Source organism: Thermovenabulum gondwanense, assembly GCF_001601575.1.
In the GTDB taxonomy this organism is placed as follows: Bacteria; Bacillota; Thermosediminibacteria; order Thermosediminibacterales; family Thermosediminibacteraceae; genus Thermovenabulum; species Thermovenabulum gondwanense.
Genome location: NZ_LOHZ01000015.1, coordinates 57,672 through 115,342, shown reverse-complemented (window position 1 = coordinate 115,342; position 57,671 = coordinate 57,672). Strand labels below are relative to the sequence as shown.

The following is a 57,671-nucleotide window of genomic DNA, read 5'->3' as shown; positions in this document are numbered from 1 at the left end:
CTAATTTTATAAAATCATCAAAAAACCTCATGGTCTCAGAAACATTGTTGTACATCTTCCAATTACCCGCAATTAAGGGATGTCTCATTCAAAATACCCCCATATCACTTATCATTTAATACTGCAACCCCTGGAAGTTCCTTGCCTTCCAAAAATTCAAGAGATGCTCCCCCACCTGTGGAAATATGGGTCATTTTATCCGCAAATCCCAGCTGTTCCACTGCTGCGGCCGAATCTCCGCCACCGACAATTGTAATGGCTCCCGATTCCGCCATAGCCTCTGCAATTGCAAGAGTACCTTTTGAAAAGGATTTTATTTCAAATACTCCCATAGGCCCGTTCCATACCACCAGTTTAGCTTTTTTAATTATTTGTGCAAACTTTTCCCTCGTTTTCTCTCCAATATCTACCCCTATTAAATTTGAGGGGATTTCTCCTACGGATACGGTTTTATAATCTGTTCCTTCTTTTATTTCTTCTGCAACAACTACATCCTCGGGTAATTCCAATTTTACACCTTTTTCCTTGGCCTCTTTAATTATAGACCCCGCCAGTTCTATTTTATCCTCTTCCAGTAGTGATCTTCCAATTTCATAACCTAAGGCTTTTAAGAAGGTAAAAGCCATGCCCCCTCCGATTAGCAGGGAGTCAACTTTATTCAGCAAATTGGTAATGACACCAATTTTGTCACTTACTTTTGCTCCGCCGAGAACCGCAACAAAAGGCCTTTCAGGATTTTCCAGAGCCTTTCCCATTATCTCAATTTCTTTCTGCATTAAAAAGCCCGCACCCGAAGGCAAAAATTCCGCTATTCCGGCGGTAGAAGCATGAGCTCTGTGAGCCGTACCGAAAGCATCGTTTATGTAAATCTCAGCAAGATCGGCAAGTTTTTTTGCAAAATCTCTGTCATTTTCCTCTTCCTGAGGATAGAATCGGAGGTTTTCCAATAATAATACGTCCCCTGGGTTCATATTACTTACCAAATTTTCAACCTTTTCTCCTATACAATCTTCGGCAAAAATTACTTCCTTATTTAAAAGTTGAGAAAGTCTCATAACTACAGGTGATAAGCTGTATTTGAGATTAAATTTACCTTTTGGTCTACCCAGATGGGAGGCAAGAATAACCTTGGCTTGATTTTCTACAAGGTAATTAATAGTAGGAAGAGCTGCTCTTATTCTAGTATCGTCGGTGATGTTGCCATTCTCATCTAAAGGTACGTTGAAATCCACGCGCACAAAAACCCTTTTGCCTTTTAAATCAAAATCCTTTACGGTTTTTTTATTCACCTTGTGTTCCCTCCCAGTTCATAAGATTTGTAACAGCGCCTTCATCAGTAATAAGATATTTGGGACTAAAAAATTTTATAAAAGCCTTGATAGCAAGGGCCTTCTTTTTTCCTCCGGCCACCGATATCACGGTAGAAATGTTTTTTATCTCATCAATGCCAATCCCCGCGCTGGGTGTATAGTGGACAACTTTTCCTTCAATATCAAAATAGTAACCGAAAGCTTCTGCAACCGCTCCTTTTTCTTTAATTATTTCAACCTCCCTTTGAGAAAGCCCCCTTCTTCTTGCCATTTCCTCAGCTATACCTATACCGTGAATTAAAATATCAGCTCTTTTGATCATTGAAATTACCTCCGAGAGCACGGGTTCCTCAATTATGGTCTTTAAGGTTTCCGGCCGTAAATTTTCGGGGACAAAAAGAAGTTTATACTTAGCACCCAGTTTTTTCGCCATTTCCGCTGCAATGGTATTTGCCTGGTATTCCACCCTTTCTCCCAGACCACCCCTTGCTGGAACCACCATTACATTTTCGTATTCCATAGTTTTTGTAATACCTCTGGGTACTTCTGCCATCGTGGACCCACCGGTAACCGCAATTATTTCTTTACCTCTAATCAAACTCTTTAAAAGGGTAGCTGCCTTCTTCCCCATTTCTCTTTTTACGCTTTCGTCGGAATCGGCATCCCCGGGAACGATCAAGCAATGGCAGTTGTACATATTCTCTATATTCGTTACATAACGGTTCAATCCCTTTAAATTGAAAATAAATTCCTCCATATCGCCGATCAGGCTTTCTCCCTCTTTCGTCAATTTCATACCATTATCGTCAATTTCAAGAAGACCGAATTCTAAAAGTTTTTTTATTTCCGTCCTTAATGTCCTCTCGGTAAAATGAGTGTAATTGGCCAACAACCTTCTGCCTATCGGCTGATAATACTGTATATTTTTTAGTATCCTGTACCTTTTTTCAATTATTTCAACAGATTCCGGCGAAATTTTTTTAATAAGTTCTGCGATATTTTCCATTAAAATCTCCTTTACCTTCAGTTTTAGAAAAATAGCCCAATAATATTGGGCTATTTTTCATTACAGTCCTTTTTCTGCAATATATTTTACCAGATCCATAACCCTGCAGGAATAACCCCATTCATTGTCGTACCATGCTATAACCTTTACAAAGTCCCCTTCAATTACCATTGTGGATAAACCATCCACAATTGAAGAATACTCCGATCCTTTGAAATCCATTGAAACCAGGGGTTCATCGGTATAACCGAGAATTCCTTTCATGGAACCCTCTGCAGCAGCTCTCAGGGCATCATTTACCTCTTCTGCCGTGACTTTCTTTTCTAACAAAACTGTAAAATCTACAATTGAAACCGTTGGGGTAGGCACTCTCAAAGCAAATCCGTTTAACTTTCCTTTTAATTCCGGAATTACCAGAGCCACAGCTTTTGCAGCACCCGTAGTTGTAGGAATTATATTTAAAGCCGCTGCCCTTGCCCTTCTTAAATCCTTATGAGGTAAATCAAGAATTCTCTGATCATTGGTATACGAGTGAACCGTATTCATTAATCCCTTCTGTATTCCAAAATTATCCATTAAGACCTTGGCTACCGGTGCAAGACAGTTGGTCGTACATGAAGCGTTAGAAATAACGTGATGCTCTTTCGGGTTGTATTTTTCATGGTTTACACCCATGACTATTGTAATATCTTCGTCCTTTGCCGGCGCTGAAATAATTACTTTTTTGGCTCCACCTTTTTCAATATGTAAAACAGCTTTGTCTTTAGAAGTAAATACACCGGAGGATTCCACCACAACATCTACTCCTAAATCCTTCCAGGGTATATTCCCCGGGTCCTTTTCCGCAAAAATCCTTATTTCCTTATCGTTCACGATTATGGAATTTCCTTTTGCTTCGACTTTGCCCTCAAACCTGCCAAAAACGGAATCGTACTTTAAAAGGTGTGCCAGGGTGGGAGCATCCATCAGGTCATTTATAGCTACAATTTCTATTTCGGGGTGATTTTTTAAAGCTGCCTTGAAGGAGTTCCTTCCAATTCTTCCAAAACCATTAATCCCCACTCTAACTTTCATAGTAATTCCTCCCTCTTCATAATTTCTTTTTTAGATTTTCTTAAAAGGAAAATTTTATACCGCCCATGCGCGGGACATTTTTTGTCCCTTTATATACATAAGTGTCCCGCTTTTGAAAAAATAAAAGGTATTATATACCCTTATATATAATACCACAAAATTCCTCGATTGTCTAATTTTTTTAAAAAATTTTTAAGCAAGTCTTTTTCTCTTGGCTGAACAGGGAATCCCTATTTCTTCCCTGTACTTAGCAACGGTTCTCCTGGAGATGTTAATACCCTTTTCTTTTAATTCATCGGCAATTTTCTGATCGCTAATAGGATTATAAGGGTTTTCCGCATTTATCATTTCTTTTATCATCTTTTTTATGGTTTCAGCGGAAATTGCGCTGCCGTCAAAGCCTTCCAAACCGTTGCTGAAGAAAAATTTAAGTTCAAATATTCCCCTTGGTGTTTGAATGTATTTGCCGTTAATCGCTCTGCTTACTGTGGATTCATGCACCCCTACTTTGTCCGCTATCTGTTTTAATGTTAAGCGTTTTAAATATGCTATACCGTTATCTAAAAACTCCTTTTGAACATCTATGATAGCTTTTATGACTTTATATAGAGTCATTCGCCTTTGTTCTATACTTTTTATCAGCCACAATGCGGATTCAAATCTCTTGGCTAAGAATTTTAGAGCACCTGGGTCCTTATCTTCCGAATTAAGCAGGGAACGGTAATAAGGATTGATTGAAAGTTTGGGTGTAACCGTATCGTTCATCAGGATTATATATTCATCGTTAATTTTTCTCACCGAAGCATCGGGTATGATGTATTGAGTTTCATTCCCCGAAGCGAAATTTCTTCCTGGCTTGGGATCCAGGGTCAGAATGATATCCTTCAATTCTTGAACCTTAGAAAGGCTAATATTTAACCTTTCGGCTATCCTGGAATATTTTGCTTCTGCTAAATCTTCCAGATGTTCTTCTATAATCCTTCTCAAGAGATCATCTAAAATCCCCTTTTGTTCCAATTGAATAATAAGGCACTCTTTTAAATCCCTTGCTCCTACACCCGGTGGGTCAAAACTTTGCACAATTTTTAATACCCGTTCCACTTCAGACTCTCTTACCTTTAGAATTTCAGCCGCTTCCCTTATGCTTAAGGTAAGGTATCCGCGGTTATCTATGTTTCCTATAAGAAACTCTCCGATTTTAAAGCTTCGTTTATCTATATTCATAAGGAAAAGCTGGTTTAGCAGATATTCCTGCAAGGTGGGGGCTAAAGAAACAAAATTCTCAAAGCTTTTTTCTTCCTTTTCTTCCTTGGGCATCCTAACAAAATCCGCATCCGCACACTGTTCTAAATACTCCTGCCATTCGATGTTGTAATCCTCTTCCCCCGGAGCGCCAATTTCTTCCTGATCTTCGTATTCCTCATCTTCAATTTCCAGAATGGGATTTTCCACCAGTTCATTTTCTATATATTCCGTAAGTTCTAAGCTCGAAAGCTGGAGTATGGTTATTGCCTGTTTTAATTCCGGCGTCATTAATAGTTTTTGAGTTTGTGTTAAATTAAGACTAAAATTTACCTGCATATAAAAGCCCCCCAAAAAATATGGAAACGGAAAATTAAAAAATAATATTGCTACATATAAATATATATTCGACAATAATTATGATTTTACCTTTTTTTAGAATTTACTAAAATTAAAACAATTATTTGAATACTATTGTTTTAATATATTATTTTTTATCTTATTGTATTCCAATTGTATTATAACACATAGAGAATAAAAAATAAAAGAGGGGTAAATCACCCCTCTTTATCCAACTTTTTAGTGGGTTTCCACATCTTTTGCCCCATTTTGCCTTAAAAGATCTGCAGCTTGCTGCACTTTTTGTTCGTGGGCTCTTATGACTGTTAGCATTTTTCCCTTCTTAACTTCCTCTTCATAGTATCTGCCCCGTTCGGCAGGAATTCCCCAATCAATAAGGCTTCCCGCTATGCCCCCCGTTGCCGCTCCCGACAACAGCCCTGCAATCGGTCCTGCTGCAAAGAGCGGCCCTATACCGGGAATAGCAAGAGCTCCTGCCCCTATGGCAAGACCCGCCAGCCCTCCAATAACTCCTCCCGTTGCGGTTCCATCGGTAAGGGTATCCATCTCCAGAGTTTCTTCATCGCCATTATTCCCGTTATTTTTTTTGCCTCCTTTTGCCACAATGGAAATCTCATTTGTATCAAAACCAGAATTTCTCAAGGCATTTACCGCTTTTTCAGCCTGCTGCTTATTTTCAAAAACACCGATTACGGTTTTAACCGCCATTATTCTCCCTCCTTAAAACTTTTCTTCTTTTTTATTTTCTCCTCAAATGCTCCATATATTCCTGTTATTAATTCAAATTCTTCTGGGAATATTATAAATAAGTTATTTTGGGGAAGGGAGAATAAATGGCTCTGGAAAAGGATAAATTCCTTCAGGAAATCCAGTCTATTGCACAGTTAGCAAGAGAACAGCAATTATCAGTAAGCCAACAAATTCAGAACAACTTAAACCAATCCACCACATACACCTCTGATGCAAAAAGGCTCGAAAATTTGTATAACTTGGCCTCACAGTTACAGCAGATTGCCATGCAGGGAATTTCAAACCTACAGGCAAATGCCGCAAATTACAGACAAATAATAGATTCCATGGAAAAAGAATGCGTGGAAGAACTTATTTCCCAGGATTTACAGGTAATTCAGGCAATGCAGCAAGCAATTTCCGCATTATCCCAGGCTCAAAGTGCTTTACTTCAAAGCAACTCCATAAGCAAAATGTTTGATCATATCTCAAAATGCGAGGACACTTTAAACCAAATAGAAAGGGAAAACCCATCGTGAATCAAAATATCCAATTCCTAATAAAATTTTACCAGTTTCACAAACATCTCGAATACCACAGTTATCTTGGCTTTTCTCGGTGAAATCAATTTTGCATCCACATATTCGGTTTTAAAATGTACAAGAGCCTCCATCCCGGGATGAGCACCGTAAAGATGAATAAATTGCAGGAAAGGTATGACATCTTCAAAGAAATGTACCGGCTGGGAAGGTAGATTTGCAACATATAGCACCTTGACCTCCACATCTCCGTCCACTATTACCTTATCTTTGATTACCCGGGTATCTTTCACAATAAATTTAGCATTGGCTTCTACTATCCTTGAAGCATCGGGTTTTCCAGCAGGTATATCTACGGTATCCTGTATTATAGACTGAACCCTTCCTACAAGCAATTTATCTCCTATGCCATCCCTGACCGTTTGTAAAAGGTATACGTAACCGTAGGATGTTCCTATTACTATTTCCGGTGGACTCATTCCATCCAATTCTCCAGCGGAAACACTAATGGCACCATTCGGAATCATCTGTAACAATTTTACTTTAACTTCTCTGTTCCCTATTTCCAGGATAATCAAACTATTTAAGGAAATAGCGATTATTTCATTCAATCCGTCGTTATCAATATCGTACACCACCGCTTCATTTAAGCCTTTCGATTCCGGTACGTCTTTTCTAAAGAATATAAATTCCCTGTCAACTTTTTTAAGAATATAAATAAAATCATCCTTGGAATTGAAAATTATCTCAGCTTTTCTATCACCGTCCACATCTTTTACCACGAGAAAACCATGGGCTATGTTTCTGATAATAACGGATGTTATCCTCCTTAGTTCATTATTTCTCAGTTCGAATATATATATGGTACCCGTAGAATCATTTGCTTCTTTTATTATAACCTCAAGCCTTCCGTCGTTATCTACATCACCTGCTGCCACTTTAACATTCCCTTTAAAATTTACACTATTTATCAGCACCAATCCGTTTTTCCATCTGAAAATGTAAACTTTATTTCTAACACTTACTATAATTTCTACATAACCATCATTATCAAAATCCCCTACCGCAATCGAAGAGGCAGGCCCACCGATCCCGGCACTTTCCGTAATAAATCGTATTCTTCTATCTTCCAATCTGTAAACGGCAATATTGTTATCAGTTCCAACTATTATTTCCTTTTTTCCATCCCTGTCTATATCGAAAATATAAACTAAATGAGAATCACGATTTAATTCCAGCCTGCCCACTTCTACAATGGCATTTCTTCTTTTTTTAAAAATCACGATAACAGACCCGCTGACATTTTCTAAATTGGCTATGGTGATAATCTCATTAACACCGTCCCCGTCCACGTCTCCCACAATTGTTCTTGCTTCAAATCCCAGATCTTTACTTGCCCACTGAACATTGTATTTTGCTCTCATTTTTTAATTCCTCCCCGAAGTCCTTCGTCCTTGTAATATATTATTCTTGAGAGAGAAAAAAAGTTAAAAAAAAAAGAGCCTACCGGCTCTTTTTAATTAACTCTTCGATGATTGCTACCCCAGAACTTGTACCTATTCTATTTGCTCCTGCTTCAATCATCTTTAACGTAGTATCTAAATCCCTTATTCCACCGGAGGCTTTTACCCCCATCGTATTACCTACAAGCATTCTTAAAAGCTTAACATCTTCGACCGTTGCCCCTCCCGTGCCGAATCCGGTGGAGGTCTTCACGAAATCAGCGTTGGCTTCCTGACAGAGCTTTGCAGCCGTAACCTTCTCGCTCTCGGATAAAAAGCAGGTCTCAATAATTACTTTAACCTTAGCATCCTTATTCTCCTGCTTTGCCGCAGATACCACACCTTCAATGTCATTTCTTACTTCAAAATAATCTCCACTTTTCAAAAGTCCCAAATTTATGACCATATCAACTTCTAAAGCCCCCTGGCTAACGGCCTTCCTTGCCTCATAGGCTTTTGCCTCTTTATGCACGGCACCCAGAGGGAAACCAACCGTAGTGCAGACTAAAACGGGTGTGTTTAATAATTTCTTTACAGCATAGTCTACAAAAGCTGAATTCACACATACGGAATAAAAGTTATATTTTACAGCTTCATCGCACAGCCTGTCAATATCTTCAAAATTAGCTGTCGGTTTCAATAAAGTGTGATCGATTAATTTTGCCAGTTCCTCACTTTTCATATCATCCCTCCTGTTTATTATGTTCTTTTGAGGTGTATTTAATAATTTCTACGTCCAGCAGGATTATTAATCCTTCTTTTATCATTTCGTCCAGTTTGGCCAAGAAATTATTTATTTTTTCTTCACTGTCAATAATTTCAACAATGACCGGCAAATCCTCGGAAAGCCTTAATATTTTTGCGGTATGAAGCCGGCTCGAAGCGCCAAATCCTTCTATGCCCCTGTATACGGTAGCACCCGCCATACCTTCTTTTTTTGCCATTTTCACTATAGTGTTAAAAAGGTTCTCGCCGTGCCATTTATCGGATTCACCGATGTAAATTTTCAATAATTTTCCCCTTCCCTGCAATTTCATATTATCACCTTACTTTTTACAAAATAAATAACCTTGCCAAAGTAATACCCAACCATACTCCAAAAAGGCCTAAAATTAAATTTAAAACAATATTTAGTGCCGCAAGCAAAAATTCTCCTTCAAAAATAAACTGCATAGTTTCATAAGAAAAGGTGGAAAAGGTTGTAAAAGCTCCCATAATACCTGTAGTTAAAAAAATCCGCAGTTTAAAGTCAATAATTCCGGCTTCAATACCGGACACCATCACAAAGCCCATTATAAAACTTCCTAAAATATTCACAATTAGCGTTCCGAAGGGGAAAAACTCTCCAAATAAAGCCGCAGCCCATCCTGAAAATAAGTACCTTAAAATTCCTCCGAAAAAGCTGCCAATTCCAACTGCGATAATTCTCTCCACTGTTATTTTCACCTACCAGAAAAGTTTAGAAAAGATATATGTCCGCTCCAATTACCCCCACGATAGAACCTTTTTCATTTTTAATGGGGCAAGATACTGCTACGCACAGCTTATGTGTAGAGGCATCAAAATAGGGATTTGTAACATGTACATTGCCTTTCATTGCCTCTCTAAACCAGGGTCTGAAAGCAAAGTTTTTGGAAATATGCTCTTCATAGGTATTATACGCCAAACTGCCTTCCCGGTCCGATACAAAAATATTTGCGATAAAGGGCTTAGCCTTTAAGACTTCTTTAAACTCTTTTCGTTGCCTGTCAATATCGAAATTTATAACGTAATCTTTTTTGGAAAGTTCTATTACCATATCCTTTGTAGCCTCTATCAATTTATTATGCTCATCGGTAAATTTAAAATTCTTCGTAAATATTTCAAAGGTAGACTTTAGCTCTTCTGCCATTTCAAAGATTCTTTCAGCATCTTTTATTATTACATCAATGGAGCTCTTCTGTTCCTCGGTTGAAGCGGATATCTCCTCAACACCCGCTGCGGTCTCCTGAGCAACAGCTGCAAGCTCATCTACCGCATTGGAAACACTTTTAACCTTCTCCGCCTGTTTTCCTGTTAAATCGTTAATCCTCTGCATGGCTTCCCATAAATTATTTATTTCAGCAATTATATCATCGAAGGCTTTCTGTGAATCCTTCCCCTTTAAAATATTCTGGTCGACCGTTTCCACACTTTTTTCCACCTGTTCGGCAGTAAGTTTTGATTCTTCTTTTATTTTTGAAGAAAGCTCCCTTATCTCCTTTGCTGCATTTCCCGACTGTTCTGCAAGCTTCCTGATTTCACCGGCTACTACTGCAAAACCCTTGCCCTGCTCTCCAGCCCTTGCCGCCTCAATAGCCGCATTTAATGCTAAGAGATTTGTCTGTCCGGCAATCTCGGTAATAACATCCACAAAATCGTTTATTTTAACCGTAAGTTCTTCCAACCGCTTCATCATCTTGGAAGATTCCCTGCTTGTCTTCGATGAAAACTGCAAACCATCTATCAGTTCGTTAAGCACGCCTTTTGCTTCTTTCGCCTTGACTACAATTTTTTCCAATCCCTCGGATCCCTTTGTAGTTTCAGCAGCGATGTTATCGGAAAGGGAACTTAATTCTCCCATGTTAAGGGTGACCGTCTGAGCAGATTCAGCTTCTTTGGTAGCACCGGCTGCAATTTCGTTGACGGAATTTGCTATTTGCTCTGCGGCAGAACCGATATATCTTACGCTACCGGTAAACTTTTCAGCAAAAAAATCTATCTGTTCCGATGTGCGTTCCACATTTTCAATCAACGCGAGGATTTGTTCGAAAATACCGGTGACGGGTCTTAATAAAAATTCAAATTCCCCTTTTATTTTCGATAATTCCTCAAAAATCACAAGGCTGCCAGAAGAAAAATCGTGAATTATCGTAGAGAGTTTTTTCAGAGGTTTTAATAAGTTTGAAAAATATACCGCATTGATAATTACCATAAAAATAACCGAAAATATTAAAGGAACAATAATTTTGCTAAAAGCGATTCCGGAATAAAGCAAAAAAATAGAAAAAATCAATAATGGTATAATATGGAGTGAAGCAATGCAGAATAATTTATGAAACTTCATAAAAAACACCTCCGTAAATGTAAATAATTCGACATTAAGGTATTTTTTCCCTGCAATAAAAAGCCCAAATTTGATATTTTTAGACTTTTTGTAGAAAATTTGCTATTATAATTTATAGAAGGTATTTCTAAAATACCCGAAAGGATGTTATGAGATGAAAAAAATTTTTTTTGTATTATCATTACTATTTCTATGCTTAACCCTACTTGCCTCCTGTTCAACAAAACAGGCTGAAGAAAAAGCGAAGGTTACCCTTTACTACGCCTCTTTGGGCAACGATAAAATAATAGGCGAAGAAAGGGAAATTAACCTTAAAAAAGGTGAATCCCTCCCTAAAAAAGCCCTGGAAGAACTAATTAAGGGGCCTTCCAAACCTGAATTAAGAAATAATATTCCTGCAGAGACTAAAATATTAGATTTAGACATAAAAGACAAAATAGCAACGGTAAATTTTTCAAAGGAATTTTCACAATTCCCCGGCATAATGGCAGAAAGCTTTGCAATAATTTCTGTAGTAAATACCCTCACGGAATTCCCGGAAATTGAAAAGGTTCATATTTTGGTAGATGGCAAGGAATTATTAGCTCCAAGTGGAATGCCTTACGGATTGCTTAAAAGATATGATTTAGCTTCAATTAACAATTCTATTATTATGAATAAAACAACTATTACATTATATTTTTCCGACGACGGAGCAAATTATCTCGTGCCAGAATACAGAGAAGTTGTAAAAGATAAACCTCTTGAACAAATTATAGTAGAAGAATTGATAAAAGGACCGCAACAACCCGGCCACTATAAAACTATCCCTCCGGAAACAAAGCTTCTATCTATAAAAGTAGAAAACGGTACCGCTGTTGTAAACTTTTCAAAGGAATTAAAAACAAAGCACTGGGGTGGTTCCACGGGTGAAGCGTTCACAATATTTTCTATAGTAAATTCTTTAACAGAACTGCCTGAAATAAAAAAAGTAGAATTCTTAATAGAAGGTAAAAAGGAAGAAACTTTAGCAGGGCACATGATTTTCAGCGAACCCTTTACACGAAATGAAAACATGATAAAAAAATAGGCTCAAAGAGCCTATTTTTTTAATCCTGTACCCGTTAGTGGAAGTACTATTTTTAAAGTTCTGTCGTCATCCCCCTAAATTATTTCGCAGCCCAATGTATTCCCGGCTTCCTTTAAAGCAAATTTATGAGCTTCTTCGTTAAAAGAGGCTACACCTTCTTTGAATATTTTTACACTATAACCTCTTTCCCTCGCATCCTTAGCGGTGTATAAAACACAGATATTTGTACAAACACCTGCGAGAAATAGCTCATTTATACCTTTTTCTCTTAAAAAAAGGTCCAAATCGGTCCCATAAAAAGCACTGTAGCGGCGTTTTTTAATTATTTTGTCTTCTTCTCTTACTTCAAAATCTTCTATTATACTGCTTCCCCATGAGTCCTTAATGCAGTGCGGCGGAAACATTTCAAACTCTTTATCCTCTTTTTCATGATTGTCGCAGATAAAGACAATAGGTAGATTTTTTTCTCTAAATTCCGTAATTTTTTCTTTTATTAAAGGGATTATATCCTTACCGGCTTTCCCTACAAACAACTTCCCTCTTTCATCGATAAAATCGTTAAGCATATCGATAACCAAAAGGGCCTTACTCATAGTATCCTCCTTTTACTGATTATTTTTAATTTTATTTTTGTTTATAATTATTATCTAAATAATAGATAACGTCAATTATAAAATTAGTTCCACCCTCTGCAGTAATCCTCGTAACAGTCCATGCACACTTTTTTACCTTCCATCAATCTTATTTTATTTTCCGCAGCCATTTCACCGCAATTTTCGCATTTTACTGACCTGAATATTTTAGCTTTTCCCGGAATATCATAATGAGGTTTTTTAAACTCAAAAATATCTTCTAATGGCGCATTTAATAAGTATTTCATTTTTTCTTCCCTGGTCATTTCCTTATCCGTAGGTTTTAATACAATCCTTATCCCTTCTTTTGTATCCCTTCTAAAAAATGTAAAAGCCTGTTTCCCGGTATTTCTAAAAATAAGGTTCCCCTTCCCTACAGTACATCCAGTTATGACCTGAACAGCATCAACTCCGCATGCATCGTTTTCGGTGATACATACAACTTCTTCGTCTTTTGAAAATGTCAAATTTAATTTTTTTATTGCAGCCTCGCTTGCCCTTATTCCTATGGCAAGCCCAGGGCATTCGTGGCCGTGAAAGTCAACGCATTTTTGCCATAATTCTTTATTCATTGTTATCCTCCCTTTTTCTGTATCAAAGGAGTAGCCGTTTTATTCAAAACATTTTTTTAACCCCTCTATCAACTTAGTATTTTCTTCTTCCTTTTTAACAGCTACCCTGATATAGCTTTTATCAAGCCCTTCAAAATTGGAACATTTTCTTATTAAGATGTTCTTCTCTAAAAGCCTTTCAAATACATATTCCTCATCATATTTTAAAAGTTTCAATAAAAAAAAGTTGCAGTTGGTTCTGAAAACCTTTACATCTTTTATTTTACTTAAATGTTTGTACATCATTTCCCGCTGCTGCTTTATGTAATTTTTACTTTTAATAATATAATCCCTATTTTTAAAAATATAATCAGCCGCTGCTTCAGCAATTGAATTTACATTCCACGGCAGCTCATACTGTAAATAGGTCTTCACAAAATCCTTATTTGCAAAAGCATAACCAAGCCTTATCCCCGGAAGTGCAAAAAATTTAGTTGCAGCTCTTATTATACAGACATTTTTTGAGTTATAAAACAGTTTAATGCTGTCGTAATCTTCTTCGCAGAATTCATAAAATGCTTCGTCCAAAAGCAAAAAGGCTTCTTTATCTTCCACTATTTTTGCGATTTTTATTAATTCTTGTTTTTCAATCCTGAGCCCGGTCGGGTTATTGGGATTACCAAGGATAAGCAGGTCGCCTTTTTTTAATATTTTTGGTAGTACAGAGCTTTTTACCCTGAATTCTTCATCTAAAGAAAGTTTTAAAATGTTTTTTCCCAAAACTACCGTTCTTAAAATATATTCACTAAAACAAGGTACAAAAACCACTACTCTATTAAACATCAATATCATATTATTTATTATTTCTACGGCGCCATTACCTATAATTACTTCATCCTCATTAATATTTAAATAATCCGCTATATTTTTTTTAAGCCTCCTGTATTTTATGTCAGGATAAAGGGAAAGTTTTTTCAAGTTTTTGCTTAAATATTCTTCTAACCCTTCCATAATCCCCAACGGGTTTATATTGCTTGAAAAATCTATTAAATCCCTATCATAAGAATATATATCCCCTCCGTGGATATTAATCCTCTCCTCCCTACCCGAAATTTTAAAAATCAAAACATTAAAATACTTAATATCAAACCAAAAATGAAAACCCCTTCCGCCGCAAACATTATACTTACAGCTCTTTTTATATCTTCAATTTCAAGTTCCCTTTTTTTATCCCCAATTTTCGGTTTTTTCACAAGCTCTCCGAAATAGAAATTATCTCCCCCCAGCTGTACGCCCAAAAGTCCAGCCACCGCTCCTTCGGGATAGGCACAGTTCGGGCTTTTGTGATTTTTTCTGTCTCTGATCATAATCCTGAATGCTTCTTTAAAATTATAACTTACAACTCCAGAAATTATCATCAAAAATCCGGTAAGCCTTGCGGGTATGAAATTTAACACATCATCGGTTTTTGCCGGGAAAAACCCAATATATTTATATTTATCGTTCAGATACCCCAGCATAGAATCCATGGTATTAACCATTTTATAAACAATGGCAAAGGGCGTACCGAATACGGCATAAAAAAGTGGGGCAATAACACCATCAGAAGTATTTTCCGCAACCGTTTCCACCGTTGCCCGGATTATTTCTCTTTCATCGAGATTTTTTGTGTCCCTCCCGACGATAAATGAAAGACGATAACGGGCTTCATCCAAGGATTTTTCTAAAGCATAATAAATTTTCATGGCTTCATCTTTTAAACACCTTGATGCGACAGTCGTATAAATCAGAAAAATATTTACTGCATGAAAAAGAAAGTAATTAAATTTTGCAAGATTAAGTATAAACCAGGGGATAGCATAGGCAAGAACAATATTCAAAAATACTATAAAAAAACCAGCAATAATTAAACCCTTTTCTTTAAAAAATTTCCTCGCCAAAGCCTCCTCAAAACTTATAAGTTTCCCCATTAATTTAACGGGATGGGGAAAATTATAGGGGTCACCAAAAATAATATCCATTATACAGGCAATTATTATGTCCAGCCATTGAAGTTTTATCTCCAGCATTTTAATCTTCCTTCATTATTTTATAAATATAATCAATATCCAGGTTTTCCCTGAATACCTTAGAAAGTTTTGCCAATTCTTCCTCCCTCTTTATATCAAAATCCCGGGATGTTTTAAGCTCCAATCCTTTCTTCCTCCTCACAAAATTTAATATTTCCTGCCTGAATTCACCGGAATCGAAGATTCCGTGAAGGTAAGTGCCATAAAATCTTTCATCCTTCATATCTCCATCGTAGACAATTTGCCCTTCTTTATGAATTTCTACAAACGGGTTTTTGTTGTTTTCCGTTTCGCCCATATGAATTTCGTAGCCACTTACCCTTTTCCCAAGGGCGGTACCTTCTACATTCCTCAATACCTTTTCACCTTTTATGTAAGTAATCCCGTCAAAAAAATTTAATCCCTCTTCAAAATCACCCTTTTTTGTCTCCCAGCCCTCCTCGTCAATTACTATTTTACCCATCATCTGATAGCCACCGCATATTCCAAATATTATACCTTTGTATTCCTTAAGTTTATTAAAAAGTCCCTTTTTCTTCAGCCACCTTAAATCCTCCAATGTATTCTTACTGCCGGGTATTATCACTATATCCGCATCGTCAATTTCCTCAGGGTCATCGGTATAAAATAGCGATACATCTTCATCAAATAGAAAGGGGTTGAAATCGGAGGAATTGGAAATCCTCGGAAGTCTTATAACCGATATTTTTATTTTATTTTTACAGATATTATTTATCTGGACCATCCCATCCTCATCTTCCAGCCTTATATCGATATACGGAATTACACCTATCACCGGAACACCTATTAAATTCTCGATTATCTCAATACCGCTCATTAATAAGGACTTGTCTCCCCGGAATTTATTTATTATTATTCCTTTAATCCTCTCTCTTTCCCTTTCTTCTAACAGCATGTATGTTCCGTATATTGAAGCAAAAACTCCTCCCCTATCGATATCTCCCACGAGTAGCACATTGGAGTTTGCTATTTCTGCCATCCCCATGTTTACAAAATCGTCTTCCTTAAGGTTTATCTCCGCAGGACTACCCGCCCCTTCTATCACCACAATATCGTATTGTTTTTCTATCTCTGAATATATCTCCCTTATCTTTTCCTTAAGGCTTTTTTTAAAATTGAAATATTCCACCGCATCCATGTTTTTATAAGGTTTTCCCATAATAATTACCTGGCTTTTCCTGTCGGTAGTAGGTTTTAATAAAATTGGATTCATATACACCTTGGGCTTTATCCTACAGGCTAAAGCCTGTAGAGCCTGGGCCCTTCCCATTTCGAGCCCTTCATCGGTAACATAAGAGTTTAATGCCATGTTCTGTGATTTAAACGGACATACCCTGTAACCGTCCTCGGCAAAAATCCGGCACAGGGCAGTTGTAACCAGGCTTTTGCCGCAGGAAGATGAAGTTCCCTGAATCATTATGCGCATACAAACATCTCCTTTTAATATTTTATCAATAGATTCTTGATAAAGTATTTACCCAGTAATTCTTAAAACCTTCAATTTTTATATCAAGATCTAATTTTTTGTCATAAATAATTCCGAGAAAATTACCGCTGTGCCCGCCAATAATCCCAAGACCTCCCGTTTTCTTCATCATACTTTCTACCTCCTGAAGAACGGGGTAATATAACCTTCTTTGATTTCTTTTTATACTCTCCGTAGAAACAAAAGAAATTTTTCGGATATCTTTATCCTCAATTCCCCGAACCAATACCGGTACCAGGTCATCAACTTCAGCTAAGGGTTCTTTAACCGATAAATTAAATTTTATCGTATCCACTTCCTCCTGACCTTCAAACACATATATGAAAAATTTTATATAATCACCCAAAATTTTATAATATTTCCCGTTTTTATAATCAAAAAGGGTTGCCCTGTTAAAAACGATGCTGTCCGTAGGCTCTATTCTCAAAGCTTCTTCAACTAATTCCATTATATCAAATTTCCTTCTAAAATATCTTACGAGGCAGTGGTACAATGCGCATAAATCGGCCGTACTGCTCGCAAACCCCTTCCCCTTAGGTATTTTTGAATTTATTTTAAAGCAAAGATTTCCCCCATCTACTCCCCACCTTTTTAAAATGTTTTTAAAAAACATAAAAGATTTAGCGTATTCTTCTACCTCACTGCCACTAAATCTTCCTTCGAATATTTCAACACGGGTATATAAATTTACGGGAAAAGAAACCAGTACGTCCCTCCCCTGCACTTTCCCCTGCAAAATTTCCCCAGCGCTTCCCGGATAAAAAAAACTTATAGTCATTTTATCCCCCTTTAAAAAATTAATAACCCCTGCCTTCGGCAGGGGTACAGCATCCTTACCCATGCCTTCCCTTCCCTCCGAAGGACCGGCATTCCTCAAGGGCAGGTATCCTGGCTCACGGGTCAACCTCCTCCGCCCTTCCCGGTTTCCCAGTGGGGTTCGGATTCGTCGCCGTATACAGTAGCGGGGGCTGCAGCGGGTTTTCACCGCTTTCCCTTTTAAGCTTTTGGCACCCTTGAGCAACCTTTTATTTGGTTTTTTCTTTTATTATAATATAAAATATTTGTATTTTTCAACGATTTAACAATTAGTTTCCAATCGGTTTTTATAGAAATTTTTTATAAATTTTTATAAAATTAAATAGGTGATGTATATGAACGAATCGATTTGTTTTTTGGTTAAAACCCGGGACAGAGTGGGAATGGCTTTGGATATTTTAAAAATTTTATTCAAATACAATATAAATTTAAAATCCATGGAAGTGGGCCCCGGTTATGCATGCATAAAAATTGAAAATTTAAAAGGGTTTTCTTTTGATTTTTTAAAAAATGAATTGATGAAGGAAAAAGATGTGATGGAAGTTGAAAGAATAAAGATGATGCCCCAGGAGAAAAAAGAAAAGGAAATCAAAGCTGTTTTGGATGCTACCGTTGAAGGCATAATAGCCATAGACAAAAATGGCATTATTACGGCACTTAACCCGGCAGCAGAGAAAATATTAAAGATAAAAGGGCAGGATGCGATAGGAAAACCCGTTGCCGAGATATTGGCACCCGACATCCCAATGTTAAACACTTTAAAAACCGGCGTAAGCTATGATAATGTAGAAATAGTATTGAATAGTGAAAGTGTTAAAAGCCATTATATAACTTCAGGCCGACCCATTCTCGATCAAGAAGGAAACCCGGTAGGGGTTGTGGCTTCCCTTCAGGATATAGAAAGCGTGATGGAACTGGTGTATTCTTTTACACAGCCAGCTATGACAACCTTTGACGATATTCTTGGTGAAAGCGAAAAGATAAAAAAGATAAAGGAAATAGCCAAAATAGCAGCAAAAGGGAATTCCACCGTCCTGATCTGCGGAGAAAGCGGAACAGGCAAAGAACTTTTTGCACGCTCAATTCACATGGCAAGCCCAAGGAGGAACAAGCCTTTTGTAGCGGTAAATTGTGCTGCAATTCCCGATACACTCCTTGAGAGCGAACTTTTTGGATATGACGAAGGAGCTTTTACCGGAGCGAAAAAAGGGGGTAAGCAGGGGCTTTTTAAATACGCTGACAAGGGGACGCTTTTTCTTGACGAGATTGGAGAACTTTCCACCCATCTTCAAGTAAAACTCCTCCGAGTGCTGCAGGAAGGAAAAATCAGGCTGGTAGGAGGGAATGAAGAAATCCCTGTTGATGTGAGGATAATTTCAGCCACAAACAGGGACCTGGAAAAATTAATGAAAGAGGGGAAATTCAGGGAAGACCTTTATTACAGGCTAAACGTCATTCCTATTTTCATACCTCCCCTCAGAGAAAGAAAAGAAGATATTCCCGTTTTGGCAAGACACCTGGTTAAAAAGCTCAGCCAAAAAGCGGGAAAAAAATTTTTAGATATCACTCCCGAGGCTATCAAAAAACTTATGAAATATGACTGGCCGGGCAACGTACGGGAGCTTTCTAACGTGATAGAAAGGGCCATAAACCTTTGTGAGGAAGAGTTTATTAGAGAAGAACACTTAATTTTAAAAGAAGATGAATTCAGCGAAACAGCAGTGGGAAGAATGAAAAATGCTCAAAAATCCTGCAGAGGACTAAAAGAAGTGGTAGAAGAAGCAGAAAAACAAGCTATAATGGATGCACTGGTTAAATCCAAAAGTATAAGAGAAGCTGCCAGGCTCCTGGGTGTATCCCATGCTACGATTATAAACAAAATGAAAATTTACAAGATCGGCAAAAAGGATTCTCAATAATTTATGGTAATTTTTTTTACCAGGGGTAAATATTTTTACCACACATTATCACTTATTTGGTAAAATTGCTTACCACTATCCTTTAATAAAAGCCCCGCGATACAGGTACGGTTTTTGCAGATCCATAATTCAAAAATAAAACTATATCCTGGAGGGACTTTTATGAAGTTTAATACAAAAGCCATTCACGCGGGGCAAAAACATGACCCTTTTACTGGAGCTCACGTAACTCCCATATACCAGACTTCAACTTTTGTATTTGAAAACGTTGATCAGGGAGCGCGCCGCTTTGCCGGAGAAGAACACGGGTATATATACACCAGACTGGGCAATCCCACCGTTACCGAACTCGAAGAAAAAATGGCGGCCTTAGAAAACGGTGAAGCGGCAATAGCCACTGCTTCCGGTATGGCAGCTATTTCTACGGTTCTATTCACATTGTTAAAACAGGGTGATCACATCATAGCAAACGACACTTTGTACGGTTGTACCCATAGTTTTTTAAGCCATGTTCTACCTAAATACGGAATAGAAGTAACTTTTGCTGACCTTTCAGAGCTTTCAAATCTTGAGAGGGCTATAAAGCATAACACAAAAGTCGTTTATATAGAAACCCCTGCCAATCCCACACTTAAACTGGTAGATCTCGGGGGAGCGGCAAAAATAGCCCACAATGTCGGAGCAAAAGTGGTTGTGGACAATACCTTTATGACACCCTATTTGCAAAGACCAATTGAGCATGGAGTGGATGTGGTAATCCACAGCGCTACAAAATACATCGGTGGGAACGGCGATGTCATAGCGGGTATAATCGTGGGTCCGAAAGAATTAATTGCTGAAATAAAGGTGCCATACCTTAAGGATATTGGTGGAATTATTAGCCCCTTTGACGCCTGGCTGCTTTTAAGAGGAATAAAAACCTTAGGATTACGTATGGACCGCCATTGCCGGAATGCCCAAATAGTCGCAGAGTTTCTGGAGGGCCATCCGATCATAGATAAAGTATATTATCCCGGCCTTTTTTCCCATCCCCAGCATGAATTAGCTAAAAAGCAAATGGATGGCTTCGGTGGCATGATAAGTTTTGAATTAAAAGGGGGAATAGAAGCCGGAAAGCTTTTAATGAACAATGTAAAATTGATAGCACTGGCAGTAAGCCTGGGTTGCGTAGATTCCCTTATACAGCATCCGGCTTCCATGACACATTCCCCGGTTCCCAGAGAAGAAAGGTTAAGGGCAGGAATTACCGATGGCCTGGTGAGGCTATCAGTTGGTCTCGAGGATGTGGAGGATATTATAACGGATTTAGAACAGGCTCTTGAAAAAGTTAAGAACGAACTTATGTAAGGCAAGACACCTTCTCCGTGACATTTATTCCCCTTTTTTTCAGTTCCTCTACAAAAACATCCGCTGGAACACCTATTTCCACAGGATTTACGCCTCTTTTTGTAATTCCCTTTGCATTCATTATTGCGACTATGGATCCGTCCCAGCCGGTGGTTCTGCTCATTGCAGTAAATCCCGTCTCTTCATCGTAATAATCAATTACCTCTACAAGAGCCTCGGCTTTTTTTCCGTCCTTTTCTCCCAGAACTTTGACCCTCACTATGACAATATCTTTATCCTTTTCCCCGGCCTTTAATTTAGGCTCGGCCAAAGCATGCAATACTTCTCTTGGAGAAATCCTTACTCCCCTTATTTCTATGGGTTCCTCTTCCAGGAACCCAAAATCCATTAAAGTTTTCCATTGCGTGAAGTGCCCTTTATGTCTCAAAGTTTTATTTATAAATGTTTTTATTTTCCCTTCAAAGGTCCAGGGAGCCGTAGACGTACCGCCGCTGGTCACAAATGCCTCTAGTTCACCAATGGGTTCGGGAAAACTTACCAGTTCGTAATCTTCTTCCCTGAAGGTAGGCACTTCAACAACCTTATAATCCTTTAAAAATTTTGCCGTTCCGTAATACTCGTTGGTCAACCCCGCAATATTAAAGGTGAGTATATAATTAAATGGTGGTATGGGGTTTTGAGGTATTCCTCCATCCCACATATATACTTCTTCCGGCTTGTCAAGAAGGCTCATTGCATATACCGCTAAGGATGTACCCATGCCTGGTACCTGCCCGCAGTCGGGTATAACTGCTATTCCCGCTTCTCTTGCTTTTTCGTCTAATTTCAACTGCTCTTTTACCAAGTCCGTATTTCCGCCTAAGTCGCACATATTTGCTTTTGCCTCAATAGCTGCTTCGGTAATCTTTAAATTGTACCAGTAGGGTACTGCAGATAAAAACGAATCCACCTCATTTAAAAAATTCAGAAGGCTATTTCTATCCGTAACATCCAATTTAAAGGGCTGGGCTATTTTTTTATTAAGCAGAGCATTTACCCTGTCACAGGATTTAACCGCATTTTCCCATGATATATCCGCAATTAACACCGCATCCGCATCACCGAATTTGGCCATGTCGTAAGCCGCAGCAGTGCCCTGCCTTCCTCCTCCGAGGACGGCATAAACATATCCCATAAAATTTTCCTCCTTTTCAATATAGAAATTATATTGCCCTGCTCAAGTGCTCATAATAATCTATTATCTCATTTAACTCTTCCTGATTGTTCGGGGGTATAGGTTGGTGACTATTAAGGATTGTGAGCACTTTTTCTTTTGCAAGCCCTTCGGGAGAAGGTTTCCCATTTCTTACCCATTCCTCATATGACTTACGCTGTATCAGGCTGGGCATCCACATTTTTCTTGCAAATTTCATGGTATGTTTTTGAATTAAAAAATTGTTCCCAGGCCCCACCTTATTTATTACATCCAGTCCTATGGTTTCCGCATTTACTTCGGCACCCGAAAATAACCGTCTTATAATTTCAAAAATTTCACAATCCATAAGCAGCTGTTCAAAAGAGAAAATGGTAGCACCGTTTAACATTCCCGCACCGCATATCATGTCAGCACCGGACCAAACACTTACCGCACATGAAATAGAATTTTCCATACCGGATTGCCAGCTAAAGGTTTTTGCACCGGTAGCAAAGGTACCGACACAGGCAGGGATTTTATAATAATGCGCCATTTCACATATAGCAGCCTGCATTAAAAAATCTTCCGGCGCACCGCAGGTTATCTGGGCGGTCCTCAAATCCATCATCGTAGCACAGGAGCCGTAGAACGTAGGAGTTCCAGGGTATAAAAGTTCCAGCACCGTAATTCCTGCCAAAATTTCCGCATTACTGACAGCCATATTCCCCGCTACAGTTACCGGTGCTGTAGCCCCTCCCATAGGCATGGTCATAATACCCACAGGAACTCCCGCTTCTGCAAATATGAAAGCCGCTTCCATGCTTTTTTCTTCAAAACATAAAGGACTTACACTGCACTGAAAGTTGGAGATAATTGGTCTTCTCCGCAAAGCATCCTTACCTCCTGCTACACTTGCTGCAATTTCTACACTCCCTTTTGCATTCAGTGGATCTACGGCGGTCATGACCTGTATATGTTTACTGGAATTCTCAAAAAGTGTTTTCAGTTCATAGAGTGGTTGCACCGAAGGAGTGCAATCGAGGGCACTTACACAGGGCCACAAAAAGGAAATTTGGGGCAGGAAATCCGCCACTTTAGCCGCTCGGGCAAGGTCTTCTCTCGTAGATTTTCTCACCTGACCGGTTTCCAGGTCTACTACGTGAACACCGCATCCATCCAAACTCAAATACCCGTGCTGTCCATCTAAGGGCAAGTCATATTCGGGGTTTCTGGCGTAAAGGGTGTAATTTTTAGGCGCTTTACCGATTGCTTCTTCCACAACCTTAGGTGGAAAATATATTCTTTTATCATATTCTTTTACGGTAACTCCATATTCTTTTAACACTTCCAACCTTTCTTTTTTTAAAGGCATATAAACCCCTGTTTTTTCAAGTATTTCTAAGCTTGCCTGGTGAATCATTTCGATCTCCTTTGAATCAAGCATGCTCATTCTAAACTTGAATTCAGCAGGATACAGCATAAAATCCCTCCTAAAATATTTACATTCAAAGAACGGCGCAAGGGGAGCCCCCTTGCACCCCGGTTATTCATTTATTTTACCGGCCTCCATTTCCAAAATATATTTTTCAATTTCTTCAATTTGTTTTGCATTAACTTTGCCCATGACAAACATTAATATTACCATCGCTGCCAATGCCGCAATAAAAGAGATTACTGGATTTTTTGTGATTCCAAACAGGAGGAATCCCAATCCGGCACAGGAGGCCGCAGTCAAAGCATAGGGAAGCTGGGTATTTACATGGTCGATGTGAGGGCACCCGGCACCGGTAGACGATAAAATTGTAGTATCCGAAAGAGGCGAACAATGATCTCCGAAAATAGCACCGCTAAACAAAGCCGCTAAAACCATTGTCAAACTGATATTGGTACTAACTGCCACAGGTACCACCAGAGGAACCATTACGGCGAAGGTGCCCCATGAAGTACCAGTAGCAAATGCCATAATACAGCTTACTATAAAAACTGAAAAAGGAATCAACCATAACGGCATGGATGCCTTTACCACTTCAGAAACATAAGCGCCAGTTCCAAGCTTTGATGTAACCCCGCCTATGATCCAGGCTAATACCAATATCGTATTCCCCACCATCATTGACTTCATTCCTTCAACCACTGCATCCATTGCTTCCAGAATATTAAGAACCCCTCGTATTTTATAAAACAATACCGTTACTGCCAGAGTAAGGAAGGAACCATACACCAGAGCCGTCACCGAATCCGAAGATTGCAAGGCTGCTCCTACGCTTTTCCCCCCTTCAAAGTAACCCCCCGTATAGAGCATAAAAAGAAATACGATAATTATCAGAGCGGCTATCGGGAAAATCATATCTATGCCCTTACCTTTTTCAGATACTTTCTTTTCTCCTGTATCAAGACCCGGCGGCGGCAGCCTATCAGGATTATATAACTTGCCGGTCTTGATAGTTCTGATTTCAGCTTTAGCCATCGGCCCGTACTCTAATTTGGTAAATATTATTACAACTATCATCAGGAGCATAAGCCATGAGTAAAAATTAACCGGAATGGTTTTGACAAATTCCACAAAAGCATTATTATTCAGTTTCAGATTTTGAAATTGTTCCGATAATAACCCTATGATATAAGCCACCCATGTAGAAATAGGCGCAAGAATACAAACCGGTGCTGCCGTAGCATCGGTAATAAAGGACAGTTTTTCCCGGGAAACCCTGAACTTATCGGTCACCGGCTTTAATACAGAACCTACCGTCAAACAGTTAAAGTAATCATCAAAAAATATGAAAAGTCCCGCGGCTAAGGTCATAGTTTGAGCGCTTTTCCTGGATTTAATTTTGTTTGCTATGAAATCCGCAAAAGCCTTTGCCCCTCCCGAACGGGTCGCCAGTCCCAGAACCCCCCCAAGGAAAAATACATATAATAATGTCCTGGCATTCCAGGAAGCATCCCCTACTTTCTCAAAAGCAATATCGAAGGCAGAAATAAAAGCCTGAAATAAGTTTCCATTGCTTAGAATCAGAGTTCCCACAAAAATTCCTGCGGTTAGCGAAACAAGCACTTCCTTTGTAATAATAGCCAGGAAAATGGCGATCAGGGGAGGTAATACCGATAAAAAACCGTAATGTTCCACCAACTTCCACTCCTTTCATAATTTACTATAAAAAAATAATTTTTATATATTTTTATATTTTCTATATTCACTATAATTTTCCTTCTAAATCTTAATTGTTCAAAAATTAATTTTATTGTTTCCGCTATTAATAATATTTAAAAAGTATAAAATTTATGCTACAAGCATTGTCAGCTTATATAATGGTCTGATATAGTTAAAATATAAGCATAAAAAAAGGGGGCATAACATTGATTAAATGGAAGGATGATTATAAGGTAGGTATTTACGAAATAGATAATCAGCACAGGAGGCTTTTTGAAATTGCCGAAGATACTTATAACCTTTTAAAGAATGAATTTATCCTCGATAAATACGATAAGATTATAGAATTAATTTCCGAATTAAAAGACTACGCAAAATACCACTTTAAGTCGGAAGAAGAATACATGGAAAAGATTGGCTACAAGAGGCTCCTTTCCCATAAGGTTGAACACAAAGATTTCATTGAAAAAATTGACAGTATTGATATATTCAAAATCGACCAGAACCAGGAAGCTTATGTTACGGAACTTCTCGACTTTATAGTAAACTGGATAAGCAATCACATTCTGGAAAAGGATAAAAAAATAATCTCGGAATAAAAAAACCTGCCTCAAATAAGGCAGGTTTTTTTTATTCTTTAACAATAATATCTTTTTCCACCAAAAGAAGTTTTAATAAATTTGCTGCTATATCTAATGTGGTATATTCCGTTCCAGCCAACCTTTCAATAATATCGTACAATTTTTGATTTGCGCCTTTTTCTATTTCCGCTCGAATATATCGCAAATATTCTTCCAGCCTTTTTTCTCCTATTTCAAGTAAAGTAGGTATTTTTTCTAATTTTATTTTCTTTCCAATATATTTTTGTATATCCTTTAATCTATAAAAATCCTTTTTCGTAACAAAAGAATAAGCCTTACCTTCTTTTCCTGCTCTTGCGGTCCTCCCAATTCTATGCACATAGTACTCCACATCCTGGGGTACGTCGAAATTAAATACCACTTCCACATTTTCTATATCCAGACCTCTCGCTGCTACATCAGTAGCTACCAGGATTTCTAAATGCCCTTTTCTAAACTTTTCTATAACTTTATTCCTCTGGGATTGCCTCATATCGCCGTGAAGCCCTTCAGCTAAATAGCCTCTTGCCTGCAACAAATCAGCGACCTCATCTACCTTCCTCTTTGTATTGCAAAATACCATTGCTTTTTTTATAGTGTATAAATCTACTAATCTTGAGAGCACTTCTATTTTATCTTCCTCTTTGACTTCGATATATTTTTGCTCTACACTCGGAACCGTTAATTCATCATGAACCACCTTAATAAACACCGGGTTTTTTTGATACTTCTTTGCGAGCATCAAAATTTCTTGAGGCATTGTTGCAGAAAATAATACAATTTGCTTTTCCTTCGGAGTTTTATCCAGTATCCATTCCACATCTTCTATAAAACCCATATTGAGCATTTCATCCGCCTCATCCAGAACAAAGTATTTAATATTATCGACTTTTAACGTTTTTCTCTTTAAATGGTCTATTATTCTGCCCGGTGTACCAATTACTATTTGAACCCCCATTTTTAGAAGCTGTATCTGCCGTTCTATTGCTTGACCCCCGTAAATTGGGACTATATTTATACCTTTTTTATACTTAGAAAGGTGTTTCAATTCTTCCGAAACCTGAACCGCCAATTCCCGAGTGGGGCAGAGCACTAGTGCCTGTGCGTTTTTTTTTGAAGAATCCACCCTTTCAATAATTGGGATTCCAAAAGCTGCGGTCTTACCCGTACCAGTTTGAGCCTGCCCTATTACATCCTTATTTTCCAGAATTTCTGGAATTGTTTTGTACTGAATAGGAGTTGGCTCTTCAAATCCCATTTCTTCAATAGCTTTTAAAACCTCTTTTGACAAATTAAACTCATTAAAACCTTTTACTTCTTTTTTTTCTTTCATATTTACTCACCTTTTTGTTTTCCTATTTATTTTTATTATTCCCAAAAAAAGCATTTATTTGCAGTAAACTATCTTCCCATTCAGTATGGTCATTTCTACTTCCACATCTTTTATTTCATCGGGAGCAATTTCAAAAATATCTTCCGATAGCACCGCGATATCCGCCAATTTACCGGATGTTATCGATCCCTTTATATTTTCTTCAAAAGTGCAGTATGCCGAGCCCATGGTAAAAATATGAACTGCCTCTTTTACTGTAAGTTTTTGTTCCGGCAGCCAGCCCTCTTCCGGGAATCCTGATAAATTCTTTCTTGTAACAGCAGCGTATATACCAAAAAGAGGATTAAAAGGCTCCACAGGACAGTCCGACCCACCTGCAACGGGAACACCTTTTTTTATAAGGGTTTTCCAGTTATAAGTCCACTTAGCCCTTTCCCTGCCGATTCTTTTTTCTACAATGGAAAGATCAGAAGATACAAAAATTGGTTGTATATCCGCAATTACCTTATATTTACTGAATTTTTCTATTAACTCTTCAGTCGTAATCTGACAGTGGATAATCCTGAAACGCGGGTCGTATTTGGGTAGTTTTTTCAGAGCTTTTTCATAGGAATGAAAGACCATTTCCATCGCCCTGTCTCCAATGGCGTGACAGGCCACCTGCATTCCGTTCAGATATGCTTTTTCCACCAGCTCATCCAACTGATCCTGGGTGTATATGGCTATCCCTTTTGTATCTTTATCATCCTCATAAGGGAAGGTCAAAGCAGCTGTTCTTCCACCGAGAGAACCATCGGTTAAAAGTTTTAAAGGACCAATTTTAAAATACTCGCTGCCATGTCCGGTCCTCAACCCGAGGGAAAGAAATCTCTCAAGTTTTTCTATAGTAGGTAGCAGCACCTGTTCGTTTACTCTAATGGGAAGTTTATTTTCCCCTTCCAATTCAAAAAATGCTTCTAAAATCTCTTTAAAATCACCTTTTATTGACTCTAAATCATCGGATTGCACCGATGTCAATCCCGATTTAATAAACTTTTCTGCCGCTTCTACTATCAATTTTTTTATTTTCGTTTTATCGTAAAGCGGCAATTTACCGTATAGAAGTTCCATGGCATTTTCTCTAAGCACTCCCGTGGGTATTCCCTTTTCATCCAGATCGATGCTTCCACCCGGTACGGCGGGAGGATTTTCAAATATGCCTGCAAGCTTTAATGCATAAGTATTTGCCACCGCAATATGACCGCAGGTTCTTGTCAAAATTACGGGGTGTTCTCGGGAAATATTATCCAGATCCTGCCTCGTGGGCATCCTTTTTTCATAAAAAAGCTCGTGATTCCATCCCCTTCCTTGAACCCATTCTCCCTTCTTAATTCCTTTTGTTTCAATAAAATCCCTCACCCTTTGAATTAAATCTTGTATGCCAGTGCATCCGTTTAAATCAGCTTTTTCAAGGCTTAACGCAAAACTTAAAAGGTGCATATGGCTGTCGTTAAATCCTGGAAGTGCTAACTTACCCTTTAAATCTATCGCTTCGGTATTGCTTTCCCTGTAAGATAAAATTTCTCCGTTACTACCTGCTTTTATTATTTTTCCTTCCCTAATAGCTACAGCTTCAGCTTGTGGCAAAATTCCATCCATAGTGATTATTTTGCCGTTGTATAAAATTAAGTCCATTAAAGCCTCCCCCTTAATTTACAAATATCCCTCTTCCATCATCAGTAATGTGTCGGTACCGGAATTTTTTACGCTGTTGTACGCCCTTTCGGCAAGCAAACGGGCAGATTCTTTTGCTTTTTTGACTATTTCACCCTCATTTAGCGTTAATAATTTTCCTCCTTCTAAAATCACCTTTCCGTCCACAATAACCATATCCACTTCACAGCCTCTTGCTGAATAAACAAGGTTGGGAACCACATTCCTTATTGGTTTACACATAACCGGCACAAGATTTGGACTATCAAGGTTTATAATAATCATATCGGCCTTTTTCCCCGGCTCTAAACTCCCAATTTCGTTTTCCAGGCCTATTGCTTTTGCCGCTTCTATGGTGGCCATTCTCAATACCTTCCATGCTGGAAATACGGTTGGATCCTTAAATTTCACTTTGTTTAGAATGGCAGCAAATTTCATTTCATTAAACATATTATTTCCGTTGTTCCCCGGTGCCTGGTCACTTCCAAGCCCCGCGGTACCTCCTGCTTTTACAAATTCAAAGACCGGAGGCACTATACCGTCAATTATACCTATGCTGTTAAGGCAGTATACCATATTTACACCTTTTTTTGCTAAATACCTCGCCTCATCCTCCGTTGCTTCCGTAAGGTGAACGGCAATAAGGTTTTTATTTAAAAAGCCCATTTCATCTAAAAATTGTATGGACCTCTTTTTATACCTTTTCTCCATCTGATTTATTTCCCTGTCCCCCTGAGCTACGTGCATGTGAATCATGAGGCCGTATTTTTTTGATAAATTTTTTATCTCTTCGAGCAATTCCATACTTAACATATCGGGGCCCTGCGGTCCAAGCACACAGGTTATCCTGCCGTTTTCTTTCCCGTGCCATTCTTCTAACAGCTTTAAATTGTCGGATAGCCTTTTTTCTCCCTTACCGGGGTCAAAAGGATAAAGCTCTCCCAGGGTAAGTTCATCAAGATTGTCAGGAAGCTCGTTAATTAAGGTAGCGAGTCTGGCCCTTACCCCGGCTTTTTTGTAATTTTCTGCAATTTTACTCATGGGATAATCGAAATCGCAAAAAGTAGTGGTTCCCGATTTTACTCCCTCGATTATACTTAAAAGAGAGCCAATTATAATTTCCGATTCGGTCATATGCTTCATAAAAGGTCCAATACCCTTTTGAAGCCAGGCACGCGTATCCTGTGCCACTCCTCTGTAAAGAGACATAGAGGAATGTATGTGACAGTTAATAAGGCCGGGCATGACAAGCTTATCCTTACCATTAATTATCCTCTCAGCCCTGAATTCTTTAATAATACCTTCGCTTTCTCCCACACAGACTATTTTATTTCCCTTAATTCCTACTGCACCCTTTTCTATTGCTCCGGCTCCCTTGCCTGTCATTGTTAAAACCAGGGCATCGTGAATAATTATATCGAGCATAAAGACCCCCCACTAAAGTCAAGGCGGGCATATAGCCCGCCGTGATTTTTAATCCTCAAAAAATAATTTTTTTACCGTTTGAGCTTTGCTTTCCTTGAACTCTCTTGCATTGAAATCCCGTAAAAGTTCAAAGAATTTAGGGGCAAGGATTAATACAACTATCAGGTTAATAAAGGTAGGTAAAGCACTGGTGACATCCCCTAAAAGCCATACTATTGCGGGAGGAAGGCCCGTGGTAACCGCAAAAACCACCATTAAAAATCCCGGAATGGGATAAAGGTATTTGTAAACTGTAAGTATTGTTTTATGTAGTTTTTCTTTTCCTTTAAGTAAATGCCTTAATATGATTTCATAATAAGTATACCAGCCCGTGGTGGTGGACCATCCAAAGAGAAAAATCCCCACGGTAACAACCACTTTACCAAAATATCCCAATCCCTTTTCAAAAGCAGCAAGGGTCAATGAAGCTCCGGAAGCTCCGGAAGACCACATACCGGTAGTAATTATAACCAGTGCGGTTATGGAACACACGACAATAGTATCCATAAAAACCTCAAAAGCCCCCCAGAGCCCCTGTCTCACCGGATGATCGGTTTTTGCTGTCGAATGAGCCATGGGAGCAGTTCCCCATCCGGCTTCGTTGCTGTAAATTGACCTTGCTACACCCATTTGCAGCGCTTTTGAAATAGTTGCTCCTGCAAATCCACCCACTGCAGCGGTACCCGTAAAAGCACTCTTAAATATGAGTCCTAAACCGCTTATAGCAGCCGGTAATCGGCTAAGAATTATAAATAAACCGCCTACTATATAAAATATTGCCATAAAAGGAACTACATAACTGGTTACCTCTCCTACCTTCTTTATACCACCTAAAATTACCATATATGTGAGTAATATGTAAATTAATCCAACTAATATCATCGGAATCTTAAAGGTATTATTTATTGCCTCGGAAACGGTATAACACTGTAAAGTAATAAAAAATGTAGAAAAAATGCCCACTCCAAATAATACGGCTAACGGTTTCCAAAATCCAAAACCTCTTTCTATGCCAAGACCTTTTTCCATATAATAGGTTGGTCCGCCATAGGTGGAGCCATCGGGATTTTTATCCCTGTAATGCACCGCAAGTGTTACTTCCACCATTTTTGTCATCATTCCCACAAGGGCACATACCCACATCCAGAAGACGGCTCCCGGCCCACCAACTGCAATAGCGCTGGCTACCCCGGCAATGTTGCCGACGCCTATTGTCCCGGCAAGGGCTATGCTTACAGCCTGGAAGGGAGTAAGCATTCCTTCGCCGCCTTCAGATTTTTTACCTATTTTCCCCAGAGTGTTTTTCAAAATATAGCCGATTTTCCTAAACTGCCAGAAGCCGGAGCCAATTGTTAAATACAATCCTACAAAAAGAACGGTGTAGATCAGGGGTTTTCCCCACAAAAAGCCGGAAAGCACCTCTAAAAATTTTTCTATTGTCATTAAATCCCTCCTTACTTTTTTATAATATTTTATTTTTTATCTTTTCATTAAATTCTTAAAACATTGATTAAAAATCGAAAATAATAAAAATATAATTATAAATTTTTATAAAACAGTGTCTAATTTAATTTATTGCAGTTTTAATATATTATTGCAAAATACGGAAGTTTTGTCAAATATTAATTATTTCAGATCTATTTTTAAGCATAATTTCAAGTATCGTAAGATCGGTTTCTTCCATTCCGGGTATCGCAACCCTACCTAAATTCTTTATTGTTTCTTCTACATCTCCTGAAACAATTCCGCTAAAAGGCTCTATCATTATATTGTATTTAGCTAAAAAAACCATCTGAAAAGCAGTTTCAACTGCAATTAAAGCCTTCAAAGAACATCCGGGTTTGGCACCATCGCAAATAATACCCGAAATACTTCCCATAATATTTTGCATAGCCTCAATAATTCCTTTTTCTCCAAGATTCATTAGATAAGCTATTCCCGCTCCCGACCCCATACATGAAGCCACAGCACAGCCACACAGGGCGGATAATCTACCTATATGGCTTTTTATGTATAAGGTTATTAAAAAACTCAAGGCTAAAGCTCTTAAAAAGCTTATTTCATCTACTTTTAAATATTCCGAAGCTACAATAACCGGAATTGAAGCCATGAGCCCCTGATTCCCACTTCCTCCACAGCTTATAACTGGCATTTTTACACCGGCCATTCTCGCATCTATTGCCCCCGCCGTCCATGCTTTCGCTGTATTAACCATATCTTTATTTAATATTCCTCTCGTATACATTTCATTCAATGTAAATCCAATTCCCAAGCCCCACTTTTCATTTAACCCCTTTTGTGCTATATCAGCATTTATCTTTATTACTTCTTTTAAAAATAACAGTTCCTTTTCGGAAAATTTATTAACCGTATCAATTATATCTTTAATAGCCCAGTCCTTTATCTTTTCTTCTTGCCTTTTATCTTCATTAACCTCATCTTTTAATATCTTCCCATCCACCTCTAAATAAATTATATTTGTATGATTTCCTTTAATAATTACAGTAGATTCATGGTTCAAAGATTCCGCTTCAACTTTTATATATACTCCCGGACAACCGGATAAATAGGTAATATCAACAGCACCCTTCTTTATTAGTGTTAATGCCCTCTTTGTATATTCCCCATCTACATCTTCAAGGATCCCTAACTCTAACTCCGGCTTGACTACCACTGCTCCCAGGGCTGCGGCATATTCCAGGCCTTTATTATCCGCTCCCGGTACATAAACTCCCATTCCATTTTTAAATACATTGGTGCTTACAGTAACTTTTACCTTTAAAACCTCCTCTCCCAACAATTCCACTGCCTTTGCGGTAGCAAAGGCCACCCCTGCAGGTTCCGTGCAACCGGTAGCAAGTTTTAATTCGGATTTTAAAATATTTAGTAACTCTTTACAGCCCAATTTTACCTCCCCTTTATTAAAAATATTTTTTTACGCCAAAAGGAATCATTTATTATATGGGGTTTTTTGAAAAATTTTTAAATTGATATAATTTTCACCTTTACTGGTAAGCCAACAACCCTGCTTTTTTCTACCTATTTCAATTAGCTGGTTACTTTTTAAAATTTTTAAATACTTCTTTATAACGCCTTCGGTAATATTATAATTTCTATTTTTCAGATAATTAAGGATAGTGTTCCGCCCCGTAGTTTGTCCTTTTTTTTCTTTTAAAAATAAGAGAATTGCTTCAGTAATTTCATCATTTACTAATCCCTTCCAAAATTCTATTTGATTTAGATTTTCATTCATTACAGATAATGCTTTTTTATTAACTATATAATCCGGGAGATCCTCAACGTCTATAATTTCTTTATCCATAGCACTGCAGCTGATAAATTCCGCAATGTTTATTAATTCTCTAACATTTCCAGGAAATCTATAGTTTTCTAACAAAATCTTGGCTTCTTTCGTAAAATCTTTTTTTATTCCATAAAATTCTAAAAAGTATTTATTAAGGATATAAAAAATATCTTCTTTTCTCTCCCTCAAAGGAGGGATTTCCAAAGATAGTACATTTAATCTGAAAAATAAATCTTCTCGGAATTTATTTTTTTCTATCAACTCTAATAAATTTTTATTTGTGGCTGCAATAATTCTTACATCAACTGGTATTACTTTCGTTCCTCCTACTCTCATAATCTCTTTTTCTTGTAAAACTCTCAGTAGTCTTATTTGCACATTTAAAGGTGAATCACCTATTTCATCTAAAAAGATAGTCCCCCCGTGGGCTTGTTCAAATAGACCCGGTCTTCCTCCTTTTTTAGCTCCCGTAAAGGCACCTTCTTCATAACCAAACAGCTCGCTTTCAATTAAATTTTCCGGAAGTGCTGCAAAATTTATCGCTACGAATGGGCCATTAGATCTGGCAGATTCATTGTGAATAGCCTGTGCAAAAAGCTCTTTACCGGTACCCGTTTCTCCGAATAACAAAATACTTTTGTCCGTTTTTGCAAATCTTTTTGCGTTTTCCATTATATTTGCCATTTTTTTGTTTATTGTCCAAATATTCTCCCATTTATATTTTGCTAAATAGCCCTTTTCAAATAACTTTATCCTGACCGTCTCTTCAAGTTTTTGTATTTTTGATAGCTCTTTAAAAGTATATATTATGTTATCTTTCTTCCCGTTATCCGTTTTGATCTGGCTAACTATATAATCTTTATTTTCTATACTCACAATTTCTGTCTTTTTATTTTTTATGTCTTCCCCTATGATTTTTATCTTTTTCATCTTTTCTTCGAGGCTTCCGTAATTCTCTTTTGAAAGCCTATCGGAGCCGATATTAAAAATTTTACACACAGTCTGATTAGCTATAATAATATTTCCTTTTTCATCGACCAGGAGTATACCTTCGTCTACTTCATTCAATATAATTTCTTGATTTTTTCTAAGCATTTCCGACTGTTCATGCATTAAGGCTAATTTCTTAGACGTTTCCATTAAGAGGTTATTATAATTTTGTACAAATTTGTCTAAATAGTCCTGTTCCAGCCCCAGAGCAAAAAGAACATCTAAAAAAGTTGTCGGGCTTACCGTTCTTGGTCCAATATCAATTTTATTTTCAATTTTTTCAGGGCAAAGATGCATCATGCCAGGTGATATAGCCGTATCGATATTTTTTAAGTCTAAATTGGCTCCTTTGAAATAGGGTATATATTCTAAATGAGTAATGCCAAGGTTTATCAAAGAATCTATGGTTTCCTGAGTTGCAACCCTTGGATTATTTACTACAAGCACTTTTTGACCCCTTGGTAGCATTATAACTTTTTCCAGGTTATATCCCGTTATAATTCTTTTTGCTCCAATTATCTTGCTATTAGGAAAAAGTTTTTGAGCCACAGGAAGCATAAAATTGCCTGAGGTTAAAACCACCTCTTCGGCTTCTGAAACGGTAATCCCTTCGTCTATGGAATATCCAATTATCTCAATATGAGAATCATTTAAAATCATTTTAAACAAATTCACTAAATATTCTTTTACTAATTTATCCGTTGATAATATCACCAATTTTTTATACATCATAGCAACCTTCTTTGCATTTATTTTCATTAATTATATAAATTAAATTCTCTTTTTTTTAAGTAATTCCTCTAATTTGATCGCAAAAAGAAAAAGACCACCGAAAATACATTTTTCAATGGCCGAATTAATTATTATTTACTTTTAATTCTTTAAGACTCAACTCCATCCAAAAAACATAATCCACAAATATTTTCAAATTCTCTATGTTAATTAAATCCTTAGCGATATATATTTTTATATCTCCTATTATGTATTCTTTAAAATTTTGTAATTCTTCTTCTTTTGGCTTTACCGTTAGACCTAACGGCATTTTTTCAGATTTGGTTCATCAAGTGTGAATATTAACCTCTTTTATAGTCAATACCCCTCCATTTTTCTTAACGTAATTAATAAAATAGTTTTTCATAGTTGTGCCCCCATATATTATCACAAACCGAGTTCATCTGCTACATATTTTAGATTCAATTCTTCAAGTTTTTTTCGTGTAGGCCGACCGTTGCTATCCCACCCTCTAAGTTCATAGTATTTATCAAGGAGTTTCTCTATTGTCTCAAAGGAAATCTTTTGTCCCGCTGTCGGACCTTCTCCTTTCAACTCTTCTTTATAAAATCTCGCGGGAGGATAATCATATTTCCTTCCGAAGTCATCTATTTCCCTGAAATTAAAAGCCCTTGTTAAATTGTATTCCCTTTCACCAACCCTTAATAAATCCTCCCATTCGTATTCGATCCCTGTTATATATTTGAATACATCTTTGTAATGATGTAATTGAAAACCCAGTTCTATCCACGGAAATCTGCAAACGTTTAAACTATCTATCATCGGTCTTATGTGTTGAAGTTCAATAATCTTCTCTGCCTTGCCTTCTACTTCGTACCTGCCCACAGCAATATCATAAGTTATAGCCCAGGCTCTGTTATGGTGAGCCCCTATATCGCATGTCATATAAGCTAAAAGCATTCCCGCCGCATTGCGTGGCTCATAACCACTTACTTCTAAACCTTTTACATGAATAGCATAATTTTCAGATCCTTTTCCAAAGGTCTTCGATGCATTCCTTACGCCATTGGCAAGGACATCCCCTATACCCTCTCTTTTTACGATCTTTTCTATTAGGTAGATTACAGATTCCATATCTCCGAATTTAAGTTCTTTTCCGTCGCAGTCGTCCTTATTAATAACTCCTTTTTCAAAGCATTCAAGAGCAAAAGCTATTACATTCCCACCGGAAATTGTGTCAATTCCGTATTCATCCATAAGAAAATTGATATACCCTACTTTTTCAATATCGTCTATCATGCAATTTCCGCCGATCAATGCAATGGTTTCGTATTCAGGTCCTTCTACATACGCTTCCTTACCCGAGTATCTAACCCTGGAATATTTACCGCAGGGTATGGGACAGGAAAAACAACCCTTATCCAATACGTGTATCGTTTCTCTTAGTTTTTGTCCTGTTAATTTAGATGCTCCTTCAAAATAGCCCATACTAAAATTTTTTGTAGGGAATGCACCGTTATCGTTTACCCACTGGGTAATATCTGCAGTTCCATATGGAGTCCAGGTTTTAAAAGCTGGAAGCCTGTAAATCTCATTATACATTTCCTTGCCTTTTTCCAACAATTTGTCCGGATCTTTTACTGGCACAGTCTTGTTACCCCTAATGGCTATTGCCTTTAATTTTTTGAAGCCCATTACCGCCGCAATTCCCGTTCTTCCAGCCTGACGTCCGAAATCATGGGATATACAAGAAAACTTAACTAAATTTTCACCTGCAGGACCAATAGTTGCTATCTGATATTCTTCGCCCAAGTCTTCCTTTAACATTTTTTCGCATGTAATTGCCCCTTTGCCCCAATATTTTGTTCCATCAATTAACTTAATTTTCTCATTTTCAATAACTAGAACCTTGGGGCTTTCGCACTTTCCTTCAATAATCACCGCATCATAACCTGCAAGTTTCAACTCAGCTGCGATATGGCCACCCATATTGCTGTCTCCATATCCCCCGGTCAGTGGGGATTTGGAGCCAAACTCAATTTTCCCGCTGGAAGGTAAGAAACTACCGGATAGAGGCCCTATGGCAATAATTATTTTATTTTCTTCCGAGAGAGGGTTGACACCTTTTTTTATTTCATCATACAGGTACTTTGCAACAAAACCTCTTCCTCCTATGAAGTTAAGTATGGTGCTATCGTCTATTCCTTCTACAGTAAATTTTTCATCGGTTAAATTAACTCTAAGTAACTTTTTATTATAACCGTATATCATTCTTAATCCCTCCCTCTTCATCCATCAGGGCTGCCCTGGGACAAATTTTTATACACTCACCACAATTGTCACATTTAATCGGAAATCCTATCTCATCAAAAACTATTACATTGTAGGGGCAAACATCTTTGCATGCTCCGCATTTTATACAGAGGGTTCGGTTTATAATATATGCCTCACCTTCTTTGGTAATTGCATTAGTAGGACATACTTTTGCACATTCTCCGCATTGAGTGCATACATTGATGGAAAAACTTCCGGGTTCGGGAAAATGCCCAAATATCTTTAATGCACCTTTTTTATGATTAACCTCTTTAAAATGAACTAAGGAACAAATAACCTGACATACCCTGCAACCTGAACATGCCTCACTATTTAGTTTGAATTTCATCAATTCACCTCCAAAATTTTATTACAACTGATGCAGTTCATTTACTTTTGAAATTATCTCATCATTGCTGTAATGAGTTAAACTGCTGACCACTATATGGGTAATGAAAGAAACCGGTAATGATATCAGTATATGAGAGAGCGAGGGCATCTTGGTAAACCAGAGTAAATAGCAGTATAAAACTCCGCCGATGATGATACTTGCTAAAGCACCTTTTTCATTAGCTTTCTTCCACCAGAGACCTAAAATTATTGATGGGAATAAGCTTGAGCCTAAAAGCCCTATGGCTGCAGTATAAAGCATTGTCAAAAGCTTGGGAGGATTAAGAGCAAAAATTACCGCGAGTAGTCCTGCAATCCATGTTACAACTATACTTAATTTTACTATTTGATTCTCGCTGGCTTTGGTATTTATAAATTTTGCATATACGTCGTTTACCACCGCACTGGTTACAGCCAGTATGAGAGCATCGGTGGTTGACATTACTGCAGCCATAACCGCCGCTACTGCTAAACCGTTTATTATTCTACTCGGCAGGTATTTTTCTATAACCTTTAAAAACAGCATATCCGCATCTTTTAAGTCAGCAAAATATATATGGCCTACCGAAGAGATTGCCGTTACCCCAAATACTATCATGAAAGCATAAATAATAACCGCATAGTTTAGAGATAATTTAGCAGTTTTTCCATCCCTTGTAGAAAACACTCTCATTACCAGATGCGGAACGGTGCAGGCTGCAATAAACCAGACCACGAAAGCTCCTATATAAGAGGATACGGGCATAGCTGCCACATTTCCTAATTTCGGATTTGCGGTGGTAGCTTGAATCAGCAAAGGTGTTATACCACCAAAACTTGCAAAAATCAAAAAAGCCACAATTAATACCATGAAAACCATTAACATACCCTGAACTATATCCGTTATCGTAATAGCCCACATTCCTCCTATGGATACATAAAGCGTAAAAACTATTGACGTTAAAATTACAGCATAGTTATAGGGTAAACCCAAAAGGTAAACCGCTGTTATACCCGCTGCTTTTAACTGGGCTACGATATATACTTCCATACAGAGCATGATGAGTATGGGTACAATAATGCTTACCGCTTTATTGTTGTACCTAAAATTGAAAAACTCAGTTACGGTTCTCGCTTTTAAGTTTCTGAATTGCTTTGCCATCAAAATTGCAGCAAGGGGAAATCCGGCTGCAGCACCTGAAAACATAGCAAAGACGTACGGAAGCCCCATTTTAAATCCGAGACCATTCACTCCAAGGATTGATCCTCCACTGGCTAAAGCTGCCATAAGTGCCCAGGAGTTTGCAAATGTTCCTATCTTACGCCCTGCAACCCAGTAATCATCGGTAGAATTGCTTACTTTTTTGTTCGCCCATAAACCTATTAAGATACAAGCTATAATATATATCAGTGTAACGGTAAATTCTACAGCTTTCATTTATACCCCTCCTATTTTTCCTCTTTTAAGACAAAATAAAGATGCAATAAGGGAGCAATAAACATCAACAATGCCATGAGCCATCCAAAGATCGATAGTCCTGCAATTTTTACAGGGGATTTTATTAAGAAAAAGGTAATAATAACGTATAGAAGTAGTATCACCAAAGTAATTTTATCTCCCTTAGGCATGGGAAAAAAACTTTTTTCCATTTTCTAAACCCTCCTATCCTCCAAAAATATTTAAAAAAATATTTACTGTATCCCCCCTTTTTATAAAAAAATCCTCATTATTTTTGTATACCCTCCCACCTTTTTCAAAATAAATATAGTTTACCAAATTACTTAATTTAGGACATTTTTTTATAAGTAATTCCTTAAATTCATCAACTCTTAGTTCTGTCTCAATTTCTTCCAATAATATTTTTTTACAACCCGTGATACTTTCAAGTTGATTACTTATGTTCACCGTAATCAAAGCTTAATCACTCCCAAAATTTAATTGATTCAAATACATCTTTTATTACTTTTTCTAATATTTTTATTATTTCGTTTATCTCGATCTCCGTAACCGTTAAAGGCGGTGCAACCATTACAGCATCACCTTTAGTCCCATCAGCACACAAAGCTGCACCGTAGAGCATCAATCCCTCCTCTAATGCTTTATCCACTATCCTTTCGGTTAGCCCTAATGAGGGATCAAAAGTCTCCTTAGTTCTTTTATTCTTTACAAATTCAATCCCCATCATTAATCCCTTACCTCTTACATCTCCAATAAAGGGATATTTCTCCTTTAAAATTTCTAATTTATTTAAGATCAGATCTCCACTTTTTTCACATTTTTCTATTAAATTATTTTTATTAAGATAATCAATTACGGCGCAACCCGCTGCCGCAGAAACAGGATTCCCTGCAAAGGTATAACCGTGAGCAAATTTTCCGCTCCCTTTTTTAAAAACTTCGTAAATCGATTCCTTAATGGCAACTGCACCAAGCGGAGCATAACCTCCACTTATTCCCTTTGCCATACATATAACATCGGGTATGACCTTCCAGTGATCTACAGCAAAGTTTTTACCGGTTCTACCTACCCCTGTCATAACTTCATCGGCAATAAAAAGGATATCGTATTTATCACACAATTCCCTTATATACTGTAAATACCCATCTTTTGGAACCGCCGCACCTAAGGTAGATCCAACAATGGGTTCTATTATTATAGCAGCAATATTTTCAGGCCCTTCTCTTTTTACCAATTTTTCTATATTTTCTGCGCATTCAAGATTACATTCATCTGGATTTTTATCAAATGAACATCTATAACAATAAGCAGGTTCAGCATGGGGAAAATCCAAAAGTAAAGGTGAATATCTTACCCTCCTTGCCACATTACCGCTTAATGATAATGCTCCCATAGTATTTCCATGGTAACTCTGCCAACGTGAAATAACCTTATATTTTGTAGGTTTACCTTTTTCAACATAATATTCCCTTGCAAGTTTTAAAGCCGTTTCTACCGCTTCAGATCCTCCGGAAGCAAACAATACTCTACTTATTTCTTTTGGAGAAATTTTAATTATTTTTTCGGAAAGTTCTATTATTTTTTCATTTGAAAATTTAAATCTATGGGCAAATTCTACTTTTTTCATCTGCTCATATATAGCTTCAATTACCTCGTCAACTCCGTGACCAATATTTGAGACAAGGGCTCCCGAACATGCATCTATATACTTCTTTCCCTTATTGTCCCATAGATAAATACCCTCACCTTTGACAATAATTGGAAATTCTTTTTTTAAATTTGGATAAAAAATGTAATCCATAAACCAGCTCTCCTTAAATTTCCATTATTTTTAAATTTTTATCTAAACAAAATTCTAAATCTGTAATGCAGCTTAAGATATCAATATTAATTTCAGGTGCAACCTCTTTTAAAAATACTCTGCCATCCCTGAATTCAAAAAGGCCGTATTCCGTAACTACAATATCTGCCTCCTTCAACCCGGTTATGGGTAAATTACATTTTTTTACCAGTTTAGGTTTACCCTCTTTTGTTGTATGCTGCATTGCTACTAATACTTTTTTTGCACCACACACTAAATCCATTGCTCCTCCTACACCCAATTGTTTTCCGTTGGGTATAATCCAATTAGCAATATTACCTTCTTCATCCACCTGGAACGCTCCTATAACAGTTGCATCAATGTGGCCTCCCCTTATCATTCCAAACGAAGTTGCACTATCAATATAGCAGCATCCCGGTGTTTCAGTTACGGGAACTCTCCCAGCATTTATTAAATTAAAATCTTTTTTGTTTTCCAAAGCTGCCGGGCCAACTCCCAGCATTCCATTTTCCGATTGAATAAAAATTTTTTGACTATTAATGTAATCCGCTACCATTGTAGGTATTCCCACCCCCAGGTTTATAAAAAGAACTCTTTCTTTCGACCATTCATCAAAAATTTTTGCTATTCTTTTCGCTATTCTGTTTTTTGCAAGTTCTTCGGGAATTATGTTCATTGAAATGCCTCCCTCTTAGTAATGATATCCACAAATATATGGGGAGTAATGATATGCTCGGGATTAAGGCTACCTGCTGGTACCACCTCATCGACTTCCACTATTACCAAATCTGCTGCCATAGCCATGATAGGGTTAAAATTTCGGGCAGTTTTGTAATATATGAGATTTCCTAATTCATCTGCAATATAAGCTTTTATAAGAGCTACATCCGCTTTTATCGCATATTCCAGAACATACTGCTTTCCGTTTATTAACCTTATTTCTTTTCCTTCTGAAAGATCCGTCCCAACAGATGTAGGAGTATAAAAAGCCGGTATGCCTACTCCTGCAGCCCTTATTGCTTCAGCAAATGTCCCCTGAGGAACAAGAGTTACTTCAATTTTACCTTGATTCTTTGCTTCAGCTACCTCAGGATTCCAATTGTAATAAGTCCCTATTAGAGCCTTTACTTGATTATTTCTCAACAGTCTCCCCAAACCTATTCCAGGAGAACCCAAATCATTACTAATAATTGTTAGATTATCAATTTTACTTTCACAAAGAGCATCGATTAAGCTATTGGGATAACCCGCCGTTCCAAATCCACCAATCATTACACGGGAACCGGGTTTAATAGATGATATTGCTTCCTTTGCAGTCTTTAATTTATTCATAAATATTCCTCCTCAGAATGTTAGCAATTGTAAGTGCTCATTCTATATTTTCAAGGATTATACTCATTCCCATGCCCCCAGCTACACAAATTGTAGCAAGCCCATATCTCACCTTACGTCTTTTCATTTCATACAGAAGCGTGATAATAATCCTGGCACCCGAACATCCCAGGGGATGCCCCAAAGCAATCGCTCCTCCGTTTACATTTACAATTTCGGCATTCAAATTTAGTTCTTTAATTACCGCAATACTTTGTGCAGCAAAAGCTTCATTTAATTCAATCAATTCAATATCCTTTAATGTTAATCCAGCTTTTTTTAACGCTTCCAAAGTAGCTGGAACCGGGCCAATTCCCATTATCCTTGGGTCAACACCAGCTGCACTGAACGAAATTATTTTTGCTAATGGTTTTATTTTTAATTCCTTAGCTTTTTCCATAGACATCAAAACCAGCGCGGCCGCTCCATCACTTCTCATAGAACTATTTCCTGCCGTAACCGTTCCATTTTCTTTAAAAACAGGTTTTAATTTTGATAATTTCTCAATACTTGTGTCTTTTCGAGGGCCTTCATCAATGTAAACAAATCTCTGCTCTCCTTTTAAGTTTATCATTACCGGGATTATTTCTTTTGAAAATGTTCCCGTTTCCAGTGCTTTAACCGCTTTAATATGGCTGTTTAAAGCAAACTCATCCTGTTCACTTCTACTTATTCCATAAATTTCCGATAGATTTTCTGCAGTAATTCCCATATTAAAACTCCCGTATATCTCTTCTGGTTGAGATTTTGGTTGACTTTCAGTGTTTGGGTCTACAAGCTCCCCATTTCCTGCAATATACCCAAATCGAGCATTCCTTAAATAATAAGGAGCTGTGCTCATACTTTCTACGCCACCTGCTAAAACAATATCTGCATAACCACAATATATTTCGAAAAAAGAGTTTACAACAGCCTGCATCCCCGAAGCACATTGTCTGTGAACCGTATAAGCAGGAATCTTTTCAGGGAATCCTGCTTTTAATCCCGATACCCTGGCAATATTAGGAGCATCAGAACTTTGTTTGGTCTGCCCTATAATTATTTCATCCACCATATCTTTTTTTAATTCAGCTCTATTTACCACCTCATTTAAAACAAGGCTCATCAAATTTTCAGCAGAAATATCCTTAAAATAACCCCCTATCTTGCCTATAGGGGTCCTTACAGCAGATGTTATTACAACTTCTTTCAAATCCTTTACCTCCCTATGTTTACTTAAAAAAAAATTATTGCAATATTTATGCCAGGCAAACTATACAGATTTTTATCATGAAATTTATTTATTAAGAACTTTTTAGGATGTTTTTTGGATGTATAATGTAGAAAGACTTTCCATAAAAGCAACCTATTTCATCCTAATATATCCCATATTAATAAAAACCCGAGTGTCAAGTATCTTCCTTAAATTCTTGCACCCCAAATGGCCTACAATCATATAATGTATTAGACTAAATTTTAGGAGGTAATAGAATGGAAAACATCGAAAAAGTAATAGGGCCCAAAAAAGATAGATCATTCCTTGTGTTTCTCATTCTGATATTACTTTTACTCGGAGACAATTTTTAACAATAAGAGCCGTGCTTTAAAGCACGGCTTTTATAATTTTATTGTTTATCTTTTAAAATTTTTTGGATTGGGAGCTTATATTCGTACAAATAATTTTTCATTGGCGATTTTAAATTCATATAGCTTTTCTTTAATTGTTATTTTTTAAGTTTTAAATGTATTTTTATGATATATAATATATATTAGACAAAAATTCGGTAACAAAGGTTACTAAAATTAGAAATATTTGGAGGTAATATGAAAGAAATTGTAAGTTCCTTAACCCTATGCCCGTTATTTAAAAGCATGTCCAAAAAAAATATTGAAGATATTTTAAATTCTGTTGATTACAAAATAAAACCTTTTAATAAAGGCCAGTTAATAGCTGTTGAAGGGGACGACTGCCTCAACATAGGAATAATCCTTGATGGAAGCGTAGAAATAAAAAAAATTTTTGCTTCCGGCAGGTCTATTACCGTGGCTTCTTTGAAAAAAGGAAACATATTCGGGGAGGTTATAATTTTCTCCGATATTAGAAAATATCCCTCCACAATTACTGCTTTTACCGAAACAAAGATAATGTTTATATCCGTAGATGATGTAATAAAACTTTGTAACAGCAATAAAAAATTTCTCTTTAACTTTATTTCCCTTCTCTCTAACAGAATTTTAATGCTTAACGAAAAAATAACTATTATTTCTCAAAAAAGCATTAGGCAAAAAATTTCCCTTCTATTACTGGAAGAATTTAAAAAAAATAAGAGCTTAATTTTGGAATTACCCTTATCGAGAAAGGACCTGGCAGAATACCTGGGAATACCAAGACCTTCGCTTTCCAGGGAAATGATAAAAATGAAAAATGAGGGCATTATCGATTTTAAGAAAAATACCATTAAGATATTAAATTTATCGGAACTGGAGAATTCTTTAATTGAATAACTATTAAAAAATAACCCGGGTTAATCCCGGGTTAAAATCTTAGGTCTTTGCATATAATCAGTGTGTAAAAGCTGATAGCACCTCTCGCTCAACGGTCTCCCTAAATATTCTCTGTAAAGCTCCAAAACTGCCGGGTTTTCATGGGACCTCCTGATATTTTTACCTTCATCTATATCGTAAATAGCTTTCATACGCTTTAACCTTATACTGTCGTTTGTAGGAATCACCTGTCCTCCCCCACCTAAGCATCCACCAGGACAGGCCATTACCTCAACAAAATGGTATTGAACTTCTGTCTTTTTGATTCTTTCCATAAGCTCTTTCGCATTCTTAAGTCCATGGGCAACAGCAGCTTTTATTTTAAAATTTTTTATTTCTAACTCGACTTCTTTAATTCCCTCCATTCCTCTTACCGGATGTATTTCTATATGCTTTAATTCCTCACCGGTAAGGAAATAATATGCTGTCCTTAAAGCCGCTTCCATTACCCCACCCGTTGCACCGAATATAGCACCCGCTCCCGTCGAAATCCCTAAAGGAAAATCGTAATCTTCGGGTTTCAATTTTAATATGTCAATATTCATTTCCCTTATCATCCGTGCAAGTTCCCGCGTCGTTATTACTATATCTACATCCTGATACCCGCTGGATACCATTTCGCCCCTTTGAGCTTCAAATTTTTTAGCAGTACAGGGCATTATGGATACTACGACAATTTTTTGAGGAGGTATCCTATTTTTAGCCGCATAATAGGTTTTTATAAGCGCTCCCATCATCTGCTGAGGAGATTTACAGGTAGATAAGTTATCCAGTAATTCAGGGTAAAAATGTTCGCAAAATTTTATCCAACCCGGACTGCAGGAAGTTATCAAGGGCATCTTTCCTCCTTGTTCTAAACGCTCAACGAGTTCACTTGCTTCTTCAACAATCGTAAGGTCGGCTGTAAAATTTGTATCGAATATTTTGTAAAATCCCATTTTTCTCAAAGCCGCGACCATCTGACCGGTAACAATACTTCCAGGCTCCATCCCAAAAGCCTCGCCTAATGCTACCCTTACTGCAGGAGCGGTTTGCGCAATTACAAATTTTTGTGGATCGGAAAGTGCATCAAATACCTTATCAGTATCGTCCCTTTCGGTCAGGGCACCGGTAGGACATACCAGCACGCATTGCCCGCACTGAGCGCATGGCATTTTACTTAAGCCTTGATTAAAGGGTGGATCAATTGAAGTATTAAAACCCCTGTGATGAGGTTCTATTATACCTATCCCCTGTATTTCACCGCATACGTTTACACATCGTCGGCAAAGTATGCACTTGTTAGGATCTCGTACTATAGCAGGTGTAGTCTCATCTTTGTTAAAAATACTTTTTTCACCGCTGTATTTAATATCGGTTATATTTAATCTATAAGCCATTTCTTGAAGTTCACAATTACCATTTCTTATACATGCAGGACATTCCATAGGGTGATTGGATAATATAAGCTCTAAAATCGTTTTTCTTGCTTTTCTTATGAATGGAGAATTAGTTTTTACTATCATTCCTTCCGATGCGGGAGTTACACAGGCTGCCTGTAGGTTTTTTGCACCTTTTACTTCTACTACACAGAGTCTGCATACACCCATCGGTTTTAGGTCTTCTCTGTAACAGAGAGTAGGTATATAAATCCCTGCCTTTTTGGCAGCATCCAGGATGGTAGCACCTTCTTCAACATGAACATTTATATTATCAATTGTAAGATTTAGCATACTCTACCCCACCCTCCTCGTTCTGTTTTACATCGCACCTTAAACACCTGCATGCTTCCTCATAAGCTGCGCTCTCTTCAAGTGTCAATTCCACTTCTTTAAAACTATTTATTCTTTCCTGTGCCTTTAATTTAAAAGTTGCACACCTATTCCTGTGTTCTTCATAAATCTCATAGTCCGCTGTCCGGGGATAATAGCTCTTCTTTTCATACATATTGCCTCCTAAATATTTGTCTATGGATATAGCAGCTTTTCTACCCGACGCTATAGCTTCTATTACCGTAGAAGGTCCCGATACACAGTCCCCTCCTGCAAATACTCCAGGTATTGAAGTTTCCATGGTTTCTTTATCTATGGTAATGCTCATTCCTTTTGGCACTTTTATTGCCCCTAAATCTACCTGCTGTCCAAGGGCGAAAATTACGTTATCTACTTTTATGCTAAACGAAGACCCATCTATTGGCACCGTTCTTCTCCTGCCGTTTTCATCAAAATCGGCAGGTTTCATCCTGATTACTTCAATTCCATTCACCCTACCACCTTCACCTATAATCCGAATAGGAGCTGTATAAAAGTGTAATTTTACGCCTTCTTCAATAGCATCTTTGACCTCTTCAGGTAAAGCCGGCATTTCATCAGGACCACGCCTGTAAAACACATTAACCTCTTTTGCGCCCTTTCTGAGTGCTACTCTAGCAGCATCAACAGCAGCATTGCCCCCGCCTATAATGGCAACTTTTTTGCCTATGTCAATATATTCGTTTAAGTTTACCTTCTTTAGGAATTCCAACGCTGAGTATACACCGTAAAGCTCATTTCCCGGTATATCTAGTCTAATATCTTTTTGGGCTCCTATAGCAATAAATATCGCATCAAATCCCTGGTATTTCAAATTTTCTATGGTAAAGTCCTTACCCAAAGCCATATTTAAATGTATTTCAACACCCGCAGATTTTATATGTTCTATTTCTGATTTTAAAACATCTTTTGGCAGCCTGTATTCCGGAATACCAATGGCTAACATACCACCGGCTATAGGAAGTGCTTCAAAGACGGTAACGCTATACCCTTCCAGTGCAAGGTAATAAGCTGCGGTAAGGCCTGCAGGTCCCGAGCCTATTACTGCAATTTTCTTGCCCTTTGCTTTTTTAACTACCGGCAAATGCGGGTTTTTCACATCGTAATCCGCAGCAAACCTCTTTAATGCTCTAATAGCCAGCGGCTCATCTATTTGAGCCCTGCGACACTTAGACTCGCACGGATGATTGCACACTCTACCGCATACCGCCGGGAATGGGTTATTTTCTCTAATTATACTTACTGCTTTTTCGTAATCCTTCATTCTTATAGCATTAATATAAAGCGGTACTTCCACCCCTGCAGGGCATGCATTTTGGCAGGGTGAATTAAAAAGGCTTGCACATACTGAAGCCGGACATTTTTTGTATTTAATATGGGCCTCATATTCATCCCTAAAATATTTTATTGTACTGAGCACGGGATTCGGTGCGGTCTGGCCAAGCCCGCATAAGGCGGTTTCTTTTATAATTTCTCCCAACTCAATAAGCCGTTCAATATCCCCCTCTTTACCTTCACCTCGTGTAATCCTATCCATAATTTCAAGCATCCGCTTTGTTCCCAACCGGCAGGGTGCACACTTTCCACAGGACTCATCCTGAACAAATTGGAGAAAATATTTTGCAAAATCTACCATGCAGGTATCTTCGTCAACTACTATTAGCCCGCCTGACCCCATTATCGTTCCAAGTTCTTTTAAAGATTCATAATCTACTGGGGTGTTAAGGTACTTTTGGGGAATGCATCCTCCAGAGGGACCTCCTGTTTGAGCGGCTTTAAATTTTTTTCCACCGGGTATACCCCCACCTATATCGTAAATGATCTCACCAAGCGCGGTACCCATAGGTACTTCCACTAACCCGGTATTTTTTATTTTACCGGCGAGGGCAAAGACCTTAGTCCCCTTGCTGTTTTCCGTTCCGTAGCCAGAAAACCAATCTGCTCCTCTCAGGATAATGGGACATATATTTGCATAAGTCTCCACGTTATTTATAAGCGTAGGTTTGCCTAAGAATCCTTCATTTGCTGGAAAAGGAGGCTTGGGGCGAGGCTCTCCCCTTTTCCCCTCTGCAGATGCTATTAATGCCGTTTCTTCTCCGCAAACGAAAGCACCGGCACCCACCTTTATATCTATATCAAAGTCGAACCCGCTACTTAAAATATCTTTGCCTAAAAGTCCTCGTTCCCTTGCTTGTTCTATCGCATGCTTTAATCTTTCTACAGCAAGGGGATACTCCGCACGCACATAAACATAACCCTGGTTGGATCCTACCGCATATCCCGCTATAGCCATTGCTTCTATAACAGAGTGAGGATCTCCTTCCAGGATGCTCCTATCCATAAAGGCACCGGGATCGCCTTCATCGGCATTGCACAGTACATACTTAGGACTACCCTTTGCTTTTGCAGTAAAACTCCACTTAAGCCCGGTAAGGAATCCCGCACCCCCTCGCCCTCTTAAACCGGATTTTTTTATTTCTTCAATAACGTCCTCTGGCTTCATCGTAAATAATACCTTTGCCAGAGCCCTATATCCGTCTGCCGCGATGTACTCCTCAATATTCGTAGGATCTATGAGTCCCACATTTCTCAGGGCTATTTTTACCTGTTTGGCAAAAAATGGATTTTCATCCTTGCAAATTATGGGGGTTCCATTTGAATCCTTAATTAGAAGTTCTTCCACAATTTCTCCCAAGAAAAGATGTTTTTGGATAATTTTATCCGCTCCTTCTGGAGTCACTTTTGTGTACAGCACTCCATCAGGATAAATTACAACCATTGGCCCTAAATGACATGGACCCATGCATCCGGTAATTATTACTTTTATTTCGGAGGATAAATTCATTTCTTCAATTTTATTTAAAAGCCGGTCCTTTACTTTTATACAACCGGAAGAAATACAACCTCCTCCGCCACATACCAGCACATGTTTTCTATAAAATTCCATTCTTACCCCTCCTTAAACATTAGGAATAACCCACTCTTTGATGATCGTTCTTCTCATTATATGGTGAAACAATATTCCTCTTGCTTTTTCCGGTGTTACATAGCAGTAGGTTACTGCGGGAAGACCTTCCATATATACATGTACCAAGGGTTCCATTGAACAAAGACCTATGCATCCAGTAGTTTTTATTTTTACCGGTATACCTTTTGTTTCTATCTCATTTATAAAAGTGTTTAATACATCCTTAGCACCGGCAGCTATACTGCAAATCCCATAACATATCACAATAGTAGCAAAGGGAGAAACTTCTTCGGTATTCATAACCAACCTCCTTTCCGTAAAAATTCTCTCCTTTACTTCAAGCTGTCACTAACTTTGTTGAAGGTTTTAATTCTGCCCTCTTTCTGCTTTTTACTATCTCTTCCTGTTCTTTCATAACTTCCTCGTAATTTTTAAAAGGAGGCTCGTATTTTGAAATGATTTTGGGAATATCATCGGGTTTTAATCTTGCATAAACATCTTCATTTATCATCATTACCGGTCCCAATCCGCAGGCACCCAAGCATCGAACTATATCGATGGAAAATAAACCGTCATCAGTGGTATCGCCCGGCTGTATCTTTAAGTACTGAGTTAATTTTTCTATGATTTTTTCAGATCCCCTTACATAACAAGCAGTTCCTTTACATACGCTTATTCGATATTTTCCCTTTGGTTTTAAAGAAAAAAATGCATAAAAAGTAACAATACTGTACACTTCACTTAAAGGTATGTCCAAATATTCTGATATTTTAATTTGTACTTTCATAGGAATAAATCCAAATCGATTTTGGACATCTCTCAATATTTGTAAAAGTTCCTCTTTTTTTCGCCCGTAACCCTTCAATAATTCTTCAACCCATAACAAGTCTTCCTGAGTTATATCAAAAACTTTTTCAGACATATTTACTTCCTCCTTACTCTTTTTGCTAATCATTTCTAAGCAATTTTTATACCTATGGACATTCTAAAATAAAACAATTTTTTTATTGAAAAATAAAATAAAAAAAGCATCGGAAATATTTAAATAATTTTTCCGATGCTTAAAAGCATTAATATAAAATTATATGTGAATGTTATAATTTTATTTTGACAATTATTTCAAAAATGCACCGAAACATCAAAAATGCGAGAGTGCATTAACTATTGTCCTTTAATTTTTTAAGTTTTCTAACTACCGTCGACTGATTTATCCCCAGTAGGTCTGCCATTTCGTAAGTATTTTTGCACTTTTTTCTTGCAAGAAATAAAAGCTGTTTTTCTACCATTTCAATGGCTTCCTTAAGCGGCATCAAACCTTCCACGGTAATTTTACAATGATTTTGTCGAGAAGTTTCGCTTTTCTTTATATATTGAGGCAGATCTTCAACTCCTATGAAATTTTTTTCTGACGTCACCAGTATTCTTTCAACAAAATTTTCCAATTCCCTGACATTTCCCGGCCATGAATAATCTTTGAGTACATCTATTGCTTCTTGCAGAAGAGTTTTTGAAATTCCATTACGTTTATTATAGTAATTTACAAAATAGAGTATAAGAGGTTCGATATCTTCTTTTCTCTCCCGTAACGGAGGTACAGTAATAGGTACCACACTTAACCTGTAATATAGGTCCTCTCTGAAAACTCCATCCTCTACCATTTTTCTTAAGTCTCTATTTGTAGCTGCTATAATCCTTATATCAACTTCAATGGGTTTTATACCTCCTAACCGCGTAAGCTCCCGGTCCTGCAGAACTTGTAGCAGCTTTACCTGCAAGTTCAGCGGAAGGTCGCCGATTTCATCGAGAAAAAGGGTACCCTTATGGGCCATTTCTATTAACCCCGGCTTGCCTTCACGCTTTGCCCCAGTAAATGCACCGGTTTCATACCCAAAAAGTTCTGATTCCAGCAGACTTGCCGGAATTGATCCACAATTTATTTTAACGAAAGGTCCTTTACTGCGAGGGCTGTTATCATGAATAAATCTGGCAATTAACCCCTTCCCAACACCGGATTCTCCGAGAAGGAGAACCGTTGAATCTACGTTTGCCAGTCTCAAGCAAAGGTGTATTAATTTTTCCATGACAGGACTAACCGAAACTATTCTGTGCAAGGGCCTCGAGTCTCCGGAATGTGTACATTTTTCTAAGTATCTTTTGAGTTTTTCGGCATCAAGGGCATCCTTTGTAAGACTTTGATATTCATCAATATCCATGGCATTTATTAATACCCTGACAATTTCACCATTTTCATTGAATATAGGAGTCCCGGTAGTAAAAAGCCTTCTTTTCCCCGCCTGCTGAATTAAAGTAAGCCTCCTTTTTTCTTTTATAACAAGTTTAGTAATGGAAGGGTATATTACTCGATTTTTTTCCAACTCCTCAGTGTTTTTTCCTATCACATCTTCACGGGAAACACCTAAAAATTTGGTAAAGGCCGCATTAAGCCTTAATATTTTACCCTGTCCATCAGTAACCAGGACTCCATCGTAAGACGACTCTATTATCGCGGACATTTCCCTGTTTAACTCATCAATACGATTTTTTTCCTGAATTTCTTTTGTCAAAAGATAAGGCAAGCACATCTCTATCTCAGCAATACCATTGTATACAGCCACTGCTTTTTCCCTGCAGGTGTCATATCCGCATGCACCGCAGTTTAATTCATCTCCTTTATTAAACTTATTTGTATGTATAAGTATTCTTTTTATTTCATCTTCTGTCGGTACGTTCATTTTTACACTTTTATTTTTAAAACTGCGGGTAAGATCTAAATTATTAATAATATCTTTAAAAGCATCAAGCTTTAACCTTTTATCATCACCCACTATTCCGGAAAAAGCAAATTTTTCAACCCTTTCACCACCGGTATAAAAATTATCATGTTTAAAATACGGACCATCCACACAACCGCGGCACATAAGAATATCAACGAAATTTGGTTTAAATTCCCCTTTATCGATGCTTTCAAGGCATTTTATTGCATCCCTGCCATCGGCAGTAATAAATTTTCGTGAAAATGCTACCCGCCCTTTCAAAGATTGTAAAAGCCCGCCGCTTACCGGAAATCCTCTGAAAACGGCATCTGGCAGCGGACCATCAAAACTGCACACTTCTTGAGAATTTATCACAATATTTTTCAAATTAAAAAGGTCTTTCATCTCGCTGAAGGTTAAAACCACATCTACTCCGTATACTTCCTTAGCCTCATCCTTTTTCGCAATGCAAGGACCTATAAATATCACATATGCACCGGGATGTAAACATTTTACTAACCTTCCAATTGCTATCATAGGAGAGACCAAAGGTGCCAAATTGGGAATAAGATTTGGAAAATGTTTTTCAATCAAATTGACTATTGCAGGACATGGGGTACTTATTATAGGAAATAAAGGCGACATTTTTAATAATTCTTCGTAAGCCTTTCCAACAAGTTCAGCACCAACAGCTACCTCCCATACTTCATCAAAACCCAATGCCTTAAGTCCCCCTATAATCCTACCGACTTCGTCAATTTTAAACGCAGCAGAAAAACTGGGGGCGATTACGGCAACCTTAAACTTTTTTTCGTTAAGTATCCTAAAAGTTTCTTCAATCCCGCTTTCTATAACCTTAGCGTTTTGCGAGCACACCTTAACACAATTCCCGCATGAAATACAGCGCTCCACAAGTACCTCTGCTTGACCCTCTTTTACCCTAACCGCCTTGACAGGACAATTACGAACGCAGGAATAACACTGCCTGCATTTATTTTTTTCTGTCATAACAATGCAGGACATTATTTACCCTCCTGAATCTTCATATTTATCACTTATATTATATATAATCAAAATATTAGTGATAATATTATTTTTCTTAAAATACTCGATCTATTAAAATTACAAATATCTTTTTTTAATTATTAAGAAAATGGATGTTACAAAACGGTTATGATAAAATTATTTTATATAAACTGAATTTTTTATTTTTAAGGAGGGTTTTTATGACCGAAATCTTTGATCTGCCAACACCTGCTTTTCTCGTCGATTTAGATAAATTAGAAAATAATCTAAGAGGAATGGCGGATTTATGTAGAGAAAACAAAAAACAACTGTGGCCTATGGTAAAGACCCACAAAAGCATTGAAATTGCAAAAATGCAGGCGGACTTAGGTGCAAAGGGCTTTTTGGTCGGTACAATTGATGAAGCCGAAAAATTGGTAGAGCACGGTTTTAAAGAAATTATGCTGGCATATCCGGTTGCATCAAAAGAAAATATAGAAAGAGTAATAACCCTTGCTAAAAAAGCTCATATAATTCTTAGTTTTGACACCAAAGAGGCCGCATCTAAGGTAGATAAAATTTGCGAAAAGGAAGGTCTTTACCTGGATTATCTAATAATAATCGACTCGGGCTTACACCGTTTTGGAGTAATTCCTGAAAAAGCTCCAGAACTTGCAAAAACGCTGAGAGAATTTCATCACCTTAAATTCAAGGGAATTGCCACCCATCCGGGACATGTATATGCTAAAACAAATTCTTTAGAAGTCAAGGCGGTCGCTGAAGAAGAAGTAAACGCTTTGCGCTTGGCCTCAAACCTTTTAGAAAAGGAAGGTTTTATCGTAGAAATTATAGCCACCGGAAGCACTCCCACGGCTTTTTATGTCGCAAAAGACGACAAAATCAATGTATTACGACCGGGTAATTACGTATTTTACGATGCTATTCAGGTTGCCTTGGGAATCGTTCCCGAGGAAAGGTGCGCCCTTACCGTAATTGCCACAATAGTATCCCGCCCAAAGGATGACCTTTTTATAATTGATGCAGGAAGCAAGTGTTTCGGTTTAGATAAGGGTGCTCATGGAGTTTTTTTAACAGCAGGTTACGGCATAGTAAAAGGACATCCTGAACTGACCGTTGAAAGCCTGTCTGAGGAGGTAGGAAAAATAAGAATAAGCGGCAATACAAACTTAAAAGTGGGCGATAAAATAGAAGTTATACCCAACCATGCGTGTTCCTCTGCAAACATGACAAGTTTCCTTATAGGACACAGAAGAGGATTAATAGAAAAAATCCTCCCGGTTGATGCACGGGGAGGAAGCAGAATCCCAATATTAAAGTGAAACTAATCAAATTTACTCTGCATCAAAGTTTTAGTTATTTTTTTCATTTCTTCCACTTCGGTATCCAGAACCGATTCGGGGAAATACCTCGCCTTCTGGTAAAGATTCGTTATATATTCTATTATATTCTCATCATCTTCAAAGGCTTTTTTAAGTTGAGCTTTAAATTCAAGGGGTGTTTCGTAGGTTTTTCTGAAATACCCCTTTTTTTCCGCTGCCCTCAGAATTTGAGCATACATTTTCCTGATCTTAGCTGCAGGGAAGTCTCCGTATATCAAAGGTTTAATCCGGGATCTTAAGATGCTTTTTATTTTACAGGAAAGCTCGTTTACGCTGTTTTTAAACAATGCGGGGGTGTAAATCGATTCTTTCTCATCAACAAAATCATTTTCGGTAAAATTTCCAATATGCTTTTTCAAAGATAAAAAGATTATTCCACTAAATACTACCAAAAGGATAGTTAAGCCAAAAACTTTAAAGATAATTTCAACCGTATAAGGCACAACGTATTCTTCATGACTGCCAGGCATAATACTTACGCCTGGTTCTCCGGGTAAAATTTCCTGTTTTTTTATTTTTGCGTATCTTGAAATAAAGTACAATAAAAATGCTATAACCTTATCCAATGGCTTGAAAATAGGTTCTAAGATCTTAAAAATGAGCTCTACAAACGAAAAATATGTGGTCTTAATAAAATCAATAAATGCTAAAAATTCATAAGGCTTTATTAGCTCCATTAAGACAACAAAAATAATTCCAACTATTAAAGAAAAAATTAAAGTGGTAAACAGCCATCTTCCCTTAGAAACTTGCAAGGAGAAATACTCTAATTGGTATAAAGAAAGAGCTATAAGGGAAACTATTATGAAACCAAAAGCTAATAAAAGCACTTCGCTGGTTTTCCCAACATTTTTATAAAAAAGAAGACATATAACAATAATTGGTGTAAACTTTTTAAGTTTTTGTATCAGTTCATAATGCTCAAGCTCCCTGCTATCCGGCCAAAGTCCAAAAATAAAGCATAAAAATGCAAAGCTCAAATAATTAAAAACATTATGGTATTTAAAAAACATCAATATTAATACCAAAAGCAGTAAAATTATTTTGAAATTTTTCAACCTGTAATAAAAAAACTTAGATAAAATCCCCGCTGTAAACCAGAACAATATTTCATAAGCCGAAAAAGGTTCTTTTAAAAATATTTTTCCAAAACTAAAATTTATAATAAGCAAAAATATATAATGAATTATCAGCAAAAGTAATACTTTTATCCCCTTAAACCAGTTCGATAAAAGAAATTTCACGCCATTTTTCCTCCCCAAAAGCGTGATAAGTTTTAACTCCTTTGGGCCCTTTGCAATCCTTATTGATTTTCCCCACCAGAATCAATTCCACATCAAAACTCATTTTTTCCAGGAATTCTACTATTTTTTTCCCACTCTTACCCCAATTTGCCGTTATAAATACCACTTTGCTTCCCTTTTTTAATGTATGGAAAACCCTGTCGAATACCTCATCTATCTTATAAATACTGTAAGAATCAAGACGTGCCAGAGCATCTAAAACCACCTTTAAATGTAATGCACCCGTGCCATAAGGTATTAAAGTAAATATATCGGTATCATTATCACGGGATATAATTCTTCCGTTGCTGGCAAGCATCACTTCATATCCTGAATCAATGGCTTTCTTTGCAATCGAAGCAGTAAGAACTACAAGAAATTCCGACAGATCCGGATTAATTCCCTCCCAGGCATTTTCAAATGTATTTACATCAAGTATAAAACAAATCCTTTTTTTGTAACTTGAATCATATACCTTCACCAAAAGCCTGTCATACTTTGCTGAGGATTTCCAATCAATATCTTTTAAGGAATCTCCAGGAAAATAATTCCTTTTGCCGCCGAATAAAAAGGGGTCCGGAAAGATCTTTTTTTTGCCTCCCGCTCCAGAGAGGGAAATATCTGGATTCCCTTCGGTTACAAGTACATCTACAATTCGGGGGTACACTATCAACTCAGCATTTTTGTAAATTTTCATCTCATTTTGGTAAATACCAAGTAAATCTCCGGTATTTAAAGTAACGGGACCAAAGAAAAAAATCCCGCGATTTTGTGGGGATACGGGATATCTTCTCCTAATCTTCTGATACCATAAAAGGGAATAAACACCGCTTAAAATTTTCTTGCCCGGCTTATTATGGGCCAAAAGGGTTCCTTTATAAAAATCTACAGTCCCGGGTACCTCAGTTTCCACTTTTATCCAGGGTAATGGTAACATCTTCTTATTGGTTAATTCCTGTACATAATTTATAGTTTCTCCTAAGAATATTCTATCTCTTTCAAAACCATGGTTTAATTCCAGCCCTTTTACACTCAATTTACTCCACGCATAAGATATAGCAACTATAGAAATTACCGCACTTATAAAAAATAAAGCTTCCATAACATTCCCTTCTTAAAATAATTCATTCTACGGGAACCGGTGTATTCTTTATAATGTCGTCCAAGACATCTTCAGGTTTATAGTTTTTTATTACACTTTCATAGTTTAATATTAATCTATGGTTCAAAACGGGTTTTGCCAGATATTTAATGTCATCCGGTATAACGTAATCCCGGCCCTTTATAGCTGCAAAAGCCTTAACACATCTATAAAAAAGCAGAGAAGCCCGGGGGCTTGCTCCCAGTTTAACCGCAGGGTGTTTTCGGGTTTCTCTGACGATAGTGAGCATGTAGTTT

General features: G+C 37.5%; 50 protein-coding genes and 1 riboswitch (2 of these 51 cut by a window edge). Of the genes, 7 read left to right on the top strand and 43 right to left on the bottom strand.

Annotation, left to right across the window (positions count from 1 at the left end):
- The 6 genes from tpiA to ATZ99_RS00810 form a co-directional block, all read right to left on the bottom strand.
- A protein-coding gene (gene tpiA / locus ATZ99_RS00835; protein WP_068747360.1) for a triose-phosphate isomerase crosses the window boundary here: on the bottom strand, positions 1 to 88 show its 5' portion. It extends 680 nt beyond the left edge of the window; the window shows 88 of its 768 coding nt (coding positions 1–88); it begins with the start codon at positions 86 to 88; its stop codon lies beyond the left edge, outside the window.
- 16 nt (positions 89 to 104) lie between these two features.
- Positions 105 to 1,289 (bottom strand): phosphoglycerate kinase, encoded by a 1,185-nt coding sequence (locus ATZ99_RS00830; protein ID WP_068747359.1) that lies wholly within the window; start codon positions 1,287 to 1,289, stop codon positions 105 to 107.
- Positions 1,282 to 2,316, bottom strand: a complete 1,035-nt coding sequence (locus ATZ99_RS00825; protein ID WP_068747358.1) for a sugar-binding transcriptional regulator — start codon at positions 2,314 to 2,316, stop codon at positions 1,282 to 1,284. The genes ATZ99_RS00830 and ATZ99_RS00825 overlap by 8 nt, the downstream gene beginning before the upstream one ends.
- Before the next feature lie 60 nt (positions 2,317 to 2,376).
- Positions 2,377 to 3,390: a type I glyceraldehyde-3-phosphate dehydrogenase gene (gene gap / locus ATZ99_RS00820; protein WP_068747357.1), complete on the bottom strand. Its 1,014-nt coding sequence runs from the start codon at positions 3,388 to 3,390 to the stop codon at positions 2,377 to 2,379.
- Positions 3,391 to 3,582: 192 nt separating this feature from the next.
- A complete protein-coding gene (gene rpoN / locus ATZ99_RS00815; RefSeq protein WP_068747356.1) occupies positions 3,583 to 4,971 on the bottom strand; it encodes an RNA polymerase factor sigma-54 in 1,389 nt (462 codons plus the stop codon).
- 240 nt (positions 4,972 to 5,211) lie between these two features.
- Positions 5,212 to 5,700 (bottom strand): general stress protein, encoded by a 489-nt coding sequence (locus ATZ99_RS00810; RefSeq protein WP_068747355.1) that lies wholly within the window; start codon positions 5,698 to 5,700, stop codon positions 5,212 to 5,214.
- 125 nt (positions 5,701 to 5,825) lie between these two features.
- Between ATZ99_RS00810 and ATZ99_RS00805 the strand changes: the two genes are divergently transcribed.
- On the top strand, positions 5,826 to 6,260 hold the full coding sequence (locus tag ATZ99_RS00805) for a hypothetical protein (RefSeq protein ID WP_068747354.1): 435 nt from the start codon (positions 5,826 to 5,828) through the stop codon (positions 6,258 to 6,260).
- Between the two features lie 17 nt (positions 6,261 to 6,277).
- Here the strand turns inward: ATZ99_RS00805 and ATZ99_RS00800 are convergent, their stop codons facing one another.
- The 5 genes from ATZ99_RS00800 to ATZ99_RS00780 form a co-directional block, all read right to left on the bottom strand.
- Complete coding sequence (locus ATZ99_RS00800; RefSeq protein WP_068747353.1) at positions 6,278 to 7,684, bottom strand: FG-GAP-like repeat-containing protein; 1,407 nt, start codon at positions 7,682 to 7,684, stop codon at positions 6,278 to 6,280.
- A 79-nt stretch (positions 7,685 to 7,763) separates the two neighbouring features.
- Positions 7,764 to 8,444 carry a deoxyribose-phosphate aldolase gene (gene deoC, locus ATZ99_RS00795; protein WP_068747352.1) on the bottom strand — a complete coding sequence of 227 codons (681 nt, stop codon included), beginning with the start codon at positions 8,442 to 8,444 and terminating at the stop codon, positions 7,764 to 7,766.
- A gap of 1 nt (position 8,445) precedes the next feature.
- On the bottom strand, positions 8,446 to 8,799 hold the full coding sequence (locus ATZ99_RS00790; protein ID WP_068747351.1) for a DUF190 domain-containing protein: 354 nt from the start codon (positions 8,797 to 8,799) through the stop codon (positions 8,446 to 8,448).
- Between the two features lie 16 nt (positions 8,800 to 8,815).
- Positions 8,816 to 9,196: a fluoride efflux transporter CrcB gene (gene crcB, locus ATZ99_RS00785; RefSeq protein WP_068747350.1), complete on the bottom strand. Its 381-nt coding sequence runs from the start codon at positions 9,194 to 9,196 to the stop codon at positions 8,816 to 8,818.
- Positions 9,197 to 9,221: 25 nt separating this feature from the next.
- Positions 9,222 to 10,847: a methyl-accepting chemotaxis protein gene (locus tag ATZ99_RS00780; RefSeq protein ID WP_068747349.1), complete on the bottom strand. Its 1,626-nt coding sequence runs from the start codon at positions 10,845 to 10,847 to the stop codon at positions 9,222 to 9,224.
- A gap of 154 nt (positions 10,848 to 11,001) precedes the next feature.
- Between ATZ99_RS00780 and ATZ99_RS00770 the strand changes: the two genes are divergently transcribed.
- Positions 11,002 to 11,916, top strand: a complete 915-nt coding sequence (locus tag ATZ99_RS00770) for a GerMN domain-containing protein (protein WP_068747347.1) — start codon at positions 11,002 to 11,004, stop codon at positions 11,914 to 11,916.
- A 74-nt stretch (positions 11,917 to 11,990) separates the two neighbouring features.
- Here ATZ99_RS00770 and ATZ99_RS00765 read toward each other — a convergent pair whose 3' ends face one another.
- From ATZ99_RS00765 to ATZ99_RS00740, 6 genes are all read right to left on the bottom strand, one after another.
- The gene (locus ATZ99_RS00765; RefSeq protein WP_068747346.1) at positions 11,991 to 12,509 is read right to left on the bottom strand and encodes a cysteine hydrolase family protein; all 519 of its coding nucleotides are present in this window, start codon (positions 12,507 to 12,509) and stop codon (positions 11,991 to 11,993) included.
- Positions 12,510 to 12,592: 83 nt separating this feature from the next.
- Positions 12,593 to 13,120: an FmdE family protein gene (locus tag ATZ99_RS00760; RefSeq protein WP_068747345.1), complete on the bottom strand. Its 528-nt coding sequence runs from the start codon at positions 13,118 to 13,120 to the stop codon at positions 12,593 to 12,595.
- A 39-nt stretch (positions 13,121 to 13,159) separates the two neighbouring features.
- Positions 13,160 to 14,224 carry a pyridoxal phosphate-dependent aminotransferase gene (locus ATZ99_RS00755; protein ID WP_222927047.1) on the bottom strand — a complete coding sequence of 355 codons (1,065 nt, stop codon included), beginning with the start codon at positions 14,222 to 14,224 and terminating at the stop codon, positions 13,160 to 13,162.
- Positions 14,221 to 15,168 (bottom strand): adenosylcobinamide-phosphate synthase CbiB, encoded by a 948-nt coding sequence (gene cbiB, locus ATZ99_RS00750; protein WP_068747344.1) that lies wholly within the window; start codon positions 15,166 to 15,168, stop codon positions 14,221 to 14,223. The genes ATZ99_RS00755 and cbiB overlap by 4 nt, the downstream gene beginning before the upstream one ends.
- Before the next feature lies 1 nt (position 15,169).
- Positions 15,170 to 16,615: a cobyric acid synthase gene (locus ATZ99_RS00745; RefSeq protein ID WP_068747343.1), complete on the bottom strand. Its 1,446-nt coding sequence runs from the start codon at positions 16,613 to 16,615 to the stop codon at positions 15,170 to 15,172.
- Positions 16,616 to 16,640: 25 nt separating this feature from the next.
- Entirely contained in the window at positions 16,641 to 17,579 is a 939-nt protein-coding gene (locus ATZ99_RS00740; RefSeq protein WP_157074677.1) for a GHMP family kinase ATP-binding protein, read from the bottom strand.
- A riboswitch (cobalamin riboswitch) is annotated at positions 17,537 to 17,705 on the bottom strand. (Overlaps the previous gene by 43 nt.)
- A gap of 121 nt (positions 17,706 to 17,826) precedes the next feature.
- Here ATZ99_RS00740 and ATZ99_RS00735 point away from each other — a divergent pair.
- Both ATZ99_RS00735 and megL read left to right on the top strand, forming a co-directional pair.
- Positions 17,827 to 19,410: a sigma 54-interacting transcriptional regulator gene (locus ATZ99_RS00735; protein WP_068747342.1), complete on the top strand. Its 1,584-nt coding sequence runs from the start codon at positions 17,827 to 17,829 to the stop codon at positions 19,408 to 19,410.
- A 162-nt stretch (positions 19,411 to 19,572) separates the two neighbouring features.
- On the top strand, positions 19,573 to 20,757 hold the full coding sequence (megL, locus tag ATZ99_RS00730; RefSeq protein WP_068747341.1) for a methionine gamma-lyase: 1,185 nt from the start codon (positions 19,573 to 19,575) through the stop codon (positions 20,755 to 20,757).
- Here megL and ATZ99_RS00725 read toward each other — a convergent pair.
- The 3 genes from ATZ99_RS00725 to ATZ99_RS00715 all read right to left on the bottom strand — a co-directional run bounded on the left by ATZ99_RS00725 (position 20,750) and on the right by ATZ99_RS00715 (position 25,058).
- Positions 20,750 to 21,931, bottom strand: coding sequence for a saccharopine dehydrogenase family protein (locus ATZ99_RS00725; protein WP_068747340.1), 1,182 nt, complete (start codon positions 21,929 to 21,931; stop codon positions 20,750 to 20,752). The two genes, megL and ATZ99_RS00725, sit on opposite strands and share 8 nt — an antisense overlap.
- 28 nt (positions 21,932 to 21,959) lie before the next feature.
- Positions 21,960 to 23,411, bottom strand: coding sequence for a trimethylamine methyltransferase family protein (locus ATZ99_RS00720; protein ID WP_068747339.1), 1,452 nt, complete (start codon positions 23,409 to 23,411; stop codon positions 21,960 to 21,962).
- A 63-nt stretch (positions 23,412 to 23,474) separates the two neighbouring features.
- Positions 23,475 to 25,058 (bottom strand): Na+/H+ antiporter NhaC family protein, encoded by a 1,584-nt coding sequence (locus ATZ99_RS00715; protein ID WP_068747338.1) that lies wholly within the window; start codon positions 25,056 to 25,058, stop codon positions 23,475 to 23,477.
- A 230-nt stretch (positions 25,059 to 25,288) separates the two neighbouring features.
- Here ATZ99_RS00715 and ATZ99_RS00710 point away from each other — a divergent pair, with 230 nt between their 5' ends.
- Complete coding sequence (locus ATZ99_RS00710; protein ID WP_068747337.1) at positions 25,289 to 25,681, top strand: bacteriohemerythrin; 393 nt, start codon at positions 25,289 to 25,291, stop codon at positions 25,679 to 25,681.
- Between the two features lie 31 nt (positions 25,682 to 25,712).
- Here the strand turns inward: ATZ99_RS00710 and ATZ99_RS00705 are convergent, their stop codons facing one another.
- The 15 genes from ATZ99_RS00705 to ATZ99_RS00630 all read right to left on the bottom strand — a co-directional run bounded on the left by ATZ99_RS00705 (position 25,713) and on the right by ATZ99_RS00630 (position 43,743).
- The gene (locus tag ATZ99_RS00705) at positions 25,713 to 27,035 is read right to left on the bottom strand and encodes a DEAD/DEAH box helicase (RefSeq protein ID WP_068747336.1); all 1,323 of its coding nucleotides are present in this window, start codon (positions 27,033 to 27,035) and stop codon (positions 25,713 to 25,715) included.
- Between the two features lie 54 nt (positions 27,036 to 27,089).
- Positions 27,090 to 28,709 carry an amidohydrolase gene (locus ATZ99_RS00700; protein WP_068747335.1) on the bottom strand — a complete coding sequence of 540 codons (1,620 nt, stop codon included), beginning with the start codon at positions 28,707 to 28,709 and terminating at the stop codon, positions 27,090 to 27,092.
- An 18-nt stretch (positions 28,710 to 28,727) separates the two neighbouring features.
- Positions 28,728 to 30,152: an amidohydrolase family protein gene (locus ATZ99_RS00695; RefSeq protein ID WP_068747334.1), complete on the bottom strand. Its 1,425-nt coding sequence runs from the start codon at positions 30,150 to 30,152 to the stop codon at positions 28,728 to 28,730.
- A 48-nt stretch (positions 30,153 to 30,200) separates the two neighbouring features.
- Positions 30,201 to 31,628, bottom strand: coding sequence for an alanine/glycine:cation symporter family protein (locus ATZ99_RS00690; RefSeq protein ID WP_068747443.1), 1,428 nt, complete (start codon positions 31,626 to 31,628; stop codon positions 30,201 to 30,203).
- Between the two features lie 178 nt (positions 31,629 to 31,806).
- The gene (locus ATZ99_RS00685) at positions 31,807 to 33,096 is read right to left on the bottom strand and encodes an L-cysteine desulfidase family protein (RefSeq protein WP_068747333.1); all 1,290 of its coding nucleotides are present in this window, start codon (positions 33,094 to 33,096) and stop codon (positions 31,807 to 31,809) included.
- A gap of 45 nt (positions 33,097 to 33,141) precedes the next feature.
- Entirely contained in the window at positions 33,142 to 35,217 is a 2,076-nt protein-coding gene (locus ATZ99_RS12065) for a sigma-54 interaction domain-containing protein (RefSeq protein ID WP_187694801.1), read from the bottom strand.
- Between the two features lie 426 nt (positions 35,218 to 35,643).
- Complete coding sequence (locus ATZ99_RS00670) at positions 35,644 to 37,488, bottom strand: aldehyde ferredoxin oxidoreductase family protein (protein WP_222927045.1); 1,845 nt, start codon at positions 37,486 to 37,488, stop codon at positions 35,644 to 35,646.
- Complete coding sequence (locus tag ATZ99_RS00665) at positions 37,472 to 37,879, bottom strand: 4Fe-4S binding protein (protein WP_068747330.1); 408 nt, start codon at positions 37,877 to 37,879, stop codon at positions 37,472 to 37,474. The genes ATZ99_RS00670 and ATZ99_RS00665 overlap by 17 nt, the downstream gene beginning before the upstream one ends.
- 21 nt (positions 37,880 to 37,900) lie before the next feature.
- Positions 37,901 to 39,337, bottom strand: coding sequence for a sodium:solute symporter family protein (locus ATZ99_RS00660; protein WP_068747329.1), 1,437 nt, complete (start codon positions 39,335 to 39,337; stop codon positions 37,901 to 37,903).
- 11 nt (positions 39,338 to 39,348) lie between these two features.
- Entirely contained in the window at positions 39,349 to 39,549 is a 201-nt protein-coding gene (locus ATZ99_RS00655) for a hypothetical protein (RefSeq protein ID WP_068747328.1), read from the bottom strand.
- A gap of 13 nt (positions 39,550 to 39,562) precedes the next feature.
- Positions 39,563 to 39,754: a hypothetical protein gene (locus ATZ99_RS00650; RefSeq protein ID WP_157074676.1), complete on the bottom strand. Its 192-nt coding sequence runs from the start codon at positions 39,752 to 39,754 to the stop codon at positions 39,563 to 39,565.
- 67 nt (positions 39,755 to 39,821) lie between these two features.
- Positions 39,822 to 41,159, bottom strand: coding sequence for an aspartate aminotransferase family protein (locus tag ATZ99_RS00645; RefSeq protein ID WP_068747326.1), 1,338 nt, complete (start codon positions 41,157 to 41,159; stop codon positions 39,822 to 39,824).
- 13 nt (positions 41,160 to 41,172) lie between these two features.
- Positions 41,173 to 41,856: a 3-oxoacid CoA-transferase subunit B gene (locus ATZ99_RS00640; RefSeq protein ID WP_068747325.1), complete on the bottom strand. Its 684-nt coding sequence runs from the start codon at positions 41,854 to 41,856 to the stop codon at positions 41,173 to 41,175.
- Positions 41,853 to 42,512 carry a CoA transferase subunit A gene (locus ATZ99_RS00635; RefSeq protein ID WP_068747324.1) on the bottom strand — a complete coding sequence of 220 codons (660 nt, stop codon included), beginning with the start codon at positions 42,510 to 42,512 and terminating at the stop codon, positions 41,853 to 41,855. Before ATZ99_RS00635 ends, ATZ99_RS00640 begins: the two co-directional genes overlap by 4 nt.
- 37 nt (positions 42,513 to 42,549) lie before the next feature.
- A complete protein-coding gene (locus tag ATZ99_RS00630) occupies positions 42,550 to 43,743 on the bottom strand; it encodes a thiolase family protein (protein WP_068747323.1) in 1,194 nt (397 codons plus the stop codon).
- A gap of 611 nt (positions 43,744 to 44,354) precedes the next feature.
- Between ATZ99_RS00630 and ATZ99_RS00625 the strand changes: the two genes are divergently transcribed.
- The gene (locus ATZ99_RS00625; protein WP_068747322.1) at positions 44,355 to 45,035 is read left to right on the top strand and encodes a Crp/Fnr family transcriptional regulator; all 681 of its coding nucleotides are present in this window, start codon (positions 44,355 to 44,357) and stop codon (positions 45,033 to 45,035) included.
- Between the two features lie 20 nt (positions 45,036 to 45,055).
- Here ATZ99_RS00625 and ATZ99_RS00620 read toward each other — a convergent pair whose 3' ends face one another.
- The 5 genes from ATZ99_RS00620 to ATZ99_RS00600 form a co-directional block, all read right to left on the bottom strand.
- Positions 45,056 to 46,786, bottom strand: a complete 1,731-nt coding sequence (locus ATZ99_RS00620; RefSeq protein ID WP_068747321.1) for an NADH-dependent [FeFe] hydrogenase, group A6 — start codon at positions 46,784 to 46,786, stop codon at positions 45,056 to 45,058.
- On the bottom strand, positions 46,767 to 49,811 hold the full coding sequence (gene nuoF / locus ATZ99_RS00615; protein ID WP_068747320.1) for an NADH-quinone oxidoreductase subunit NuoF: 3,045 nt from the start codon (positions 49,809 to 49,811) through the stop codon (positions 46,767 to 46,769). The genes ATZ99_RS00620 and nuoF overlap by 20 nt, the downstream gene beginning before the upstream one ends.
- Positions 49,812 to 49,823: 12 nt before the next feature.
- Positions 49,824 to 50,132 carry a (2Fe-2S) ferredoxin domain-containing protein gene (locus ATZ99_RS00610; protein ID WP_068747319.1) on the bottom strand — a complete coding sequence of 103 codons (309 nt, stop codon included), beginning with the start codon at positions 50,130 to 50,132 and terminating at the stop codon, positions 49,824 to 49,826.
- A gap of 37 nt (positions 50,133 to 50,169) precedes the next feature.
- A complete protein-coding gene (nuoE, locus tag ATZ99_RS00605) occupies positions 50,170 to 50,754 on the bottom strand; it encodes an NADH-quinone oxidoreductase subunit NuoE (protein ID WP_083947276.1) in 585 nt (194 codons plus the stop codon).
- Between the two features lie 235 nt (positions 50,755 to 50,989).
- Positions 50,990 to 53,608, bottom strand: coding sequence for a sigma 54-interacting transcriptional regulator (locus ATZ99_RS00600; protein WP_068747318.1), 2,619 nt, complete (start codon positions 53,606 to 53,608; stop codon positions 50,990 to 50,992).
- A 203-nt stretch (positions 53,609 to 53,811) separates the two neighbouring features.
- Between ATZ99_RS00600 and ATZ99_RS00595 the strand changes: the two genes are divergently transcribed.
- Positions 53,812 to 54,930: an alanine racemase gene (locus ATZ99_RS00595; protein ID WP_068747317.1), complete on the top strand. Its 1,119-nt coding sequence runs from the start codon at positions 53,812 to 53,814 to the stop codon at positions 54,928 to 54,930.
- Positions 54,931 to 54,932: 2 nt separating this feature from the next.
- Here the strand turns inward: ATZ99_RS00595 and ATZ99_RS00590 are convergent, their stop codons facing one another.
- The 3 genes in view from ATZ99_RS00590 to ATZ99_RS00580 are tightly spaced (at most 22 nt apart) and all read right to left on the bottom strand, a layout consistent with a single transcriptional unit that may run on beyond the window.
- Positions 54,933 to 56,234 carry a DUF4129 domain-containing protein gene (locus tag ATZ99_RS00590; RefSeq protein WP_068747316.1) on the bottom strand — a complete coding sequence of 434 codons (1,302 nt, stop codon included), beginning with the start codon at positions 56,232 to 56,234 and terminating at the stop codon, positions 54,933 to 54,935.
- A complete protein-coding gene (locus ATZ99_RS00585; protein ID WP_068747315.1) occupies positions 56,206 to 57,375 on the bottom strand; it encodes a DUF58 domain-containing protein in 1,170 nt (389 codons plus the stop codon). Before ATZ99_RS00585 ends, ATZ99_RS00590 begins: the two co-directional genes overlap by 29 nt.
- A 22-nt stretch (positions 57,376 to 57,397) precedes the next feature.
- On the bottom strand, positions 57,398 to 57,671 hold the 3' portion of the coding sequence (locus ATZ99_RS00580) for an AAA family ATPase (RefSeq protein WP_068747314.1). 668 nt of this gene lie beyond the right edge of the window; 274 of the gene's 942 nt are visible here — the last part of the coding sequence; its start codon lies off the right edge, out of view — the gene reads right to left on this strand; its stop codon occupies positions 57,398 to 57,400.

Coding starts and splice junctions, on each gene's coding strand:
- ATZ99_RS00825 (WP_068747358.1), bottom strand. CDS start 2,316: ATGGAAAATATCGCAGAACTTATTAAAAAAATTTCGCCGGAATCTGTT.
- gap (WP_068747357.1), bottom strand. CDS start 3,390: ATGAAAGTTAGAGTGGGGATTAATGGTTTTGGAAGAATTGGAAGGAAC.
- rpoN (WP_068747356.1), bottom strand. CDS start 4,971: ATGCAGGTAAATTTTAGTCTTAATTTAACACAAACTCAAAAACTATTA.
- ATZ99_RS00810 (WP_068747355.1), bottom strand. CDS start 5,700: ATGGCGGTTAAAACCGTAATCGGTGTTTTTGAAAATAAGCAGCAGGCT.
- ATZ99_RS00805 (WP_068747354.1), top strand. CDS start 5,826: ATGGCTCTGGAAAAGGATAAATTCCTTCAGGAAATCCAGTCTATTGCA.
- ATZ99_RS00800 (WP_068747353.1), bottom strand. CDS start 7,684: ATGAGAGCAAAATACAATGTTCAGTGGGCAAGTAAAGATCTGGGATTT.
- deoC (WP_068747352.1), bottom strand. CDS start 8,444: ATGAAAAGTGAGGAACTGGCAAAATTAATCGATCACACTTTATTGAAA.
- ATZ99_RS00790 (WP_068747351.1), bottom strand. CDS start 8,799: ATGAAATTGCAGGGAAGGGGAAAATTATTGAAAATTTACATCGGTGAA.
- ATZ99_RS00780 (WP_068747349.1), bottom strand. CDS start 10,847: ATGAAGTTTCATAAATTATTCTGCATTGCTTCACTCCATATTATACCA.
- ATZ99_RS00770 (WP_068747347.1), top strand. CDS start 11,002: ATGAAAAAAATTTTTTTTGTATTATCATTACTATTTCTATGCTTAACC.
- ATZ99_RS00765 (WP_068747346.1), bottom strand. CDS start 12,509: ATGAGTAAGGCCCTTTTGGTTATCGATATGCTTAACGATTTTATCGAT.
- ATZ99_RS00760 (WP_068747345.1), bottom strand. CDS start 13,120: ATGAATAAAGAATTATGGCAAAAATGCGTTGACTTTCACGGCCACGAA.
- cbiB (WP_068747344.1), bottom strand. CDS start 15,168: ATGCTGGAGATAAAACTTCAATGGCTGGACATAATAATTGCCTGTATA.
- ATZ99_RS00745 (WP_068747343.1), bottom strand. CDS start 16,615: ATGCGCATAATGATTCAGGGAACTTCATCTTCCTGCGGCAAAAGCCTG.
- ATZ99_RS00735 (WP_068747342.1), top strand. CDS start 17,827: ATGAACGAATCGATTTGTTTTTTGGTTAAAACCCGGGACAGAGTGGGA.
- megL (WP_068747341.1), top strand. CDS start 19,573: ATGAAGTTTAATACAAAAGCCATTCACGCGGGGCAAAAACATGACCCT.
- ATZ99_RS00725 (WP_068747340.1), bottom strand. CDS start 21,931: ATGGGATATGTTTATGCCGTCCTCGGAGGAGGAAGGCAGGGCACTGCT.
- ATZ99_RS00720 (WP_068747339.1), bottom strand. CDS start 23,411: ATGCTGTATCCTGCTGAATTCAAGTTTAGAATGAGCATGCTTGATTCA.
- ATZ99_RS00705 (WP_068747336.1), bottom strand. CDS start 27,035: ATGAAAGAAAAAAAAGAAGTAAAAGGTTTTAATGAGTTTAATTTGTCA.
- ATZ99_RS00700 (WP_068747335.1), bottom strand. CDS start 28,709: ATGGACTTAATTTTATACAACGGCAAAATAATCACTATGGATGGAATT.
- ATZ99_RS00695 (WP_068747334.1), bottom strand. CDS start 30,152: ATGCTCGATATAATTATTCACGATGCCCTGGTTTTAACAATGACAGGC.
- ATZ99_RS12065 (WP_187694801.1), bottom strand. CDS start 35,217: ATGATGTATAAAAAATTGGTGATATTATCAACGGATAAATTAGTAAAA.
- ATZ99_RS00670 (WP_222927045.1), bottom strand. CDS start 37,488: ATGATATACGGTTATAATAAAAAGTTACTTAGAGTTAATTTAACCGAT.
- ATZ99_RS00665 (WP_068747330.1), bottom strand. CDS start 37,879: ATGAAATTCAAACTAAATAGTGAGGCATGTTCAGGTTGCAGGGTATGT.
- ATZ99_RS00660 (WP_068747329.1), bottom strand. CDS start 39,337: ATGAAAGCTGTAGAATTTACCGTTACACTGATATATATTATAGCTTGT.
- ATZ99_RS00655 (WP_068747328.1), bottom strand. CDS start 39,549: ATGGAAAAAAGTTTTTTTCCCATGCCTAAGGGAGATAAAATTACTTTG.
- ATZ99_RS00645 (WP_068747326.1), bottom strand. CDS start 41,159: ATGGATTACATTTTTTATCCAAATTTAAAAAAAGAATTTCCAATTATT.
- ATZ99_RS00640 (WP_068747325.1), bottom strand. CDS start 41,856: ATGAACATAATTCCCGAAGAACTTGCAAAAAACAGAATAGCGAAAAGA.
- ATZ99_RS00635 (WP_068747324.1), bottom strand. CDS start 42,512: ATGAATAAATTAAAGACTGCAAAGGAAGCAATATCATCTATTAAACCC.
- ATZ99_RS00625 (WP_068747322.1), top strand. CDS start 44,355: ATGAAAGAAATTGTAAGTTCCTTAACCCTATGCCCGTTATTTAAAAGC.
- ATZ99_RS00620 (WP_068747321.1), bottom strand. CDS start 46,786: ATGCTAAATCTTACAATTGATAATATAAATGTTCATGTTGAAGAAGGT.
- nuoF (WP_068747320.1), bottom strand. CDS start 49,811: ATGGAATTTTATAGAAAACATGTGCTGGTATGTGGCGGAGGAGGTTGT.
- ATZ99_RS00610 (WP_068747319.1), bottom strand. CDS start 50,132: ATGAATACCGAAGAAGTTTCTCCCTTTGCTACTATTGTGATATGTTAT.
- nuoE (WP_083947276.1), bottom strand. CDS start 50,754: ATGTCTGAAAAAGTTTTTGATATAACTCAGGAAGACTTGTTATGGGTT.
- ATZ99_RS00600 (WP_068747318.1), bottom strand. CDS start 53,608: ATGTCCTGCATTGTTATGACAGAAAAAAATAAATGCAGGCAGTGTTAT.
- ATZ99_RS00595 (WP_068747317.1), top strand. CDS start 53,812: ATGACCGAAATCTTTGATCTGCCAACACCTGCTTTTCTCGTCGATTTA.
- ATZ99_RS00585 (WP_068747315.1), bottom strand. CDS start 57,375: ATGGAAGCTTTATTTTTTATAAGTGCGGTAATTTCTATAGTTGCTATA.